Origin of the sequence: Marinomonas sp. PE14-40 (genome assembly GCF_051623805.1) — a bacterium.
Lineage (GTDB): Bacteria > Pseudomonadota > Gammaproteobacteria > Pseudomonadales > Marinomonadaceae > Marinomonas.
Genome location: NZ_CP130700.1, coordinates 2850001 through 2907671, shown reverse-complemented (window position 1 = coordinate 2907671; position 57671 = coordinate 2850001). Strand labels below are relative to the sequence as shown.

Here is a 57671-nt window from a genome sequence, read left to right as displayed (position 1 = left end):
AGTCTGGCGTATTTAACGACCTTGTCTTCTATCTCTTGAATTTCAATAATGTAATCATCCACTTTTAGGCTCATCTGATTTTCTGGAATAAATTCCAGTGTTTCTATGATTAGACCATTAAGTGTTTTTGGGCCGTCTGTTGGTAGTGACCAATCCAATGTTTTGTTGATTTCACGTATATGGATTGAGCCATCAATGCGGAAAGAGCCATCATCTTGGGAGACAATCTCATCTTCTTCATCTTGGGTGGGTTGGGTGAATTCACCAACAATTTCTTCAAGCACATCTTCAAGGGCTGCAATGCCTTGAACATCGCCGTACTCATCTACCACTAACCCCATTTGTTGGTGTTGTTTTTGGAAGTTAAGCAAAACAGTGTTTAGTGAAGTGCTTTCAGGGATGAAATAAGGTTCTACTGTTGCTTTTAGTAGGGCTGCTTTTGACGGGTTAGGGTCGCGTAAAAACATTGCGGCATGTCTTGCGTGAAGAATACCAATAACCTTGTTTATCTCGCCATTATAAACTGGCATGCGGGTGTGTCTTGAACTACAAATTTGAGTGATAATCTCATCTATAGAGTCTTCAATGTCAATGCCAATCACTTCGTTACGCGGCACCATAATGTCTTCTACTGACACTTTTTCAAGATCCAAAATCGAAATGAGCATTTCTTGGTGGGCTGGTGGAATGAGCCCATTTGCTTCATTTACTATGGTTCTAAGTTCTTCCGTGCTTAATTTATCATTACTATTATGATTGGCGTGAACACCCATAATGCGTAACAGGCCGTTCGAGATAAAGTTAACTAATACCACGAGTGGGTAGAGTAACTTTAATAAAATTGATAATGCCCATGAGGCAGGAAAGGCTATTTTCTCTGGATGTATGGTTGCCATTGTCTTAGGTGTGACTTCGGCAAAAATGAGAATGACCAAGGTAAGTGACGCGGTTGCAATTGCAACACCTGCATCACCCCAAATGCGAACGGCAATGACTGTGGCAATCGCAGAGGCAAGGATATTAACAAAGTTGTTACCAATTAAAATGACGCCAATAAGACGGTCAGGTCGTTCAAGTAATTGGCTAACTTTTTTAGCCGACTTGTTCTTGTTTTTAACCAGGTTTTTTAAACGGTATTTGTTTATAGAAAGCATGCCTGTTTCGGAACTTGAGAAAAAGGCAGAAAACACAATTAAGAAGAATAGTATTCCGAAAAGAATACTTAAGGGTATGTCGTTCAAAAAGGGTTGACCTCAGTTAATTTGATAAGTGGATTATTAGTTGTTCAATAGCCCCTGTCAAACCCCTAAACAACTAAATTTACTTGGTGAGAATGAATTGCAGCACTATGCTACTTCCGAAGTAGCCAAGCATGAGCAAAATAAAGCCACTTATCGTGAGTTTTACTGAAAGTTGCCCTCGCCATCCAGCCCAGTGACGGCCAACTAAAAGGCCTAAAAAGACTAACCAGGAAGCGATAGTAAAGAAGGTTTTGTGAACCAGCTTTTGGGCAAACATGTCATCAATAAAATAAAAGCCTGTCACTATCGTGATGGTGAGTAAAATAAAAGCGGTCCAAATAAACTCAAACATGAGCCTTTCAAGTACCTGTAAAGGCGGTACTCTAAGTAGTTGGCGTAGTTTGTGATGCTTTAGTTGATACTCCTGTAGTGCTAGGAGAATACCAACGCCGCAAGCTGCAGTGAAAAGGCTATAGGCCACTGCTGCAATAAGTATGTGGGCGGAGGTGCCTAAAGAGTGGATGTGGAAAGGTTCAAGCTGCCAGGGTTGAATGGCGTTGAGAGCAATTACCAGCGCTGCCAAAGGGTAGGCAACGCACAACAATAGGGATAAATCCTTATTGCGGTTACTGAACCATAATAAGGTGTTACCAATCAGAGCTATCAGCATCCCGATCAGTAAAAAATCGAAGCCATCCTTGTTTAAAAATAAAACAGATAAGGCATAGACGTGAGCAGCAATGGATGCTGCTCCTAAAAATTGAGACCTTTTACTTTCCGGGCGCTTGTAATACATTGCACCAGCGGCAAAAGTTGAAAGTGTGGCGAGCCAAAGTGTTAGCTGAATCATGAATCTCTTATGTCCAAAGAGTAAAGGTATAGGGTGTAACCCATTTATCCGTTATAATAGGGCCAATTTCATCTTGGATAAACCATATACTTGGTTTTTTCCTCACAGAGCAACATTTTGAGGCTAACATGTTCGACAATTTATCGAATCGATTGACCTCCTCGCTAGATCGTATCCGAGGACGGGCAAAGTTAACAGAAGATAATATCAAGGAAGTATTACGCGAAGTGCGTATGGCGCTATTAGAAGCCGACGTTGCTTTACCTGTCGTAAAGGCTTTTATTGATAGTGTAAAAGAAAGGGCTGTTGGGACAGAAGTTTCAAAAAGTTTAAGTCCTGGTCAAGTATTCCTGAAAATTGTTAAGCAGGAACTTGAGAAGGTCATGGGTGAGGCCAATGATGAGCTTAACCTAAAGGCGAAGCCGCCAGCAGTCATTTTATTGGCAGGTTTGCAGGGTGCGGGTAAAACTACCTCTGCAGCTAAATTGGCTCGTTATTTAAAAGAGCGTCATAAAAAATCTGTCGCGGTTGTGAGTGCTGATATTTATCGCCCAGCGGCGATCAAGCAGTTGCAAACCTTGGCTAATGAAATTGGTGTGGACTTCATTGAAAGTGAAGCGACTCAAAAACCAATTGATATTGCAAATAACGCTATTGATGAAGCGCGTAAATCTCATAAAGATGTCTTGATTCTTGATACCGCAGGTCGTTTGGCCGTTGATGAAGAGATGATGGCTGAGATTAAAGCCCTTCATGCCGCCATTGATCCAGTTGAAACCTTGTTTGTTGTTGATGCAATGACGGGGCAAGATGCGGCGAATACTGCCAAAGCATTTGGTGATGTACTACCTTTAACCGGTGTTATATTGACTAAAACAGATGGTGATGCCCGTGGCGGTGCTGCTTTATCTGTGCGTCATATTACGGGTAAGCCAATTAAATTCTTAGGTGTGGGCGAGAAAACAGAAGCCCTTGAACCTTTTCACCCAGATCGTCTCGCGTCTCGTATTCTAGGTATGGGTGACATGCTTTCCTTAATTGAGGAAGCAGAGCAGAAAATTGATAAAACCAAGGCTGAAAAGCTAGCGGGCAAACTGCAGAAAGGTAAAGGCTTCGACTTAGAAGACTTTAAAGAGCAATTGCAGCAAATGAAAAACATGGGTGGCATGGGTGCCATGCTAGATAAATTGCCTGGTATGGGTGGTCAAATGGCCAATATCCAAGACAAGGTCAATGATAAGATGTTTGTGCAAATGGAAGCTTTAATCAATTCCATGACAGCGCAAGAACGTCGTAACCCAGATGTTATTAATGGTTCTCGTAAAAAACGTATCTCAGCAGGTGCGGGACTACAAATCCAAGACTTAAATCGCCTATTGAAGCAACATAAGCAAATGCAAAAGATGATGAAGAAGTTTAGTTCTAAGTCAGGCATGAAGAAAATGATGCGTGGTATGGGTAGCATGATGCCAGGTGGTTTCCCTGGCGGCGGTATGCCGAAAATGTAAAAAAGCGTCCGCAAGAAAGCTATTTTGTGGTGTGACTAAAAAACGGCTGCTTTTAAGTGGCCGTTTTTTTATGCCAATAGATTGTTATATAAGGGATCCTAGCGTTAAACCCTCTTCTCTTTAGGGGTGATGATAAAATATTCAGTATCAAATGCAGATGCCCCTTTTGTTTTTGTGTTGAATCGACTAGAATATGCCGCCTTCTTGAATTCCGACCTAATTTTGGGTGAATCAAGGAGAGTTTTCGTTAAGCAATAAGGAACCGATTATGGTAACTATTCGTCTTTCTCGTGGAGGCTCTAAGAAGCGTCCTTTCTATCACTTGAACGTGGCTGATAGCCGTCGTGCTCGTGATGGTCGTTACATCGAGCGTCTTGGTTTCTTTAACCCTGTTGCTCGCGGTCAAGAAGAACGCCTACGCATCGATTTAGATCGCGTTGACCATTGGGTTGGTCTTGGTGCTCAGCTTTCTGATCGTGTTGCTCAGTTAGTTAAAGATGCTAAAAAAGCCGCTTAATTATTGAGGTAACTATGTCTGCGATAAAACAAGCAGCCGCTCCAGAGCAACCGCTTGCTGTCGGACGCATTACTTCGGTATACGGTGTAAAAGGGTGGGTGAAGATTTATTCACACACTGATCCAATTGAGGGCATTTTTAAATATTCTCATTGGTGGCTTAAAACTCGTACAGGGTGGCAAGCAATAGAGTTAAGTCAAGGGCGACTTCAGGGTCGTGGCTTGGTTGCTGCGGTTAAAGGATATACAGATCGCGATCTTGTTAAAGAGATTTGTGGTATGGATATCTATATCGAAGCACAAGATCTTCCTGATCTTGATGAAGGTGATTATTACTGGAGTCAGTTAGAGGGTCTTAAAGTGATCACCGAAGAGGGAATCCTCTTAGGTAAGGTTGCTCAGATGATGGAAACAGGTGCTAATGATGTGCTTGTTGTTCGTGCTTGTGAAGGTAGTCTAGATCGTGAAGAGCGATTGATTCCTTATGTGCCAGATATGTATGTTTTAAATGTAGATTTGAAGCAAGAGCAGATGCTGGTTAATTGGGATCCTGAGTTTTAAGCGCAGGCTCGAGGTATTAAGTGCAGATTAGTGTTATTTCTTTATTTCCTGACATGTTTCAGGCCATTACCCAGCATGGTGTAACAGGCAGAGCAGTTAAATCAGGTTTGGTAGATATTAGCTTTTTTAATCCGCGCGACTTTACTCATGACAAGCATCAGACTGTCGATGACAGACCTTATGGTGGTGGTCCAGGGATGCTGATGAAGGTTCAGCCTCTCAAAGATGCGATTGCGGCAGCACGTAGTGTTAGTCCAAACGCAAAAGTAATTTTTCTGTCCCCTCAAGGGCGTACGCTGACACAGGAAGGCGTGCAATACCTAGCTAAACAAGCAGAACTTGTTCTGGTAGCTGGGCGTTATGAAGGCGTTGACGAGCGTTTGATTCAATCTGAGATTGATGAAGAGTGGTCTGTTGGTGACTTTGTTCTAAGCGGTGGTGAGTTGCCAGCAATGGTGTTAATGGATTCTGTGTTTCGCATGGTTCCAGGGGTGTTAGGTAAAATGGCGTCAGCTGAAGAAGATTCTTTTTCAGATGGTTTGCTAGATTGTCCACACTATACTCGTCCCGAGGTACTAAATGAGGCGCCTGTTCCGCCGGTACTGCTTAGTGGAAACCATGAGGAGATAAGACGTTGGCGTTTAAAGCAGAAGCTCGGAAGAACTTGGCTGCGCCGACCAGACCTTTTGCAAAACCTTGAGTTGGACAAGGAACAGCAGAAGTTGTTGAAAGAGTTTATTCACGAGACTGAAGATTCAACCTCGGCAGAGTAGGAATCGTGAACTCGTTGGGCTGGGAAGATGTTCCCAGCCAAGCGAGAAACCAAATCATTAGGAGTCAAATCCATGAGCAACAAAAATAAAGTGATTCAGCAAATTGAATCAGCACAAATGACTAAAGAAGTCCCAGCCTTCGGACCTGGTGACACTGTAGTTGTTCAAGTTAAAGTTAAAGAAGGTACGCGTGAGCGTCTACAGGCCTATGAAGGTGTTGTAATCGCAAAACGTAACCGTGGTCTTAACTCTGCATTCACTGTTCGTAAAATTTCGAACGGTATCGGTGTAGAGCGTGCGTTCCAAACGTACAGCCCAATCGTTGAGAGCATCGAAGTGAAACGTCGCGGTGATGTTCGTCAAGCGAAGATTTACTACCTACGTGAACGTTCTGGTAAGTCTGCTCGTATCAAAGAGAAATTGGCTAAACGCTAATCTCTTTAAAAAAGGCGACCTAGGTCGCCTTTTTTTATGGAACTTTTATATAGATTCATGGCCTAATAAGCATCTTTCGGATGTTTGGATTTAGAGGTTTTCATGAAGAAAATGTTAGGTTTCATTAAACAAGCACTTGTTCTGAGTGTTTTGTTTCAATCAATGCATGCTTTGTCAGCAGAGAACGACACAAGTGATGCCATTTCAGCGATAAAAAATAATATCAGCAAAAGCCTGCCTCAATACCAAATTAAATCTATTGAAGCTCATGAAAAGTCTGGCATGTACACTGTTCAGTTAGATTCTGGTCCTGTTTTGCATGCAACCCCAAATGGGCAGTACTTTATCGTTGGTGACCTTTATCGTGTGGAGCCAGAGGGTCTGGTTAATGAAACTGAAGAGGCTAAACTGGCTCAGATAGAAGTCTTACCACATTATGAAATGGTAATTTACCCTGCTAAGGGTGAAGAAAAAGCGCATGTTACCGTGTTTACTGATATCTCTTGTGGCTACTGTCGTATGCTGCATAAAGAAGTGCCTGAATTAAATGAGATGGGTATTTCTATTCGCTACCTTGCTTTTCCTCGTGCTGGCATAGGTTCTGAGCCTTATCAACAAATGGTCAGTGTTTGGTGTTCTGATGACCCTAAAGAGTGGTTGACACGCGCTAAATCAGGTCAAAAGGTGCCGCAAAATAACTGTGAAAATCCAATCGCTAAACAATATGGTTTAGGTCAGTCTATTGGTGTTCGTGGAACCCCAAGCCTAGTGCTAAGTACGGGTGAATTTATTCCTGGCTATCTGCCCGCTGCGGAATTAGCTGCTAAATTGGGTTTATAATCCTCTCTTTTTCTTCCTTTCTATGAAAGCCATTCATGCCAAGATGAATTAAGCGTTTTAGTCAGACAAACTGCCTGATTAGAACGCTGGCTTTGTCTGGTACTGGCGTTATAATAGATTCAAATTTTTATCATAGATGTGCAATGACGCATCTAAATAACGTTAGCACTGTGGGGTACTATTTTGAAACCGGTAAAAGTCGGAATTTGTGGGTTGGGAACTGTGGGTTCCGGAAGTTTTAACATCCTTCGTAACAACGCAGAAGAAATTACACGACGTGTGGGCCGTAGCATTGAGATTGAGCAAGTTGGTGCTCGTCGTGATAATGCTTCTGTCGATACCTCTGGTGTTAATATTACCCGTGATATTTTTGATGTAGCAAACAATCCAGAAATTGATATTGTTATTGAGTTGATCGGTGGTACCACAGTAGCAAAAGACTTGGTTTTAACTGCGATTGAAAATGGTAAGCACGTGGTAACAGCGAACAAAGCTTTGATTGCAGAATATGGCAATGAGATTTTTGAAAAAGCACAAGCTAAAGGCGTAATGGTTGCCTTTGAAGCGGCGGTCGCTGGCGGTATGCCAATTATCAAAACAGTGCGTGAAGGCTTGTCTGCCAATCGTATTGATTGGTTGGCTGGTATCATTAATGGTACTGGTAACTTCATCATGACTGAAATGAGTGAAAAAGGCCGTGCGTTTGATGATGTGCTAGCTGAAGCGCAAGCGCTAGGTTATGCAGAAGCGGATCCAACTTTTGACGTTGAAGGTATTGATGCTGCGCACAAGTTGACTATCCTTGCTTCGATTGCTTTTGGTATTCCTCTGCAATTTGAGCGTACTTATACTGAAGGTATTAGCCAGATCACTGCACAAGATGTGAGTTTTGCTAGTGAACTTGGATATTACATCAAGCACCTAGGTATTGCGCGTCGCACTCAAAAAGGTATTGAACTAAGAGTGCATCCTACTCTTATCTCTAAAAAGCAGTTATTAGCTAATGTAAATGGTGTGATGAATGCGGTTATGGTGCAAGGCGATGCAGTCGGTCCTACTTTGACTTATGGTGCAGGCGCAGGTGCTCTACCAACAGGTTCTTCTGTTGTTGCTGATGTGATTGATGTAGCTCGCACATTAACAGCTGACCCTGATAATCGAGTTCCACATTTGGCTTTCCAGCCAAATGCTTTATCTGATCTAAAAGTATTGCCAATTTCAGAAGTGGAATGTGGTTACTTCTTAAATATGACAATTCAGGATAGAGCAGGTGTTTTAGCGAACATTACTCAGCTTCTATCAGAAAATGGCATCAGCATTGAATCTGTTATCCAGCGTGAGCGTGATGACATTGAACTTGTTTCTCTTGTTGTGATGACTCACACAGTGAAAGAGTCAAATATGAATGCGGCGATTGCTGCAATCGAAGCCTTGCCAGATGTTGCTGGCAAAGTTCAGCGTATTCGTGTTGAGAGCTTAGCTTAAGTTGCCAAGTGAATTGTCAGTTTAGTTTTATAGAGAAAAGATTATGAAATACATATCCACTCGTGGAGATGCACCAGCACTGTCATTTGGTGATGTTTTATTAGCCGGTCTTGCTAATGATGGCGGTTTATATGTGCCAGAAGAGTTGCCAAAATTTAGCCAAGAAGAAATTGCTTCTTGGGCTGAGCTTAGTTATCAAGAACTTGCATTTAAAGTGATGTCTCCTTTTGTTGCTGGTGAGATTCCAGATAATGAATTTCGCCGTATGATTGATGAGGCCTATGAAGGTTTTGATCATAAAGCGGTTGCGCCTATGGTGCAGACGGATAATAACGAATGGGTGTTAGAGTTGTTCCGTGGTCCAACTTTGGCATTTAAAGACTTTGCTTTGCAGTTACTTGGTCGCTTGATGGACTATGTGCTAAGTCAACGTAAAGAAGAATTGGTTATCCTTGGTGCTACTTCTGGTGATACCGGATCTGCTGCAATTGAAGGTTGTCGACATTCTGATCATCTTAAGATCTTTATTTTGCACCCTTATCAGCGTGTTTCTGATGTTCAACGCCGTCAAATGACAAGTGTTATCGATGATAATGTTTTCAATATTGCTGTGAAGGGTAATTTTGATGACTGTCAGGGGATGGTTAAAAACAGTTTTGCAGATCAGTCCTTCTTGAATGGCGGTAAGCTTGGCGCGGTAAACTCAATCAACTGGGCGCGCATTATGGCTCAGATTGTTTATTACTTCTCCTCAGCTTTGTCTGTCGGTGGGCCTCATCGTAAAGTGTCTTTCTCTGTTCCAACGGGTAACTTTGGCGATATTTTTGCAGGTTATCTTGCTAAACAAATGGGCTTGCCTGTCGATCAGCTTGTGGTTGCGACTAACCAGAATGATATTTTACATCGTGTTATTGCTGAAAATGACATGAGTCGTCAGTCTTTGAATGTCACCTTGTCACCAAGTATGGATATTATGGTGTCGAGTAACTTTGAGCGCTTATTGTTTGATGCTCATGGTCGTGATGGCGAATCTATTAAAGACCTAATGGCTCGCTTTAACCAAGGTGATGTGTCGTTAAGTGATGAAGCTTGGTCCTTTGTTAAGTCAAATTTCGATAGCTATAAAGTGGATGATGCGCGTACCTGTGAGGTTATCAAACAAGTATTTGATGATACTCAGTACCTATTAGATCCTCATACTGCGATTGGCTTAGATGCGGCGCGTCATTGCTGGAAAGATAAGTCTGTGCCTATGATTACTTTGGCGACAGCGCATCCAGTTAAATTTCCTGAAGCGGTTGAAAAGGCAGGTTGTGAATCGCCTAAACTACCCGATCATATGGCTGACTTGTTCGAACGTGAAGAAGTTTATGAAGTGCTAGATAATAGCCTTGAAGATGTGCAAGCTTTTGTTACTAAAAACATTTAATTAAATGTTTTATGAAGGCCTTGCTCCATTCGAGTAAGGCCTTTTTTAATGCCTTACTAAAACGAAATATCTCCTTTTTATTACCTTCTTAAAGATAATGACGCAGTTATGAATATCATTTTGTTAGACCCTAAGCAGGCGATTGATGCCCAACGCTACCAGCTCGACTTACGCCAAGCAGAGCACCTTAATAAAGTGATCAAAGCCGAACCGGGTGATAAGTTACGAGTCGGTATTATTAATGGGCTTATGGGTGAAGCGAAATACTTAGGAGAGAATGGTGAAGGGAAAGCTGAGATTGAAGTTATTCATTTAACGCAGCAAGCGCCAAAGCCTCTGCCTCTTACTTTGGTTTTAGCTCTACCTCGTCCAAACATGCTTAAACGTACTTTGTTGAATATTAGTGCTATGGGAGTGAAAAGGATCATTCTGCTGAATTCAGCTAAAGTGGAGAAAAGTTATTGGCAATCACCTGTTTTGAAGGCTGATAATTTACAGCGCATCTTGTTAGAGGGCTTGGAGCAGGCTCGAGATACCTATTTGCCTGAGTTGCAAATGATGACCCGTTTTAGACCTTATGTTGAAGATCTCTTACCCAGAGAAATGGTCGGAAAGTTAGCTTTATTGGCCCATCCTTACCAAGCAGATGATTGCCCAATAAATCTTACTCAAGAAAGTATTCTCGCTATAGGGCCTGAGGGTGGTTGGAATGAGTTTGAAGTGAGTAAATGGCACGAAGCCGGTTTTAAAAGTGTGCACCTTGGTGAGCGTATTTTGAAAGTGGAAACAGCTGTGCCTGTTTTGTTATCTAGGCTCTACCCTGCTTAACTTGACTGCAATTAAAGCTAATCAAAGGTAATTGTTAATTTAGAGGAGTATTAAATGAGCAAGAAAATACTACACAGGCCCGTTCTGGAAAGTCATCAAAGCTTCTCTTCAGCGATCCCTTTGACTATGCAGCGTATCTTACAAACCCGAAATATTGCTAACGAATTAGAGCTAGAATATCGATTAGCCAGCTTATTAAGGCCTAATGAGTTAATGGGGCTCATACCTGCCGTAACTATTTTGGCAGATGCCATTGAAGCTGGTGAAAAAATTCTAATTGTAGGTGACTTTGATGCTGATGGTGCGACAAGCACTAGTTTGGGGATTTTAGCGATGCAGGCTATGGGGGCCATAGATCCAGAATTTTTGGTGCCAAATCGATTTGAATATGGCTATGGACTAACACCAGAAATTGTTGAGGTAGCTCAAGAAAGTCAGCCTGCTGTATTAGTGACAGTAGATAACGGCATTTCAAGCATTGAGGGGGTGAGAGTCGCCAAATCATATGGCATGAAAGTGGTGGTTACAGACCATCATTTGCCAGGTGATGAGCTACCGGAAGCAGATGCTATCGTAAACCCAAATCAGCATGGATGTGGATTTGATAGTAAAGCGATGGCGGGTGTTGGTGTGATCTTTTATGTGATGAGCGGACTTCGTGCAGAGCTTAAAGCGCGCCATTGGTTTGAATTGCAGCATATCCCAGAGCCACGTATGGCAGATTATTTAGATTTAGTTGCTTTAGGGACGGTTGCGGATGTTGTGCCGTTAGACGCTAATAATCGCATTTTGGTCAAACAAGGCCTGCAGCGCATTCAAGCAGGTCACGCGCGTCCTGGTATTTTGGCTTTACTTGAGGTTGCTAATCGTGATGTTAGCCAAATTAAAGCATCTGATTTGGGGTTTGCAGTAGGGCCAAGATTAAATGCAGCTGGGCGTTTGGACGATATGTCCTTAGGTATAGCTTGCTTGTTGACTTCTAATACTCAGCAAGCAAAGCGTTTGGCACAAGAACTTGATCAACTTAACCGCGAACGCAAAGATATAGAGTCTGAAATGAAACAGCAGGCTGAGTTCGTGCTCGAGAAGTTGGTGGCGGATGAACAAGATTTACCGAATGGCATGTGCTTTTACGATGAAACCTGGCATCAAGGTGTTATCGGGATTCTAGCGTCGCGCATGAAAGATAAGTGTTATCGTCCTGTGATTGCCTTTGCTAAGGTGGATGACGAGGAAATAAAAGGTTCAGCACGCTCTATTCCGGGTTTGCATATACGTGACGCTTTAGATTTATTGGCAAAACGGCATCCCCATTTACTGAGTAAGTTTGGTGGTCATGCCATGGCGGCAGGGATGAGTATTAAAGAAAAGCATTATGCAGAATTTGCTAAAGCCTTTGATGAGGTCGTGACCGAACTTGTTAATCCTAATGATCTTGAAGACTGTTTATTGACTGATGGTGGTCTTAGGGCTGAAGACTTCAGTCTGAGCTTTGCTGAGATGATTCGACAATGTGGGCCATGGGGGCAAATGTTTCCTGAGCCTGTCTTTGATGGTGTGTTTGATGTTATTCAACAGAGAATTGTAGGGCAAAAACACTTAAAACTTTTGTTAAGAGAGCCAAATGAAGGCTTGTTACTTGATGCTATCGCCTTCTTTATCGACTTAACGCTCTGGCCTAATAATGCAGAGCAAGCAAGGGTGGTGTTTAAGCTCGATATTAATGAGTTTCGAGGGCAGCGTAATATTCAATTGTTAGTGGATTACATTGAAGCGGTATAACAATCTGTCGGTTTGAGCTTTAGCAATTAATCCCGAGTAATATCGGTTTGATTATGCAGTAAGCTGCCTATTTGAACTGATTCTAAGGTACAATGGCTTACCCTAAATCACGATCTACTTACTGTTGGAGTTAATTCATGACTGCATTGGTTCTTGATGGCAAATTATCTGCTGAAGAAACCGAAACCCGTCTAAAAGCCCAGGTTACTGAGCTTAAGAAACGTACTGGTGGAACCCCTATCTTGGCAACAATCTTAGTGGGTGGCGATCCTGCGTCTGCGACTTACGTTAAAATGAAAGGTAACGCTTGCCGCCGAGTAGGAATGGACTCAATGGCAATTGAATTGCCTGAAGAGACGTCTACAAATCAGCTTCTTGCTACTATCAAAGAGTTAAATGAAAACTCAGATGTGCATGGTATCTTGTTGCAACACCCTGTACCGCCTCAAATCAATGAACGTCTGTGCTTTGACGAAATTGCAGCACATAAAGATGTGGATGGTGTAACTTGCCTTGGCTTTGGTCGCATGGCGATGCAAGAGCCTGCATATGGCTCAGCAACACCTGCTGGCATTATGCGCTTACTAGAGCATTATGATATTGATTTAGCTGGTAAACATGTTGTCGTTGTTGGTCGAAGCCCTATTTTGGGTAAGCCTATGGCTATGATGATGTTGAATGCCAATGCGACAGTGACAATTTGTCACTCACGTACTCAAGACTTGCCAAGTTTTGTGAAACAGGCTGACGTTATTGTTGGTGCTGTTGGTAAGCCTGAATTAATTAAAGCTGATTGGATCAAAGACGGCGCAGTTGTTGTTGATGCTGGCTATCACCCAGGTGGTGTTGGTGATATAGAGTTAGGACCCTTAGTTGACAGGGTTGCGGCTTATACCCCAGTGCCTGGTGGTGTGGGTCCAATGACAATTAATACTCTTATCTTGCAAACGCTCGAATCTGGTTTGAAGCAGCTAAATAATTAAGTCAGTTAAAGAGAGTGCGCTTATAGGCGAGTCGCTCTTTCTTTATGCTTGTTATGGTGATTGTAATTTATCTAATTGATGCCATATAGAGTAATAAGTTTAGAAATATAGCTAAGCCGCATCAAAAGTGCGGCTTACTTGTAAGTAAGCATAGGCTTTACTTATCGAATTAATAACAGTTAAGGGTTAGGGGTTTTCATGTCGACTGAAATGCTTAAAGATGCATTGGACTTTGATCTTATTGCAGATGTGTTTGTTACTGAGTCTATTGGGGCTTCACCAGCAGAATTACATGGCCAACTATGTGGTTATCTTGCCTCAGGCGTGACTTTATTGCTGGAAGATTGGATCGCGATGGTGGTTGAATTTTGTGATATAGAAAGCTGGAAAGAAGAAGCGAGTCGAGATGCCATTGTCGAACTTTATACAGCGACACAAACATTGTTTGCTAATGGCGAGTATGCATTAGATCCTGTGATAGCTGATGAAGATTCAAACCTAAGTGATCGTGGTGTTACTTTGGCAGAGTGGGCGCATGGCTTCTTGGCGGGTTATGGTTTGTCAGGGCAAAAAAAGAATTTGTCTGATGATACGACGCAAGTATTACGTGATTTTGCCAATCTATCTGGTATGAAGGGTGAAATGCGCGAGTTAGAAGACAGTAATGACAATGAGAAAGATCTTACTGAGCTGATTGAATATGCCAGATTGTCTGCCATGATGCTGTATTCAGAGCACCATGAAGTACAGCCACAAGATAAAAATAATCAAACAAAGATACATTAAGTCCTAATTGAACTAGGTGTAGAGCAGCCAAAAAAATACTGCTCTTTGTTGTTTCTATTATCCATCTAACTGAGAGGTGAAAATGAATTTGCCGATTGTCAATTTCCAAGCTCGTCGTCAATTATTGCAAGCAAAATTACCAGAAGGATTTGTTGCCATTGTGCGAGCAGGTGAATTATGTACTCGTAATAGTGATTGTGATTTTGAATTTCGACCAAATAGCCACTTCTTTTATTTGACCGGTTATGCAGAGCCTGGCGCTTATGTATTGATTAACAAAACTCAATCTATCTTATTTAATCTACCAAAAGATCCTGAGAAGGAACAGTGGGATGGATTTCGCCATGGGGTCCAAGGCGCGGTTGAAAACTTTGCCTTTGACAAGGCTTTTCCCTTAGAAGATATGGATGAGCAAATCACTAAATTATTAGATGGCTGTCAGTCAGTTTGGTTTGATTTCTCAGATGATGTTTTACAGCAACAAATAGTAAATTGGCAACAAAGCTTGGCTAAAAAAATACGCCAGGGTGCTCAAGCGCCAGCTCAGTTTAACCAGTTAGCGAGCCTTCTAGGTGAAATGCGTCTGGTTAAGGATGCAGAAGAAATTGACTTAATGGAAAAAGCAGCACAAATTAGTGTGAAAGCACATCAGCTAGCCATGCAGGCTGTAAAACCTGGTATGAAGGAATATGAACTAGAAGCTGAGCTAAATTATTGCTTTATGAAGTCAGGTTCTAGAACGCCTGCTTATAACAATATTGTTGCTTCTGGTAGCAGCGCCTGTACTTTGCATTACATAGAAAACAATGCGGAGATTCACGATGGTGATCTAGTCTTAATTGATGCCGGTTGTGAATTAGGGTTTTATGCTTCCGATATTACTCGCACCTTCCCTGCCAATGGTAAATTCTCTGAACCGCAAGCAGCGCTCTATAATCTAGTGTTAAAAGCGCAAAAAGAAGCGATTGATGCCGTAGTAGTAGGCGCTAAATACACAGACTTCCATGATGTAGCAGTGCGTGTATTAAGCCAAGGCCTAATTGAACTAGGGCTGCTGCAAGGTGAGTTAGAAAGCGTGATAGAAGATAAGACTTATCGCGATTTTTATATGCACAACACTGGGCATTGGATTGGTATGGATGTCCATGATGTGGGGGCTTATAAGATCGAAGCTGAATCCCGCCCACTTGTCCCTGGTATGGTCGTTACCGTTGAACCAGGTTTGTATGTCTCGAAAGACAATATGCAAGTAGATGAGAAGTGGCGTGGCATCGGTATACGTATCGAAGATGATGTTTTAGTGTCTGAATCTGGTCCTGTTATTCTGACTCATGGCCTTGCACGTGATATTGAAGAAATTGAAGCCTTGATGCAGAAGCACTAATTTTAATATTAAATAAATTGGGTAGGAGATTGGCCTAATGACAGCAGATATCTTAATTGTTGGTGGTGGTCTAGTGGGCGCATCCTTTGCGTTAGCTCTAGCAAGCCATAACCAAGAGTTAAACATTTGTATGGTGGAGTCTATAGAAGCTTCATCTGAATCTCAGCCAAGCTTTGATGATAGATCAACGGTTTTAAGTAAATCCAGTGCGAATATTTTTGCTGATATGGGGCTCTGGCCTCATTTAGCTAATCTAGTCGCACCTATTCAGCATATTCATACATCAGAAAGAAAGCAATTTGGTATGTCTCGATTACATGCTGATGATTATGATGTTGAAGGCATGGGTTATGTTGTGGATAACAAAGGCCTAGGCACACAGCTTTATGCACAATTAAAAACCTTCTCTAATGTTCAAGTTCTATCTCCAGCCAAAGTGGTGGGTTTGCAACCTAGAGAGTCAGACTATCAGGCAGATATCTTAGATCTAGAAACAGGTATTAAAACCGATTATCAAGTTAAGTTAGTGGTTATGTGTGATGGCGGTCGTTCTGACTTAGCTAAGCAATTAGGTCTAAGTTATCAAGTAAAGACATACCAACAAGCAGCACTCATAGCCAATATTGAACTTCAACAACCACATCAAGGTTGGGCTTATGAGCGCTTTGCCAGGCAGGGGCCGGTTGCCATGTTGCCTTTACCTAGCTTTCAAGGAAGAGCCAGATCTGCACTAGTTTGGACCACAGCTATGCCATCCATTGATGAACGAATGGCGCTTTCTGATGCGGACTTTTTGTCAGAGTTACAAGCTGAGTTCGGGCATAGATTAGGCCGTTTCAAAACGGTTGGAGAAAGAGCCTATTACCCGCTCAAAATACAAAAGGCCAATGAACTTGTTCGCTCTCGGTTGGCTGTTTTAGGTAATGCGGCCTATACACTTCATCCTGTTGCAGGCCAAGGCTTTAACCTTGCTTTAAGAGGGGTGGCTTTACTTGCCCATAATGTCTTGTCGAGCATCGCGAAGGGTGAGGATATTGGAGTACTGTCAAATCTACATCAATTCGCTGACGAACAAGAGAAAGATGCACAACGAATTCAAACAGCGAGTCATGGTTTAGTCTCTGTTTTTGCTTATCAAAACCTTCCTGTTCGCCTTTCCCGTAATTTAGCCAATCTCGCCTTAGATCACTGCCCTCTAGTTAAGGGAAGCTTTGCGCGTGCAGCTATGGGGCTAGATGTACATAAGCCTACACACAGAACAAAAAACGCCACTCATTAATACTTTACAAGGTGAAAGAATGAAAAAATCCTATGATGTTATCTTGGTAGGTGCCGGTATGGTGGGAGCTTTAACCGCTAATCTGCTTGCTCAGCAAGGTTTTAGTGTGGCCTTGGTGGATAAAGGTAATGGTCAATGCCAATTGTCAGAATTTCCCTATTATGACTCAAGAGTGAGTGCGGTTTCCCGACATTCAAAAGCCTTAATAGAGCAAAGCGGAGCTTGGCAGTTAATGGATGCTGAACGTTTGACGCCATACCATGATATGAACGTTTGGGATGGATTAGGTACGGGAGAAATTGCTTTTAGTTGTGATGATGTTCATCTAGACGAGCTAGGTCATTTGGTTGAAAACCAGGTTTTGAATCAAGCTTTGTTAACTCAACTAGAAAGCCATAATAAGTTAGTTGATTGCTTTTTTGTCTCTTCTGTTAGTCATTATAAAAAGCAAGATGAAGTTATGTTGGTTAGCTTGGAGGGTGGACCAAAGCTAATGGGTCAGTTAGTAGTGGCAGCTGATGGTGCTAACTCTTTGATACGCGCTCAAGCACAAATAGAGACTAAAGAATGGGATTATCAGCATAACGCCATTGTTGCGACAATTGAACTAGATAAGAGTCATGAAAATACCGCATGGCAAAGCTTTGGTGAGGAAGGTGTTTTAGCTATTCTACCTATGCCATGTTTTGAAGGGCGTCACTTTGCTTCAATTGTTTGGTCTGTTCCTCCTGTTGAGGCATCGGCCTTGTTAGGCCTGACGTCTGAGATGTTCTGTCAGCGACTAAATTATGCTATCTCAAATAAATTTAGAGTGTTAGCGGTGCTAACGAACCCCATGTCTATACCCTTAAGGCAAAGGCATGCTTTGCAATATGTGCAGCCCGGTCTTGCCTTAGTAGGTGATGCGGCGCATACGATTCATCCTCTTGCTGGTCAAGGTGCAAATTTAGGCTTTGCCGATGCGGGCGCTTTAGTTGATGTATTAACTAAAGCCAAAGGTAGGGGGGAATCTTTATCTAATGAAAGAGTGTTAAGGCGATACCAAAGAAACCGTATGTCAGACAATATTAGGATGTCGGCCAGTATGGAATTTTTTAAACGCTTATACGAGACGCAAAACCCACTCACCGTCTTTGCCCGAAACACTGGGATGGGGTGGATGAATAATCAAAGGCTTGTTAAAAACCATATTATTAGCCTCGCATTGGGTTGATAGGCGAATTTCTCATAAAATAACCGTCAAATATCTGAAAGGTTCATGTGTAACTTTTGTAAGTTTTATGAGGGAAATCATTAAACAGAAATGATAACGACTAGCATTTTCATTATGGATGCGCTACTTTAGCCCGGTTCACTTTTCTCAATGTTCGATTATTGAGTGAGTACATTTAATTCTTTGTGTCAGAGGCCATCATGTCATTCAAACCTTTTGCTCTTGCTACACTTGTTACATCTATCGGTTCTAGCGCTGTTTTCGCTGGTGAAGTGTATAACGAATTTCCAGTAACTGTTGCTGGCTACCAAGGTAGTGCAACGTCATCTGTATCTTATAGCGGTCAAGCTGCAAGACACGTTATTCATAATTCTTTGAAAAAAACGATTTCTAAAGGACAAGGTAAGCAGGATGCTGATCAAGCCGCTAAATTGGCACTTTATTTTGAAGCAAAGGATGCTAACAGAGCCATTTTAGATCCTGTTTCAAAAGATGGTTTTGCGATTAAGCAAACTACCATTGGTGAAATCTCTAAAGGTAAGAACCTATCTTCAAAAGCCTATAAAGGTGCTGTAAATGCTTGGCCTGGTAATATGACTGGTCAAGAAGTACTAGAAGATATGATAGCTAAAGCCGCTAAGGTAAAAGGTGGTTTTGATCCAGTAAATGGCTATGACTATACTCAGCTAATTTCTAAATTCACCATGGGTGCGGTTTTTTACAACCAAGCTGTGGATGGTTATTTGGACGAAAAACTAAATAACAGCAAAAAAACCAATGATAAAGCCTACAAAGATGGCGCTGCTTACTCTGCAAAAGAACATTATTGGGATGAAGCCTTCGGTTACTTTGGTGCTCCAGCTCATGCTCTAACACTTGATGCTAAAAGCTTGTACGGCATTGCTAAGAAAGATCCTAAGTATTTCTCAGCAGCTGATTATAACAAAGATGGTGTTGTCGACCTGAAAACCGAAATGGTTTATGCACACGCGTATTATGCAGCAGGTTCTGATAAGTCGGGCAAAACTAGCTACCTAAATAACATCGTAAGTGCATTCTATGATGGCCGTGCATTAATTCATGATGCTCAAGGTACTAAACTTGACCAAGCACAAATGGCACAACTGAATGATTATGTGAATACTATTCGTGTGAACTGGCAACAAGTGATTGCTGAAGCTGCGTTTAAATATGCTGGTTCGGTATATAAAGATCTTGATAAGTTAAGTGTAATCCAAGAAGCAAATGGCGATGTGACTAAAGCTTACCGTGCTTATGCAAAACATTGGGGTGAGTTAAAAGGCTTTGCAATGGCATTGCAGGTCGGTGGTGAAGATCTAGGTGAGACAGCGGTTAAATTGAATCGCTTAACTGGCTTTAGCCCAGTATTGCTTGGTGATACACAAGTTATTGCTCGTAACGTTAAAGGCGAATTTGTACAGTCTTCAAGTATCTCTATGGAAGAGTACAAATTACACATGATGAAGATTCAGTTGCTATTGGCTGAGCGCTTTAATCTGAAAGCTCGTTCAAATGATGTTTTAGCGGGTATGGATGAGCTAGCAACGAAGTTAAGTACTTCAACTTCTATCGAAAACGACTAATACCTATCAGTTGTTTATCTTAGTTAGTCTGATTCACAGACTAACTAAGATATTTGAGGCTATTCTGTAATGGAAGTATTTTGGAATGAGTATTGGCAAGCGCTTTTTGGGGATCTAATTAGCCCTCAAAAGAGAGTGTCTCTGACTTATTTGGTAAGTGCTTTCATTATTGCCCTTTTATGTCTCACCCTCTTTAGTAAGTATTCTATAAAACGTGCTGCACGGCATATTTTTCAAGCCAAAATTTGGTGGTCAGCGACCGCATTTGCTGATTATAAAACTCTCGTTATTAACACTTTTATCCTAAAGCTGATTTCACCTTTTTTATTAGCCAAGATGCTGGTGGCAATTTGGTTGTTTGAACAATTACATTGGCTAATGCCTGATAAACCTGAACCAAATATTTGGCCAACTTGGTTGGTCGTACTCTGTTTTACTGTTTTTCAGTTTGTATTGGATGATTTTTGTCGCTTTTATCTGCATAGACTTATGCATAAATGGCCTTTTTTATGGGCTTTTCACCAGGTTCATCATTCAGCAACAGAATTGAACCCTTTTACTGTGTTTAGAACGCATCCAATCGAGTCTGTTCTTTTCTCTTTGCGTTCAACTTTAAGTCAGGGCTTTTCAATTGCTTTGTTTTTTTACTTGCTTCCTAATCAGGTAGATATCTACATGGTATTAGGTGTGAATGTTGTCACTTTTGCTTTTAATCTTTTAGGTGCAAATTTACGTCATTCCAATGTGATGCTTTGTTATCCGCATTGGCTAGAAAAGATTTTTATTTCACCCGCACAGCATCAAATTCATCACTCAGTGGCTAGAGAGCATTGGGATAAGAATTTTGGTGTCGTGTTAGCGTGTTGGGATAGGTGGTTTAAGAGTTTTCATCACTCTGACCCAACTCAGACGCTTAAATTTGGACTGAACTCGGATACTAAGGAGAATCACAATTCTCTCCTTGCTCTATATCTATTACCTTTTTTGCAATCAGCCCGCTTTCTATGTGTTGAACCTTGTCAATTAGTGGTTAAAAAACTGAAAGCAGTACTAGAAAAGCGAAGGGTTTAAATATAAATGGTAATTAATTTCATTTATAATCCTTCTAATATTTTCACGATTTTTTATCAGAATAAATACGGCGACACTTTATATGTTAAACATTAATTCTAAAACACTCGTTACTAAACTTGCTCGTCCTCGCTTAAAGCTTTCTTCTATCTTGTCTCTTATTTTAGCTACAGGTCTATCATTACCTGTCATGGCTGACGAAGAAGTGAATGTTTACTCCGCTCGTAAAGAAGCATTGATCAAACCTATGTTGGATCGTTTCGAAGAAGAAACAGGTGTCACCGTAAACTTAATTACAGGATCGGCTGATGCTTTGTTAAGACGTTTACAGGTTGAGGGGGAGTATAGTCCTGCTGATATCTTTATTACCGTTGATGCTGGACGCTTACATAGAGCAAAAAAAGCAGGTGTCTTGCAGCCGTTTCAGACTTCGAAGATAGATGAATTAGTACCAGAGCATCTTCGTGATAGTGATGATTATTGGTATAGTTTATCACAGCGTTCGCGCACTATTTTTTATGCGAAAGATAAAGTGACGCCTGAGCAGCTGTCTAGTTATGAAGCGTTAGCAGACAGTGAGTGGAAAGGCCGTATTTGTGTTCGCTCATCAGGAAATATCTATAATCAATCATTGGTTGCTTCTATGATAGAGGTGAATGGAGCGAACGCGACCCAAGAATGGGTAAAAGGGCTGATGACTAATTTGGCACGACCTCCTTTTGGTGGTGATACCGATTTATTAAAAGCGGTTGCTACAGGCGTATGTGATGTAACCATTGCTAATACTTATTACTTTGGTCGTATGATGAAGAGTGATAATGCATTAGATCAATTGGTGGCAGAAAAGGTGGGTGTGTTTTGGGCTAACCAAGCAGAATCAGATCGTGGTGTACATATGAATGTGAGTGGTGCGGGTATTACCGCGGCATCAGTTAATAAAGACAGTGCCATTAAACTGATTGAGTTTTTATTATCTAGCGAAGCGCAAACTTGGTATGCAGATGTGAACAACGAATATCCAGTAGTGGATGGTATTGCGCCACCGGTTAATTTAGCGAGCTTTGGCGATTTTAGAACAGATAAAATCAGTCTGACAAAATTAGGTGATAATAACCTAGATGCCGTTAAAATAATGGATGCGGCGGGTTGGAAGTAACCTGCTATTGTGTGTTTGATGTTTTAACTAAACAGAATAAGTAGAAAGGAATGATGTTGGATCTAGCCAAAAGAATGACCTTGTTTCGACCTAATTGGTTGATGCTTGTTTCTGTTGCAGTTGCGCTTCTGTTGGCTTTGCCTGTGCTGGTTATCTTGACCAATGTACTCACAGGTCAAGCCAATGTTTGGCAGCATCTTATTGAGACTGTTCTCGCTGATTACATTTCTAGCTCTTTATTATTAATGTTGGGTGTTGGCGCTGGTAGCCTTCTATTAGGTGTCCCTACCGCTTGGTTGACCAGTGTTTGTCGCTTTCCTGGACATAAATGGTTAGCTTGGGCACTCTTATTACCCTTGGCTGTTCCTGCCTATATTATTGCTTACACTTATACTGGGTTATTAGATTTTGCGGGCCCCGTACAGACGTTAATTCGCAATCTGACCGGCCTTTCTTACGGAGAGTATTGGTTCTTCGAGGTACGCTCATTACCTGGCGCAATTGTGATGTTATCTCTTGTGCTTTATCCCTATGTTTACCTCATGTCTCGTGCGGCATTTTTAGAGCAATCTGCCAATACGCTAGAGGTAAGTCGTTCTTTAGGTTATAGCCATACCCGTTCCTTCTTTAAATTGGCACTACCTTTAGCAAGACCTGCCATTGTCGCAGGTGTTACTTTAGCCTTAATGGAAACCTTAGCCGATTACGGCACGGTTAAATACTTTGGTGTGACCAGTTTTACGACTGGAATCATGCGAACCTTTAATGGTTTTGGTGATGCGGCTGCGGCCTCCCAATTAGCCTCTGTACTCTTATTATTCGTTACCTGCCTCATTTTATTAGAGCGTTATTCAAGACGTCGAATCAGCTATCACTCTTCTGGTATACGTAAAGCATCCAACCGTAAAATTGAGTTAACTAAGAAACAAGGTATGTTTGCCGCATTTGTTTGCTTTTTACCTGTTTTATTAGGTTTTATTGTGCCTGGATTACAGCTCACTTATTGGGCTGTTTTTAGTTCAGAAGGAATTGATTCTTCATTTATTCAGCTGGCTTGGAACTCCTTATACCTTGCTGCGTTAGCCGCATTTATTGCAGTGATTTTAGCCCTCATATTGGCCTATGCGAGTCGTTTAAATAAGCGCAAAGCGGTGCAAGCTTCGGTTACGGTAGCCGGGTTAGGGTATGCTTTGCCAGGCACTATTATCGCTATTGGTATCATTATTCCTTTTGCTTGGTTAGATCATAAAATTATCGCTTGGGTACAAGATGTATTTGAGGTGCGATTCGGCTTAATTTTGTCAGGCACTTTATTCGCACTTTTATTTGCTTACACAGTGCGATTTATGGCGGTTTCACTAGGTGCTGTTCAAAGTGGATTAGGTAAAATTACCCCTAGCTTAGATGCTGCTGGACGCTCTTTAGGCTATAAACCTATGGATGTATTACGTAAAATACATCTGCCTTTAATGAAGAGTTCTGTATTAACAGCATTATTGATTGTTTTTGTTGATGTATTGAAAGAGTTACCTGCCACTTTGATATTAAGGCCGTTTAATTTTAATACTTTGGCTGTTAGGGCGTTTGAACTCGCCTCAGATGAGAGGTTAGCTGATGCTGCCCCTGCTTCCCTGATGATAGTACTAGTGGGCTTAGTCCCTGTTATTCTTCTGAGCCGTTCTATCGGCTCAGGTCAAGCGCATTAACCCTGAGTACGTTTTAAGTGAGAGATATGACTTCATTACCACCTGCTCATATGTTGACAGATCTAGATATTAAGAATGTATCTGTTTCTTATGATGATAAGGCCATTATTCAAGGCGTTAACTTTAAGTTAGTCGCTGGGCAAATTGGCTGTTTGTTGGGTCCAAGTGGCTGTGGTAAGTCAACTTTATTAAGAGCCATAGCTGGCTTTGAACAAGTCTCAGCCGGAGCGATCGAATTAGATGGTAAGATATTATCTAAACCTGGATCTTTGGTTAACCCTGAGCAGCGAAATATTGGCATGGTGTTTCAAGATGTGGCTTTATTTCCACACTTAACCATTAGCCAAAATATTGAGTTTGGTATTCAGCATTGGACAAAGTCAGAGCGTCAACAACGCACAGAGCATTTATTAAAATTAGTCGGTTTAAGTGGGTTTGAAACTAGGTACCCAAGTTCTCTGTCGGGTGGTCAACAACAACGAATTGCACTAGCTCGTGCTATGGCTCCTAAGCCTAAACTCTTATTAATGGATGAGCCTTTTTCGGGGCTAGACGCCAAGTTAAGAGAGGAGTTAGTGCCTGATGTAAGGGCAATTCTTTTAGCTGAAAAAATGAGTGCGATTTTGGTCTCTCATGACCAGATGGAAGCGTTTTCTATGGCTGATCAGATCGCTGTCATGAGTGAAGGGCAAATTCACCAGTTAGATACGGCTTATCAAATTTATCATAAACCAGCGACTAGATTTGTTGCGAGCTTTATTGGTCATGGAGATCTGTTACCTTCTAAAGTCTGTGGGCCAAACTGTGTGGTTTCTGACTTAGGCGAAATTAAAGGCAAAACAGACCACGGCTTTAAAGCCGATGAAGAAATTGATCTTCTTATTCGCCCTGATGATATCCTGCATGATGATGATAGTGCGTTTATGGGGGAGATAATCAGTAAATGGTTTAGAGGCTCTCACTTTTTATATCGAGTACGTTTATCGTCAGGTAAGGTTGTATATTGCTTTGCATCGTCTCACCATAATCATTGTGTTGGTCAGTCGATCGGTTTATCCGTTAACTTAGATCATTTGGTGTTATTTCCAAGAGAGTCTTAATCTGATTTCAAATGTCCAAAAAGCAAAAAAGGAAGCTCTTTAGCTTCCTTTTTTAATTGTTTAACGAAGTTTAGGCTAGCTGACCCCGACACCTTGTTCGTGGCAAACTTCAACAATCCCTTCAAAGTCATATTGAGTTAATTCTAAATGTTCTAGGCAGTAATGACCGACTTTCTCCCACTCATGGTCAAATTGAGCATTACCTACTAATTTATAAGTACTGCAAATATGCTCCGCCATTTTTAAGATAGAAGCGAAGGTTAGCGTTTTTGTATCGCCAGCAATACGCTCGCCAAAGAGTTTTTCAAGTCTGTGTTGGTGGGCTATAACATGAGAGCAGGTCTTTGGTAAACCCCAAGATTTGGCAAGGTAATAGCCAATGACTGAGTGGTTGGTTTTAAAATGTTTGTTTTCTAAGTTAGTCAGTTGGAAGTCTGGGTCACTATAACCTTCTTCAAGAATCGGCTGATAGCCTTTAAAGCGCTGCATCATAAGGGGGATGCCAGCGTTATGAAATAGGCCTAATGCGTAACATTCATCTTGGTATTTAAAACCAATTTGTTTGGCGATACTTGAGCAAACGGCAGCCACATCCATGGCATTGTCCCAAAAGCTGTGTAATGAGGCGATTGAGTCATCTGACAGCTCACTTTTAACTGCAAGTGCATTGATGATATTCGCTACGCTATTGATACCAAGCATCATAACGGCTTGTTTGATAGAGGTGATTTTTCTTTGTAAACCAAAAAACGCTGAGTTAACGAACTTCAACATAGCAGCAGAAAGGCCAACATCTTGTGAAATAATTTGGGCGATTCTATCCATGTCGGGCTCGGGCATGGCTTGTTCCATATGAAGATCAACCATCACCTGGGGTTGTGGTGGTATGGTGATGCCTTGGAGTACACGTTTTAACTGGTCTGTGCTTAGGTCGGAAGACATGACTACTCGATAAAATTAACTGGAAAATGTCAGTGTGAAAACGCTATAAAATGGGCACAATAAAGAATAATAGAAAATTAATCGTATGAAAACGATTAGAATGCCGCAAAATCATAGCAAAATCTAGCCCAGTAATTATAATGCTTTTTTCTCTTTCGTGGATGATTATTTTGAGTGTAATACGACTAAAAGGCCAAGCAGACAGACGTTTAAGAGCAGGCCATCAATGGATTTACAGTAATGAAGTAAATACAGATGCTACTCCTCTGAAACAGTTCTCAGCTGGTGATCAGGTGGTAGTCGAAGCGGCTAATGGTAAACCATTAGGTATTGCTATGATTAATCCAAACACCTTGATTTGTGGCCGTCTGATTAGTCGCGACCTTAAATCTCCAATGGATAAATCCCTTGTTGTGCATCGCTTAAAAATTGCTTTGTCATTGCGAGAGTCTGTTTATCCTGCGCCTTATTATCGTCTTGTTTTTGGTGACTCTGATGGCCTATCAGGCCTAGTTGTGGATCGTTTTGCTGATATTTTAGTAGTACAGATTTCGACAGCTGGTATGGAACGCATTAAAGAAGAGATAGTGACAGCACTGCAAGAGGTGATTAAGCCTTCTGCTATCCTGATGAAAAATGATGGCAAGATGCGTGATGTGGAAGGCCTAAACTCATATGTAGAAGAAGCCTTTGGTACTGTACCAGAAGTCGTTTACTTACAAGAAAACGAAGTCTTGTTTGAAGCACCTGTTTGGGATGGTCAAAAAACAGGTTGGTTTTATGATCACAGAGAGAACCGCAAAACCCTACAAACCTTTAGCCCAGGCAAGCGCGTATTAGATGTTTTCTCTTATGTTGGTGGCTGGGGGGTACAGGCTGCATCTGCTGGTGCGACTGATGTGACCTTTATTGATGCTTCTGAAAAAGCATTAGGTCATGTAGAAAGCAATTTGACGATGAACCAGTACGAAGGCAATGCAAACCTGATGCAAGGAGATGCTTTTGAGTCTATGCAATCTCTAATTGATGATAAGCAAAGGTTTGATGTGGTTGTGATAGATCCGCCAGCCTTTATCACACGTCGTAAAGATACTAAGTCAGGTGAGAGTGCTTATTATAGAGCAAACCAATTGGCTATGCGTTTAGTTGCAAAAGGTGGCACCTTGGTTACCGCATCTTGCTCAATGCATTTAAAAGAAGAGAAGTTACATGAGATTGTTCGCAGTAATTCACGTTCTTTAGAGCGTTTCTCTCAGCTTATTTATCGCGGTACTCAAGCGCCAGATCATCCTGTGCATGCATCGATTGAAGAAACAGAATACCTAAAAGCACTTTTCTACCGTATCCATAATAATATGGGACTTTAATAGCGAGTGTTATTCTATAAAAAAGGCAGCTTAGGCTGCCTTTTTTTGTGTCGTTGAGATTAATCTCGTAATGAAATGTGTTGCCAGTTTCTTTGCTCAGCAAGCTGACTAAGTTTGTCATCACCATCGACAACAATAGGCTGGCTAACCAGTTCAAGCAAAGGCAGGTCATTATGAGAGTCACTATAAAAATAGCTGCCTTCTAATGTGTGGCCCGTTTCTTCAAGCCAAGCATTTAATCGCGTGACCTTGCCTTCCTGAAAACTTGGAATCCCTGTTACTTTACCTGTATAGCGACCTTCTTTGATTTCTGGCATAGGTGCAATAAGGTGATCCATACCAAAATATTGACTGATCGGGCCTGTTACAAACTCGTTGGTAGCCGTGATAATCATTAAGAAATGGCCTTTTTCTTTATGCTCTTTAATCAGGTTTAGCGCTTTGTCTTGCATCATGGGCATGATCTTCTTAGCCATGAACTTGCTATGTAGATCGTCAAGTTGAGCCTGATTGAATTGAGTCAATGGCGCTAAACTAAAGGCTAAGTATTCATGAATATCAAGGCCGCCAGAAAGGTAGTCTTGATAGAATTTATCATTGGCTGTTTTGTATTTATCAGCATCTACTATGCCTTCTTCTACTAAAAACTGCCCCCAATTGTAGTCACTATCACCCGAGAGTAGGGTGCCGTCTAGATCAAAAATTGCCAGTGTCACAGGACTTCCTTAATACATGATTTTGCCTGAAAGTATACCCTCCATGAGAATAATTAACAGCGGTTCGATTTGTGAAGAAGGGGGAAATATGGAACAATGGCGTAATTTATTTTAACTTTCGAAAGAACGATTTTAAAAGGTAATAGCTCGTGATTGATGCGGACGGATATAGACCGAATGTGGGCATCATACTGATGAACGAGCGTGGCCAACTTCTATGGGCTCGACGAATTGGGCAAAATGCTTGGCAGTTTCCACAAGGTGGAATTAAGCATGATGAAACGCCAGAAGAGGCGCTTTTTCGTGAACTCAAAGAAGAGGTGGGGTTAGAGCCTCATCAAGTAGAAATCATCGGGAAAACCCGAGGTTGGTTACGTTACCGTTTGCCAAAACGTATGTTGAGGCACAATAGTAAGCCGCTTTGTATCGGCCAGAAACAAAAGTGGTATTTGTTATCCATACGCTGTGCTGATGCCTGTGTATGTGTTGATTCGGCAGACTGTCCAGAGTTCGACGGTTGGCGTTGGGTAAGTTATTGGTATCCTTTAGGGCAAGTTGTCGCATTTAAAAAAGATGTGTACCGACGGGCGCTAAAAGAACTGATTCCTAATGCCCATAAAAGGTTAAAGAAACTCGACAAATCCGTGGCCTAACGGATTTTTGCTTGTAAGGAAAGCTATGCTAGGTTTGCTCAGACGTATTACACAGGAAGTAACAGCGGCTCAGTCGCTGCCAGCTGCACTGGACATCATTGTCCGTCGTGTACGACGCGCTATGCGTGCCGAAGTTTGTTCTATTTATCTAGTTGATCCTAACTCCCAAGATTATATCTTGATGGCGACTCGCGGATTGAACTCCGAAGTCGCCGGACAAGCAAGTCTTAAACCTGATGAAGGTCTTGTTAGTTTAGTCGGTCGCCGTGCTGAACCGGTTAACTTAGAAGATGCTCACTCCCATCCGTCATTTCATTATTTGAAAGGTACGGGTGAAGAGCGTTATCAATCCTTCTTAGGGGTTCCTATTATTCACCATCGCCAAGTACTTGGTGTATTGGTGGTACAGCACGAAGATAAGCGCCGTTTTGATGAAGGTGAAGAAGCTTTCTTAATTACCTTGTCGGCTCAATTAGCAGGGGTTATTGCTCATGCTGAAGCGACAGGCGCTATGACGAGTTTAAACTCAAATGCTAAGCCTGAAGGCGATCTTAGATATAAAGGGATCGCAGGTAGCTCTGGTGTCGCTATAGCTAAGGCAATAGTGGTATATCCGCCAGCGGACCTTAATGTTATCCCTGATCGTAAAATTGATAACATTGAGGCTGAGTTAAGCGCTTTTAACGCGGCGTTATTAGCGGTTCGAAAAGACATTAAAAAAGCAGGGAACAGGCTTTCAAAACACCTTTCCAGTGACGAAAAAGCCCTGTTTGATGTTTATTTGAAAATGTTGGACGACAATGCGCTAGCTTATGAAATTGAGCAAAAGATTCGAGCGGGTAATTGGGCTCAGGGTGCTTTGCGTGAAGTTATCCAATTTCATATTTCCCACTTTGATCGTATGGATGATCCTTACTTAAGAGAAAGGGCCTCTGACTTACGTGATCTAGGGCGACGCATTCTGTCGCACTTACAGGAAAATGCTCCAAATCTTGCTGATCGTTTTAGCGAATCAGCCATTATTGTTGGTGAAGAGTTAACAGCTTCCATGCTAGGGGAAGTGCCGCTTGATAAGATTAAGGGTTTAGTTTCTGTCATGGGGTCAGGTAACTCACATGTGGCGATTTTAGCCCGTGCCATGGGAATACCCACAGTAATGGGGGCTTTGGATCTGCCTTACACCCAACTTGAAAATGTCGATATGATTATCGATGGTTATCAAGGTCAGGTTTTTACCTATCCGTCTGATCATCTGATAGAAAGCTTCCAGCAAATTGTTGATGAAGAAAAAGCACTAGAAGAAGAATACCTTACTCTTAAAGATTTACCTTGTGAGACCTGTGATGGTCACCGCTTATCTTTATTTGTTAACACAGGTTTATCGGCTGATATCTGGCGTTCATTGGACCGTGGAGCAGAAGGCATCGGCCTTTACCGTACGGAAGTGCCATTTATGGTGCGAGAACGCTTTCCGACAGAAGCAGAGCAGGTTGCTATTTACCGCCAGCAACTTGAAGGTTTTGCCCCTGCGCCAGTCACTGTGCGTACCTTGGATATTGGTGGGGATAAGGCGTTACCTTATTTTCCTATTAAAGAAGAAAACCCATTTTTAGGTTGGCGTGGTATCCGTGTCACCTTAGACCATTTAGAAATTTTCTTGGCGCAAATTCGTGCCATGATCAAAGCCAGCGCGGGTTTACATAATCTTAAAATTTTATTACCTATGATTTCGAATGTAGCGGAAGTTGAAGATGCTTTAGCTTTAGTTCGTCGTGCTTACGCTGAAATAAAAGAAGAAGGTTATGATGTAAAAATGCCCGAAGTGGGGGTTATGATCGAAGTGCCTGCCGCAGTTTACCAAGTTAAGCAACTTGCTTCTTTGGTGGACTTTATGTCGGTGGGTAGTAATGATTTAACCCAATACTTGTTGGCAGTCGACCGTAATAATCCAAGAGTGGCGGATTTATATAATAGTTTTCACCCGGCTGTTTTAAGAGCATTACTTAATATTGTAATAGAAGCTCAACATGAATCTATTAGTTTAAGTGTCTGTGGCGAGATGGCTGGTGACCCAATGGGAGCTATTTTATTGATGGCGATGGGGTATGACATTCTTTCCATGAGTGCGACCAGTTTGCCTAAAGTCAAAGCTGTGATTCGAAATATCACAGAAGAACAGGCTCAGCTCATGCTTGAGCAAGTAATTGGCTTAGCACATGCCGATGCTGTCGTGCAGACAATGAACCGACTAATGAGAGAAGCAAATATTGAGCGTTTAGTGCGTCCAAGTAAGAGTAAATCTAGCAAATAATTAAGATGAGTCATGATGTTAGTGAACCTAATTCTTGATTAAGGCTCTTATCCAGAACACAAAATTAACCTAAAACGCTCGTTATTAAGTAGATAATTTATGATCGACTATCCAAATATTGATCCTGTTGCAATTGAAATTGGACCCCTTGCTGTGCATTGGTACGGCATTATGTATCTTATAGGTTTTGCTGGCGCTTACTTATTAGGAAATTACCGAGCTAAGCACTCCGCTGGCGCTTGGAGTCAAGAACAAGTCAGTGACATGATTTTTTACGGCGCTATGGGAGTTATCCTTGGCGGACGTATTGGTTATGCTTTTTTCTATCAGTTTGACCGACTATTAGCCGAACCTTTAAGTATTTTACGTGTATGGGAAGGGGGCATGTCATTCCATGGTGGTTTGATTGGCGTTATTCTCGCTATGATACTTTTTGCGCGTAAGTACAATAAACACTTTGTGGATGTTATGGACTTTCTTGCGCCGTTAGTCCCTATTGGTTTAGGGACTGGTCGATTAGGTAACTTTATTGGTGGCGAATTATGGGGACGCCAGACTGATGTTTCTTGGGCGATGATTTTCCCTACAGATCCTCTTCAGCTTGCTAGACACCCTTCTCAGTTATACCAATTTGCTTTAGAAGGTGTTTTGCTTTTCTCTATACTTTGGCTAATTTCTCGGACACCTAAACCGCGCTACTTTGTTTCAGCAAGTTTTCTAGCCTTTTATGGCTTATTTAGAATTCTAGTTGAGTTCTTCCGCGAACCTGACTCTCATATTGGTTACATCGCCTTTGGTTGGTTAACGCAAGGACAACTACTTTCAATACCCATGCTACTGGCTGGCTTAGCTTTGATTATTTATAGCTTACAAAAACAGCAAATCAGTCAGCCTTTAGCAGCAAAAAAATAAGCGTTGAAAGGGGCTTCTAGCCCCTATATGATGCGCCGCATAAAAGATCAAAACATAGGTAATAAATATGCTTCCTTATATTCAACTTCTTAATGACGTCCTCGAAAATGGGCAATTTAAGGGTGACCGCACTGGCACAGGTACCTATAGCGTTTTTGGCCGTCAAGTTCGTTACGACTTAGCAGAAGGTTTTCCTTTATTAACCACTAAAAAGCTGCATATACGTAGTATCTTGCATGAGCTTCTATGGTTTTTAAAAGGCGAAACAAACATTCAGTATCTGTCAGAAAATGGCGTGACTATCTGGGATGAGTGGGCAACAAAAGAAGGCGAGCTCGGCCCTGTTTATGGTGCACAATGGCGTTCTTGGAAAGGCCATGATGGACAGGAATATGATCAGGTTACGGAACTAATTAAAGGCTTGAAAAGCAACCCTAATAGCCGTCGACATATTATTAATGGTTGGAATGTTGCTTGTTTACCTGATGAATCTAAAGCCCCTGATGTGAATGCGGCTGAAGGTCGAATGGCGTTACCACCTTGTCATGTGCTTTATCAATTTTATGTCTGTGATAACAAGCTAAGTGCTTCGTTATATATTCGTAGTAACGACTTGTTTTTAGGTAATCCTTATAACACTGCTTCTTTGGCGTTTTTGACGCATATGATTGCGCAGCAATGTGATATGGAAGTGGGTGAAATAGTGATTTCAATTGGTGATTGTCATTTATATAGCAATCATATTGAGCAGGCTAAAATTCAAGTTCAGCGTACACCTAAGGCATTGCCTAAGCTGAAAATTCACAGGAAGCCTGAGTCTATTTTTGATTATAAGTTTGAAGACTTTGAGATCCTAGATTATGACCCAGAGCCTCATATTCCTGCGCCTATTGCGATTTAAATATTACCCTGAATAAGTGAGGTAAATGAATGTTGTCCTTAATTGTTGCTATGGCACAAAACAATGTCATTGGCATTAATAATAGCCTGCCTTGGCACTTACCGAATGACCTTAAGTACTTCAAGAAAGTGACCATGGGTAAGCCCATTATTATGGGGCGTAAAACCTATGAGTCTATAGGTAAGCCATTGCCTGGTCGTCGTAATATTGTGATTACCAGACAAGCTGATTATACAGGTGTCGGTGAGAATGATGCGATAGATGTTGTGACATCGTTAGAGCAAGCGGTTGAATTAGGTGAAAGCATTGCCTTGGTTGAAGGGCATGAAGAAGTGATGGTGATTGGTGGTGCTGAAATTTACAAGCAGGCCTTAGTGGAAGCTGATCGTTTATACATTACTCATGTATTGGCTGATGTTGAGGGTGATGCTTATTTTCCAGAACTTGATTGGTCTTTGTATGATGAAGTTGGTCATGAAGATTTTGAAGCATCTGGCCATAATCCTTATGACTACCGTTTCAGTATTTATCAAGCGAAAGACTTAGATTAGATTTATTTTCTTTCCAAATAAAAAATGCACTTTTAAGTGCATTTTTTATTTCTAAATTTTATCTCTAGTACTATTTTAACTCTAAAATAGTGTCGTCATTGGCATAAGCTTCAACCGCATTGTTAGCACTCTCTGCTAGTTCTTCAATCGTTTCTCCGTCTTCGGGGAAGGTTGCTACCCCAGCGCAGATAGAGAGAGCATGTGAATCACCATCTTTCTTAGTGAAATTCAGGCTATGGACAGAATTTATGGCTTCATCCAACATTTGCTTAGCATCTTTGACGTTAGTATTAGGCAGCAGTAATAATAATTTATCAGAAGCGACCCTGGCTAAAATATCTCCCTCACGAATATTTCGATAAAGGTCTTTAGCTGCCATTTTTATAATCTGGTTTTTTTCTTCATAAATGAGCTGGCTAAGTGCACCGTCAGCATTTAGATTGATTTTTACCATGGTTAAAGGTGTGTACTGGCGTTTCGCTAGGCCTAGTTGCTTCTTAAAGTGTGTGGTTGCCGCGCTGTGGGTAAGTAGTCCTGTTAAGTCATCAAAGGTTGCTTGTCGGCGTAAATGCTTCTCTAGCTTCTTCTGAGAGCTTATATCTTCGATAAAGCCGACCGTCTTAGCGATACTGTTATCACTGTTGACGGCATAAATCAGGCCTCTTTCTTTGACCCAAAGATAATTACCATTGCCTTGTAAAATACGATAGCTGGCTTCGTAGTTTTTACTGGCATCCGCAATATGCTGTTCGACTATTTGCTTAAGGTTCGCTAGATCTTCAGGGTGTACCAAGCAATGCCAAGTGGCTGTCGATTTGGGGCTGGATTGAACTGAACAGCCGATCAAATCACATAATGACTCAGAACACTCTACTGCATCGGTTTCTATATCCCATACCCAAAGTCCTGATGAGGATTCTGACAAGGCGAGTTTTAATAATGAGTTTTCAGCGCTAGCAAGGTCTAGATGTTCAGCGCTGTATAAACAAACAAGAAAGTGCTCTTCATCTAGCTCTTGGAAGTGTAATTCTGATTTTATTTCTTTCTCACCCAATAATAGGGTGTCACAGCAACGGGCTGCTTTGTCGCTTTGCATCGTTTGGCTAAAGCTTTGCCACTGAGCTTTTGTTTGAGTGTTTTGGCTCAGACTGAGCCAGTTAGTGGGTAAGTCATGCTCTTGTTTGTTGAAAACATCTTCAAAAGCTTGGTTGTGTTCGAGAATGTCGCCACTGATTTTATGCAAAATAAAAGCAGATGTGGGCATGAGCTTAAAGGCATTTTGAAAAAAACGGTTATTGGCTGACATTTTCTACTCCACTTTTATTTTAGGTTGCAACTAACCTGTCCCTGAATAGCATTAGTCATATTTATTAAGACTAATGCCTTTTTGGTTTTACGGTAAACTTTTTATCAAGTCTACGCCATTTGTGTTAACACTTGTTGATTATTATTCTGGTGTTATCCAGCGAAGCTGAAAACTTGATTTGCTGTCTTCTTGCAAAAGCGCCTTCAAGACAGGTAAAAACTCTTGCGCTTCGCTTTCCAGTTTCCATGGTGGATTAACGATTATCATGCCGCTGCCATTCATGCCTTTATCTGCGTTATCATCACGGATATTCAATTCAAGCAAAAGTGTATTACGAATTTTTGTTCTTTGTACGGCATTGATTAGTCCATCTGCTTGTTTTCGTGAAAGCACTGGGTACCAGATAGCATAAGTGCCATGAGAAAAACGTTGATGGCCATCAACTAGAGCCTTTACTACAGTCTTATAATCTTCTTTGACCTCGTAAGGGGGATCCATCAGTACCAGTCCACGTTTTTGTGGTGGTGGAAGCATGGCTTTAACTGCCGCGAACCCATTACCTTTCTCAACATTGGCGCGACGTTTGTTCGGAAACAAAGCGGCTAAGGTTGGATAATCTTTTGGGTGTAACTCGCACAGGTGCATCTTATCTTTTTGACGGGTATAGGCTTCAACGACCTTAGGGCTGCCTGGATATAGTTTAAGGTTGGTCGTTGGGTTCATGTCTTTAACAATTTTCAGAAAACGCTTAATGCTTTCTGGTGGTTTTTTAAGCTCAAGTAACTGCGAGATCCCTGTCTTGAACTCTTTGTTCATTTGGGCTTGCTGAGAGTCTAATGCGTATTGGCCAATCCCAGCATGAGTATCAAGATAAAAGAAAGGTGATTCTTTCGCGGTTAAATGATGGCAAATTTGGCTCACAACAAGGTGTTTCAAAATGTCGGCATGATTGCCTGCATGATAAATATGGCGATAGCTAAGCATAATGGCTCTCTAAATAAAAAGGCCGTGGGATCACCCCACGGCCTTGGTGTCTACTGATACGCTATTTTATTGAGAAATAGCCAGTAGCGATAGTCACCAACACAATTAGTCTCCTAATAGTGTTGGTTTATTCTCTGTGCCTTGAACTAAATGGATGGCTTTTAGATAAAAACCATCCAGATAGATTTAGCTACATTGATTCGCCATCTAACAAATCAAGATTACGTACAGCACCTTTATCTGCGCTGGTTGCAAAGTGAGCATAGACTTTCAAAGCAGGTGTTACTTTACGAGGCCTTACTTTTTCAGGTTTCCAAGCGTTTGTACCCTTGGCTTCCATTGCTGCTCGACGTTCAGCAAGCTCTTCATCAGACAGTAGAACATTGATAGAACGGTTAGGGATATCGATGCGAATTATGTCACCGTTTTTAACCAAGCCAATTGCGCCACCTGATGCTGCTTCTGGCGATACGTGGCCAATAGATAGGCCTGATGTACCACCAGAGAAGCGGCCGTCAGTTAGTAGTGCACAGGCTTTACCTAGACCTTTAGACTTAATGTAAGAGGTTGGATAAAGCATTTCTTGCATGCCTGGGCCACCACGAGGTCCTTCGTAACGAACGATCACAACATCACCCGCTTTGACTTCGTCTGCTAGGATATTGCTGACAGCTTCATCTTGAGACTCTGTGATGTGAACTGGACCTTCAAATACTAAGCAAGACTCATCAACCCCAGCGCTTTTAACGATACAACCGTTAAGCGCTATGTTACCTGTTAGGACTGCAAGGCCGCCTTCTAAGGAATAGGCATTTTCTATATTTCGAATACAACCACTTTCACGGTCCCCATCAACAGAAGGCCAGCGTGTTGCTTGGCTAAATGCTGTCTGTGTTGGAATACCAGCAGGGCCTGCTTTATAGAACTCCATGACTTCTGGCGTTGGCTTACGCATAATATCCCAGTTTTCTAGGGCTTCTGTCATAGTTGGTGCATGTACCGTGTGTACTTGGTTATGTAGTAAACCTGCACGGTCAATTTCACCCAAAATACCAAAAATACCGCCTGCTCTATGCACGTCTTCAATGTGGTATTTAGGTGAGTTAGGTGCCACTTTACAGAATTGAGGGATTTTACGAGATAAACGATCGATGTCTTCCATCGTAAAATCCACACCTGCTTCATGAGCAATGGCCAATAAATGTAAGATGGTGTTGGATGATCCACCCATAGCAATATCAAGTGTCATACAGTTTTCAAATGCTTCGTAAGAAGCGATAGCTCTTGGTGACCAATGAGCTTCATCTTGCTCGTAAAAGCGCTTAGTAATATCAACGATGCGTCGACCGGCTTCTAAGAATAGTCCTTTACGATCTGCATGAGTGGCTAGCATGGTGCCATTACCAGGCAGGCTTAAGCCCATTGCTTCGGTCAAGCAATTCATTGAGTTTGCTGTAAACATACCTGAACAAGAACCACAGGTAGGACAAGCAGAGCGCTCGTATTCAGCAACTTGTTCATCTGTTGCGTTATCGTCCACAGCGATAACCATAGCATCAACAAGGTCTAATTTGTGTTCTGAAAGCTTGGTTTTACCCGCTTCCATTGGACCGCCTGACACAAAAATAACGGGAATATCAAGGCGCATTGCAGCCATTAACATGCCGGGTGTGATTTTGTCACAGTTTGAAATACAGACTAGCGCATCAGCACAATGGGCATTAACCATGTACTCAACAGAATCTGCAATTAAGTCGCGAGAAGGTAAGCTGTAAAGCATGCCGTCATGACCCATAGCAATACCATCGTCCACAGCAATGGTATTAAATTCTTTTGCAACGCCGCCAGCTTTTTCAATTTCACGTGCTACCAGTTGTCCCATGTCTTTTAAATGGACATGACCTGGTACAAATTGAGTGAATGAATTGGCTACCGCAATGATAGGTTTATGAAAATCTTCATCTGTCATTCCGGTGGCACGCCATAAGGCGCGAGCCCCAGCCATATTACGGCCGGAGGTAGTAGTTTTTGAACGATATACTGGCATGTTAACCCCACATGGTACTTTTGTATCTTTTAAGGTTAAGCATGTTACCAAGTTTATTTGTAACACCCAATGGCAATTTCTTGGGAATCGGGCGACACTAGCTATGTATTCTTTATTTTGGCCAGATGAATTATGGAAAATAGGTTCGATATTTACACTCTTGTTACGCTTGCCCGTCAGCCTATTCTAGACGCGAAGCAATCTATTTATGGTTACGAGCTTTTGTATCGTGGTAGTGGTACGGCAACGGATGCTGAAATTTTTGATGATGTCAGTGCGACGGCACAAGTGGTCTCAACGGCTTTACTTGAAATAGGTATGTCCAACTTGGTGGGTTCGGGTAAGGCCTTTGTAAACTTCCCCAGAACCTATTTGTTAAACCCAAGTGGTGTACCGCTAGATCGCGAGCAAGTTGTGATTGAAGTGTTAGATAACTCTAATTTCGATGCCGTCTTACTTGCTTCCTTAAGAAAGTGGAAAAATTCAGGGTATGACATCGCGTTAGATGATTTGCGCTTTGAAGCCAAGTTGACACCATTTATAGAGCTTGCAAGTTTTGTGAAGCTAGACCTGCAAGCATTAGGACGAGATGCTTTTATTACTGAGTTAGAAGCCTTTAGAAACTTCAATGTGAAAGTTATCGCTTGTAAGGTGGAAACTTGGGACGAATTTAATTTCTGTCGCATGCTAGATGTGGATTTCTTTCAGGGATACTTTTTTGAGAAACCACAAACCATAGAGCGCAAAGCGGTCAAAGTGAATAGCATGACCTTGTTACAGCTGATGGCTGAGTTGCTTAAGAGTAATGAGCTTTCGGTGGATGAGTTAGATCGCATTGTGAGCCAAGATGTTGGGCTGGTTCATAAGCTTTTAAAATACTTAAATTCGCCTGTTACAGGGCTTATTGCTTCAGTAGACAGTGTAAAGCTTGCGATTGTGCTGGTGGGTGCGGAACAGCTAAAAGCATTAACTAGTTTGTTACTTATGTCTGAAATGGTAGGTGATAGACATGCGCTACTGCAGCAGGTCTTGATTCGAGCAAAGCATGCTGAATTATTTGCAGTGAAAATGGGATATGCAAATCAAGATAAATACTTTTTAGCAGGTATGTTATCCATGATAGATGTGTGCATGGGGATGGATTTGCCTGATGTTCTGGCTTCTTTACCATTACCAGGAGAGCTTGCCAGTGCAATAGTGAATAGAAGCGGGAAGATAGGTCTGACCTTGAACCAAATTGAGCAATATTCCAAAGGGCATCAAGTAACGGGAACTGTGCCACAAGAAACACTGAAAGAAACTTATTTAGAAGCAATTTCTTGGGTTGATGACTTCTTAAGCTCTATTTAAGTTGCTTTTCTTTTTAATAAAACTGTTTTTTGTGAGAAATGGCCTACATGTTTGTAGGCCATTTCTTTTTGTTTTGTAGGTGTTGTGATTCTTGTATTGTAATTTATTCATAACCTGTTGAAATATAATGAGAATATCTGATTTTTATAACCTTTTTAGAATGTTGCAACGTGTGAGAATACTGTTACATTAAAGACATCCAGAGGGAAACTCATGGAATGAAGCGGAAGTAAGGATTGCTGAATACAGGATGTATTGAGGACTTCTAGAAGTCAATCACAGGGATTTGTGGTCAGTCGAAGGGAATCGATCGAACGGATTTGATAGCTAATTTTACATTGATGTAAATTAGAAACCAGGATAGGTTTGAATCACGAACGATGATGAAATGGATTTCCGCTCATTGGATGAGTAACTTAATGGAATAAGAGTGAAAACAGGGCAGCTTAAAGCTGCCCTTTTTTGTGCCTGAGTATTCTCCGCTGATAAGAAGTTATATCTGGTTTTTACTTTGATTTAACGTGCAAATAATTAGAGCAAGGTTAGCTGATAATAAAACTTAAAAATAAATCGAAGAATTTGTAAGAGATCGCCTACATCTGTGTAGGAAATATCTTGTTGTTCTGTAGGTGTTGTGAATAAATGTCTGTAGTTTTAATTTAAGTTATTGAAAGGTAATGGGTTTTACTGGATTCTTTAATATTTCTTAGGACTTGAATCTTAGCTGTTTAGTGGTAAATTAAAGACATCCAAACGGAAACTCATGGAATGGGAAGGAAGCAAGGACTGCAAGATACAGGATGTATCGAGGATGATGGGAGAAAGATTACAGGAAGTAATCAGTTGAACGGAGTCTGTCAAAGGATTTGAGCTAATCGACAAAGAGTGTCGGTTAGGATCTAGGAAAGATTAATAGTCACGGATGATGACGAAAAGGAATTTCAGCTCATTGGATGAGTCGCTTAACAGGATGTGAGTGAAAAATAGGGCAGCATAGGCTGCCTTTTTTTCGTCTAGAGAAAAGTAAGCCTAATGGTTTAGACTTACTTTAAATTTCTATTTCTCTAAATGTTCTAACTTATCTTCAACACCGTCCCAAGTTGCTGCATCTTCTAATGCATCTTTCTTTTCTGTGATGTTAGGCCAAACGTTAGCAAGGTCTGCGTTTAGTTCGACAAAGTGTTCTTGATCTTCTGGTAACTCATCTTCTGAGAAAATAGCTGATGCTGGGCATTCTGGTTCACATAGTGCACAGTCAATACATTCGTCAGGGTTGATGGCAAGAAAGTTTGGGCCTTCATAAAAACAATCTACTGGGCAAACTTCTACACAGTCGGTGTATTTACAACGGATACAGTTATCAGTTACGACGAAAGCCATAAGCTATCTCCTTCAAGTGGGTAAGCAAAATTACCGCTAAAATAAAATTGCTCGTATTCTAGTTGCTAAGCTAGCTAAGCGGCAAGATGATATCCATTTAAAATATATCTAACCTTAATTAAATCTACTTATATGCTGGCTTTTAAATGAGTTCTTTTAGTTCGTATAGCGCATCTAACGCTTGTTTGGGTGTTGTCTCATCTAGATCAATATTTGTTAGCTTATCTTTTACCTCTTGATCTAGGGAGGAACCAAACAAATCTGCCTGCATTGGTGCTGGTTCTTGTGCGGCTTGAGTATATTGCGCTTTTGGCGTTTGAATACTGGTTTTAGCTGAATTTGTTGTATCCTGACTGGAGGCTTCCAGCTCGGCTAGTTTATCTTTCGCGGCTTGAATGACACCTCTTGGTACACCAGCGAGTTGCGCAACCTGTAAACCATAGCTTTGGTTTGCCGCCCCATCATGTACCTTATGCAGGAAGACAATAGAATCTTCGTACTCAGTGGCTGTCAGGTGGACATTGGCTGCATTTTTAAGCTCGTCCGCAAGAAGAGTCAATTCGAAGTAGTGAGTCGCAAATAGCACATTGCATTTTACCTGATTAGCTAGATGATCAACGGCTGACCAAGCTAAAGATAAACCATCGAAGGTGCTTGTTCCACGACCAACCTCATCCATGAGAACAAGGCTTTTAGGGGTGGCATTGTTAAGTATGTTAGCTGTTTCTGTCATCTCTACCATGAAGGTCGAGCGGCCACCGGCTAAGTCATCAGAGGAACCCATACGAGTAAAGATACGGTCAACTAAAGAAAGGTTCGCCGCTTCTGCAGGAACAAAACAGCCTGTGTGGGCAAGCAAAGTAATAAGCGCAATTTGTCTCATATAGGTGGATTTACCACCCATGTTTGGACCTGTAATCATTAATAATGAACGCTTAGGGTGCATGACTAAGTCATTTGGGATAAAGGGTTCGGTGATTACTGACTCAACGACTGGGTGACGTCCTTCAATGATTTCGATTCCGGGTTTGTCAGCAAGCGTTGGTCGAACATATCTATGGCGTTCTGCGCGTTCTGCAAAGTTAGCCAGGACATCTAATTCAGATAACGCATTACTACTGGTTTGTAATCTAATTAACTCAAGGTTAATCGTGGTAAGTAATTTCTCATAAAGCATCTTTTCACGTGCTAATGCTTTGGATTTAGCGCTAAGGGCTTTGTCTTCAAAAGTCTTAAGCTCAGGTGTGATAAAGCGTTCAGCATTTTTTAATGTCTGGCGACGTACATAATCAACGGGTGCTTGATCTGAATGCAGACGGCTGATTTCAATATAGTAACCATGAACACGATTGAAGCCGACTTTGAGTGAGTTGATACCTGTGCGCTCTTTCTCTCTTTGTTCAAGTTCTGCAAGGTAGTCAGTTGCATTGGTTGACAGTGCTTGTAACTCATCTAGTTCGCCATCATACCCTTTGGCAAAAATACCACCATCACGGACAACGGAAGGCGGGTTCTCAACCAAGGCAATCGCAAGCTCTTGGGTCAATTCTGGAAGCGGTGCAAGTTGTTGGTTTAGCTCATTTAACCTTACATCTTCAATCGGTGAGATTAACTGTTTGATTTTAGGAATCGCTTCAAGAGCAAAACGTAACCTTAAAAGGTCTCTTGGTCTTGCTGAACCAAGTGCAACACGAGCAAGAATTCGCTCAATATCACCCACCTCTTTTAACTCAGGTTTGATCAAATCATAAGTGTATTGATTTAATAAACTTTGCACAGCATCTTGTCTGGCATTAATGATATTCAAATTGCGGCTAGGCTGATGTAACCAACGTTTTAAGAGTCGGCTGCCCATAGGAGAAGAGCAACGATCCAGTACAGAAGTTAATGTGTTGCTAGTACTACCTGAAAGATTTAAATCTATTTCAAGGTTACGTCGAGTCGCACCATCTATTTGTACGCTTTCATCCTTGTGTTCAAGTGTGATGGCTTGAATATGAGGCAGAGCAGAGCGTTGTGTGTCTTTTGCGTATTGCAGTAGTGCTCCGGCAGCAGCAATAGCGGCACCGAGTTCTTCACAACCAAACCCTGTTAGGTCTTTAGTATCGAACTGTTGAATTAATTGGCGATAGCAAGATTCATAGTCAAAGTGCCAAGGGCCTAATTCACGTACCCCTTTTTCTAAGGTAATAAGATTTCGATTAGGGAAGTCTTCAGATACTAATATTTCTGTTGGCGCTAAACGTTGTAGTTCACTGTCAAAGGCATCTATTCCTTCAACTTCAAAAACAGAGAAGCGTCCACTGGCCATGTCTAGGTAAGAAAAGCCGTAAATGTCGCCTTGTTTTTGAGATAAATAAGCAATGGAAACGAGTAGGTTTTCTTTTCTTTCTTCTAGAAAAGCTTCGTCACTTAAGGTGCCTGGTGTCACTATGCGAGCTATTTGGCGTTCAACTGGTCCCTTGCTGGTGGCTGGGTCTCCGACTTGTTCACAGACAACAACAGACTCCCCCATACGAACTAATCGAGCAATGTAGTTCTCTGCAGCGTGATATGGGATGCCTGCCATTGGGATAGGTTGGCCGCCAGAGTGGCCTCTTGAGGTAAGCGTAATATCTAATAGATGGGCTGCTTTTTTAGCGTCGTCATAAAAGATTTCATAAAAATCACCCATGCGATAAAAGAGTAGTTCATTTGGGTGTTGTGACTTGAGCCCAAAATATTGACGCATCATAGGGGTGTGGTTATCTTTTGCCGCTTGACTCATGGTGTAAATCGCTCGATTGTTATCCTTAAATTAGGGCGTTATTCTACGGCAAAAGACGAATAGGTTTAAGCGCTTGTTTTAGCATTCTAAAACTTCATTAAAGAGAGGTGAAAATTGCAGGAAATTAAAGAGACAGGGCAGGATGTTGAGTTATTAGTTGCAAAGCTAGCAGCGCATCTTTCTTCTCAGAAACAAATGTTAATTACAGCTGAGTCTTGTACTGGTGGAATGATTGGTGCGAGTTGTACGCAAATGGCAGGGAGTTCTGCTTGGTTTTTTGGTGGTCTCATTAGTTATGACAACCTTGCTAAAGAAAGAATGCTTAAGGTGACAGCACAAAGTTTGCAGAATTTTGGTGCTGTTTCGAAAGAAGTGGTCGCACAAATGTGTTTAGGAGCACTAAATTACGGTGCTGATGTCAGTGTAGCTGTAAGTGGGGTTGCAGGCCCTGGTGGTGGCAGTGATGAAAAGCCAGTGGGGACGGTTTATATCGGTTGGTTAACCAAGGAAATGGTTAACCAAGGAAAAAGTGCGTTAGTGCAGCGTTTTCAGTTTGCAGGGGATCGAAATGCAGTGCGTGAACTGACTTTGTTAAACGCGATTCAAGGTCTATTGTCGCTAGAAAGTGACGCAAAATAAGGCTTAAATAAAAATACTGTTTTTTTGTACAGTGTTTTGTTGAAGTCCTGAAAAAAAAGCGTTAGAGTTCAGCATAACAAAATTACTCAAATATTCGAAAGGTTTTAAACATGTCATCTATAGCTGATAGCAAGAAAAAAGCGTTAGACGCAGCGCTCTCACAAATCGAACGTCAGTTTGGTAAAGGCGCCATCATGAAGATGGGTGAAGGTGCGAAATTAGACATTGAGACTGTTTCTACTGGTTCTCTAGGCTTGGATATTGCTCTGGGTGCTGGTGGTTTACCTTTCGGTCGTATTTGCGAAATCTATGGTCCAGAATCTTCAGGTAAAACAACACTAACTTTGAGTGTTATTGCGGAAGCGCAAAAGCAAGGTAAAACCTGTGCTTTTATCGATGCCGAGCATGCACTAGATCCAAGCTATGCTGAAAAATTAGGTGTAAATATTTCTGACCTTTTAATCTCTCAGCCTGATACGGGTGAGCAAGCGCTTGAAATCGTTGACATGCTAGTACGTTCTAACAGTGTTGATGTTGTGATTGTTGACTCTGTTGCTGCTTTGGTTCCTAAGTCTGAAATTGAAGGCGAAATGGGTAGCTCATCGGTTGGTGTACAAGCGCGTTTACTTTCTCAAGCTATGCGTAAGCTTACTGGCTCAATTAAAAATGCTAACTGCCTTGTTGTTTTCATTAACCAAATCCGTATGAAAATCGGTGTTATGTTTGGTTCTCCAGAAACCACGACAGGGGGTAATGCGCTTAAGTTCTATAGTTCTGTTCGTCTTGATATTCGCCGTATCGGCAGTGTTAAGCAAGGTGACGAAGTGGTGGGTAATGAAACCCGCGTGAAAGTCGTTAAAAACAAAATCGCGCCGCCATTTAAGCAAACTGAATTTCAAATTATGTATGGTGCGGGTATTTACCGCATGGGCGAGATTATTGATTTGGGTGTTAAGCAAGGCTTTGTTGATAAGTCTGGTGCTTGGTATGCCTATAACGGTAGCAAAATTGGGCAGGGTAAAGCTAATGCTGCTCAGTTCCTTTCTGATAATCCAGAAATAGCAACCGAAATTGAAGGTAAAATCCGGGAGCAACTATTGCCAAAAGATCTACCGGCAGAAAAAGATGATGCGAAAGAAGAAGAGGGTGATTTGCTTAAGCTATAGCCTTCCTATTGAGTTTGTTAAAAAACGGTCGCCTAGTGCGGCCGTTTTTTTGCTTGTCTGTTTTTATTTGTTATCAGGCTTGAATGGTTTTAAGAAGGTGTGTTTTATTTCTGTATGATCTATTTTAAATGTAGCTAAGCTATTAATTTGAAACACTAGTTTATTACCACTTAACTTGTATTGGTTTTTTTAATGACAACATTGATTATCGTTCTAGGCTTTTTATTGCTGCTATCGACAGTTTTTTTTATTTACGCCTTGTGGACTTATATCGCCGCGAAAAAAAGCCAAGATAAAGAACCGTCAGAAAATGATGACAATACAGTCGTGGGTAACGTGAAGGCCGAACCGAAACAGCTTGATGCTAAGTTGCAAACACAAGTAAATGTTTTGGCGTTATTGGAACAGCAGAAAGTCATAGTGAGTGAGCTAAAGCAGTCTTTGGTTGGGCAAGATAGATTGAAAGTGGCAATACTGGATTGTTGGGAATTGTTTTTGAATTTAGAAACTCAGCTTGTTAATAAAGATGTGAGTGTGCAGGAAATAGATCAAAAATTAGAACAATTTATACCACTTACTCAAGAGAACGGCTTTTCTGAAATACTAGAGTCTTTAGTTAAGAAAATTGCAGCACAGAGAAGTTTAGCGCAAGCCATTGATAAGGATATAGAACATAAGAATCAGCTTCTTATGTCCAAAATGAGCGTTAATGCTGAATTAAATGAAAAATTTGATCGTATGAAGTCAGAGTTGGAAGCAGAACCAGAGGTTGATGTGAAGCTTGCTGAGATGAGGATTGAATTGGTCCAAGTCTATCAGCTTGAAAATGCGATTAGAGCAAAGCTTCGAGCTTTGAAGGAGGCGCCTGACGAGATATCTGAAGAGTATCAATTAGCACTCGAACTTTTTTTAAATAGCAGTGAGCTTGATGACTTTATTGCACCATTACAAAACGAGTTTGGTGATAAAATTGAAGAACTGAAAGCGGTGGCAGAGTATCAAGCGAATACAATAAATGAATTAAAACAGATTGTTAAAGAGACTAAAGAGCAACAAGAGAGTGGTAAATATAAAATTGACTATGACATCATAGTGGCAAAACTGGAAAAAAGTTTGTCTGATAAAAAACAGATACTCTCTCGATTAGAATTAAAACTAGAAAGCTTGCAGATGGTGAAATCTAGACTGAGTCAGGATGCCCAAAAACATGACCGACTAGTCAATGAGAAAGATTATGAGTTACAGCTTGTGAGCCAATCACAAGACACTGAAGTAACGAATATGCAATCCATCTTTTCTCAGAAACAAGCCAGTTTAAATAATATGGAGCAGCAGTTAGATGCCGCGCCATTAAATGATGAGTCACAAGCCTATGCAACTGAGTTAGCCGAAAAGGTGACAGCATTTAAGTTGATGATGAGTGAATCTGAAATGTTTGTTGAAATGTTGGAGTTCGAATTAGAGGCTGAACAAAAAAAGAGTGCTGAATTGCAAACTAGGCTAGCTGAACTATCTGAATACGTTATGCAACAAAGTCAAAGAGTAGAGTCAATTGACAGGCAGGATTCAATTCAGTTAGAGGAAGCAAACAGTGAATTAGAGGCCGAAATAAATACGATGAGAAAAGAGTTTGATAGAAATAATGTCGGCACTAATGAAGCTGTTGATTTGCAAAAAAAGATTGGCGAAATTGATGAACGAATAATGAAAATGAAACAAGATTACGCGGAAATGGAAGATAAATTCTTATCTTCCTTATTGTAAATGTAGTAGGTTTTTTCTTAAAAATATTGCCAATAAATGACGTTACATCTATCTAAAGTTATAATCATGAGTTCAATTTTAGTTATACGTCATTCACATCTTCCTGAATGGCATAGTTGATCTGGTCTGATGTAAAGCCTCTATATTGTAGATAACGATATTGTTTCGCTTTAGTTTGGTAGTCTTGACTTACTTGGTAGCCGAATTTACTCAATTTAACTTTAAGTGCCGATTCGAACCAGTCGAGATCAGATTCATCAAAGCTTTGCGTTATGATTGCTTGATCCACTCCTTTTTGCTTGATTTCACCTAATATACGTATTTTCCCATAACCACTTTGTTGTTTATAACGAATATATGACTCGCAAAACCTTTGGTCGCTTTGATACTTGTCTTCTATTAACTTGAGCAAAATATGCTCTATATCTTCATAGTTATCTTTAAAGCGTGAGCGAAGTTTTTGCCTTAGTTCATATTGGCTTTGCTCCCTTCGTGCCAACATATTAAGTGCTGACTCTCTTATTTGTATTAGGATGTCCATTATTGCTTTCAGCTCAGATTTATTTGATTAGAATGTTACATTAGTAATGAGAAAATGAAATAAATTATATTAGTCTAATTCACTTAAAAATGTTATTTGGATGGAGTTATGGTCTGAAATATTTGGTATATTAAGATTATTAAACTGCAAAATATGTGTAAAAATAGTTTTGTCTACTTTGATTGCAACCCTGTTCATAAATGAGGTGAAAGATGGCCCGGCCATTAACAGCGCATATTAATCTTGCTGCGATTAAGCATAACTATGATTTAGCTAAAAAATTACAACCGAAGGCTAAAGCTTTTGCGGTTGTGAAAGCGAATGCTTATGGGCATGGTGCTGTTCAAGTTGCTCAGTATTTAGATGAAACTGTTGACGCTTTTGCTGTTGCAGCGATTGAAGAGGCACTTGAGTTAAGAGAAGCAAATGTTCAATCTCCCATCTTATTATTAGAAGGGGTCTTTGAGGCATCTGAATGGCAGGTGTGTGAAGATTTTAATTTTTGGGTAGCTGTAGAAAATGACACTCAGTTAGAGGGCTTTCTAGCTGCGAATATTAAATTAGGTAAGATCTTTCTTAAGATAGATTCTGGTATGCACCGTCTTGGTGTTGAGCCTAATAATGTTGCTCCTTACATAGACAAGTTAGTGTCTTCTGAGAATCTAGGTGAGCTTGTCTTAATGACACATTTTTCTAGTGCAGATGACCTCGCTAGCTCTGCAACGCCTGAGCAATTGACGATTTTTAATCAAGCACGTTCTCAGTTTCCTGATTTAGAAACAAGTGTTGCCAACTCCGCTGCAACACTTAAATGGGCTTTGCCAGAGGGTGGTTGGATCCGCCCGGGTATTATGCTTTATGGTATTTCACCTTTTGATGATATTAGCGCACAAACATTGGGTTTAAAGCCTGCTATGACACTAACAAGTAAGGTGATTTCTCTTAGAGATATCGCAGATGGTGAGGCGGTAGGTTATGCCAGAGCTTATGTTGCACAGGGGCAAAGTAGAATTGCGACTGTGGCAGTGGGTTATGGCGATGGGTATCCACGTATGGCTGATCATCAAACTCCCGTATTAGTAAACCAAAATGTATGCTATATATCTGGGCGTGTGTCTATGGACATGATTACCCTGGATGTGACTTCTCTTCCCTATACGCAAGTAGGTGATGATGTATTGCTTTGGGGGGAAGGGAACCCTGTTGAGGTGGTTGCTGCCCATTCATCTACGATCGCTTATGAACTTGTGACTCGAATGACTGGTCGAGCTAAACGTCAGTATCACAAATAACCACTCTCTTATTTGCTGGCTCACTCTTCAATAAAAGTGAGCCAGACTTTTTACCTAAAAAACCTACCTTTTAAAGTCGTTCTTTCCTGTTATTGCTCTTAAAAGCGCAATAAATGAAAAAAATCACAAAAACACTCAGTTTCTTTTGAAAAGCACTGTATTTTCCGTGTACTATTTTGTGCTTTTCTGTCTTAACTTTTTCTCTGCATAAAGTCAGAGAAAACTAAATTTATCGCCCAAGCAACAATATAGAGTCTCCCCTGAAAATGAAGAGTTCAGAGCTACGTCAGTCATTTCTAAAATATTTCGAGAGTAAACAGCATCAAGTTGTTGACTCAAGTTCATTAATCCCAGGAAATGATCCGACCCTGTTGTTCACCAACGCGGGTATGGTTCAATTTAAAGATGTTTTCCTAGGCACTGATGATCGTCCTTATACACGAGCGACAAGCTCTCAGCGTTGTGTGCGAGCCGGTGGCAAGCATAATGACCTTGAGAATGTAGGCTATACCGCACGTCATCATACTTTTTTTGAAATGCTGGGTAACTTCAGCTTTGGTGATTACTTTAAAGAAGATGCGATTCAGTATGCTTGGGAGTTTTTGACCAAGGTGCTGAAACTACCAACTGAAAAATTGTTGGTGACTGTATATGCCGATGATGATGAAGCTTGGGATATTTGGGCTCAAAAAATTGGTGTTCCAGAAGATCGCATCATACGTATTGGTGATAATAAAGGTGCTCGTTACGCATCTGATAACTTCTGGCAAATGGGCGACACAGGTCCTTGTGGCCCTTGTACCGAAATTTTTTATGATCATGGTGAGCATATTTGGGGTGGGCCTCCAGGTTCTCCTGAAGAAGATGGCGACAGGTTTATTGAAATCTGGAATGTTGTATTCATGCAGTTCAATCGTGATGCAAATGGCACTATGAACCCGCTAGCTAAGCCTTCTATTGATACTGGTATGGGGCTTGAGCGTATCGCTGCCATTCTACAAGGCGTTCATAGCAACTATGAAATTGATATGTTCCAAAACTTGATTAAGGCTGCAGCTAAAGCAGTAGGAACTGAAGATTTAGAAGCTCAATCACTGCGCGTAATTGCTGACCATATTCGCTCTTGTTGCTTCATGATAGTGGATGGCATTGTGCCTTCTAACGAAGGTCGTGGTTATGTATTACGTCGTATTGTGCGTCGTGCTATTCGTCATGGTCACAAATTAGGTCAAAAACAAGCCTTCTTTAATACGCTTGTTTCTGCACTTGTTGTTGAAATGGGAGAGGCATACCCAGAATTAACAAAACTTGCAGGCCGTATTCAGGCTATCTTGTTAAAAGAAGAAGAACAATTTGCCAAAACGCTTGAGCAAGGAATGCGTATTCTTGATGATGCGATTGCAGAGCTTGGTGATAAGAAAACAATTTCTGGTGAAACGGTCTTTAAACTGTACGATACCTACGGGTTTCCAGCTGACCTTACCAATGATGTAGCTCGTGAACGAAACCTAGAAATTGATGATGAAGGTTTTGAAAAAGCAATGGAAGAACAGCGTAATCGTGCTCGTTCAGCAAGCCAATTCACTATGGATATGTCAGGTAGTATTGAAGCAGGTGATACAGAGTTTACTGGTTACAATGAGTTGGTTGACAAGTGTGAAGTTGAAGCTCTCATTCTCGATGGAGAAAAAGTGGATACTTTGTCTGCTGGGCAATCAGGCATCATCATTTTAAAACAGACTCCATTCTATGGTGAATCTGGTGGTCAGGTTGGTGATCAAGGTTGGCTTCGTGGTAATGGCGCATTTAGTGTGGCTAATACAACTAAACAGGGAAAAACTCACCTTCATCACGGCGAACTACGTGAAGGTAGTGTGAGTGTTGGAGATATCTTGACTGCTGCTGTTGATGCAAGTCTGCGAGCTGCGACTGGCTTAAACCACTCAGCTACTCACTTGATGCATGAAGCATTGCGCCGTGTTGTTGGTGATCATGTTCATCAAAAAGGCTCCTTATGTGATGCTGAGCGTTTGCGCTTTGACTTCTCTCATTTCGAAGGTGTCACTGCTGCTGAAATAGAGCAAGTAGAGGATATGGTAAATGAGCAAATTCGTCTTAATCATGAAGTTCTTACTGAAGTCATGGATATCGAAAGTGCGAAAGCCAAAGGTGCTATGGCTCTTTTTGGTGAAAAGTATGATAGCCAAGTGCGAGTATTGACAATGGGTAGTGATTACTCGGTTGAACTCTGTGGTGGTACTCATGTTAAGCGTACTGGTGATATTGGCGTATTTAAGATTGTAGCTGAAAGTGGTATTGCTGCGGGTGTCCGTCGTATTGAAGCTATTACAGGTAAAGTTGCAATTGACTATGCCCGTGCAACTGAGAAATCAGTACAACAAGTTGCGGCTTTGGTGAAAGGCAATAAAGATAATATGATTGAGAAAGTGACAGCACTTTCTGATCAGAACCGAGTACTACAAAAAGAGCTTGATGTGATTAAAGCTAAGTTAGCTGCGCAAGCTGGCTCTGATTTAGCCTCTCAAGCTGTTGAAATCGATGGTGGTAAACTATTGGTTGCTCAGGTTGATGTGGAAGATCCAAAAGCATTACGAGACATGTTGGATGAGTTGAAGAGTCAACTTGAGTCTGGTGTTGTTCTGCTTGCAAGTGTTAATGATTCAAAAGTAAGCCTGATAGCAGGTGTTACTAAAGAATTGACGAAAAAGGTAAAAGCTGGCGATCTAATTAAGATGGTAGCACCTTTGGTTGATGGTCGTGGGGGCGGTCGACCAGATATGGCACAAGCTGGGGGTAATAATCCAGCAGGTTTGCCAGAGGCGTTAGCATCTGTACAACCTTGGGTCGTGAGTAAATTGTAAAAAAAATGCCGTAAAGGCAAATAATGTGGGTTTAAATAAAAAACTATGGCGTTGTTAGTTCAAAAATATGGCGGCACATCGGTAGGCTCTGTTGAGCGTATCGAGGCCGTAGCTGATCGAGTGCAAAGGCACCGTGAGCAAGGTGATGATGTAGTTGTTGTCGTCTCGGCAATGAGTGGCGAAACTAATCGTTTGGTTGCTTTGGCTAAGAGTATGCAAGAAGTACCTGATCAAAGAGAGATGGATGTGCTGTTATCAACAGGCGAGCAAGTTACTATTGCTTTACTGTCTATGGCATTAAAAAATCGTGGTCTTGATGCGCGTTCTTATACGGGCTCTCAAGTGCGTATTACGACTGATAGCGCGCATGGTAAGGCACGTATTCAAGAAATTGATACTGAGGCTATGCGTACGGATTTAGATGCGGGTCGTGTAGTTGTTGTTGCTGGTTTCCAAGGGGCTGATGAATTAGGCAATATCACGACTCTTGGTCGTGGTGGTTCTGATACAACAGGTGTTGCCTTGGCTGCTGCTCTAAAAGCGGATGAGTGTCAGATTTATACTGACGTTGACGGTGTATACACGACTGATCCTCGGGTTGTGGATAGTGCTCGTCGTTTGAATAAGATTACGTTCGAAGAAATGTTGGAAATGGCGAGCTTGGGCTCAAAGATTCTACAAATTCGTTCTGTTGAATTTGCTGGTAAGTATCAAGTGCCTTTACGTGTGCTTTCTAGTTTTACTGAAGGTGAAGGCACATTGATTACAACTGAGGGGAATGAAGATATGGAACAACCAGCTGTTTCTGGAATTGCGTTTAACCGAGATGAAGCCAAACTAACCTTGCAAGGCGTGCCTGATATTCCAGGTATTGCGTCTAAAATTTTGGTGCCTATCAGTGATGCGAATATCGAAGTAGATATGATTGTTCAGAATGTCTCTGCGGACGGAACAACAGACTTTACCTTTACTGTGCATCGTAACGAGTTTGATCAGGCTATGGAGATCCTACAGGCTATTCAGGCAGAGCTTGGTGCGCGCGGTGTAGTAGGTGACGCTAAAATAGCGAAGGTATCTATTGTCGGTGTTGGTATGCGTTCTCATGCTGGTGTAGCAAGTACCATGTTTAAGGCATTGGCAGAAGAGTCTATTAATATTCAGTTGATTTCTACTTCTGAAATTAAAGTGTCCGTTATTATCGATGAAAAATACATGGAGTTAGCTGTACGCTCTTTGCATTCTTCTTTTGAATTAAGCGGAACTGGCGTTAAGGCTGAAGCTGAATAGTTAGTATTTGAGACGAAATTAAGTATAAGCAAAAAGTCTAGGTGAAAATATTGGCGTATTTTTCATCTAGACGCTACAATTCGCTTTGTAAGTCATTTCTTACAAAGAAACGAGGTGATTTCCTCAAAATCGCTTCATTAAAGGATATTAAAGGAGAAACCTATGCTTATACTTACGCGCCGTGTTGGTGAAACTCTAATGGTTGGTGACGAAGTCTCTGTAACTGTACTTGGTGTTAAAGGTAATCAGGTACGCATCGGTATTAACGCGCCAAAAGATGTGTCTGTTCACCGTGAAGAAATCTACCTTCGCATCCAAAAAGAGCAAGATGAACAAGAAGTTGAAGATTAATTTAAAAAAAGTCTTTACATCTTAGAATAGCAATATATACTACGCCGCACTTGTTACGGAGAAGTTTTTTATTTCTCTTGTGCGTGTAACGGAGAGTTGGCCGAGTGGCCGAAGGCGCTCCCCTGCTAAGGGAGTATGGGTTAACACTCATCGAGGGTTCGAATCCCTCACTCTCCGCCATTTTTTCTGATGCATCCGTAGCTCAGCTGGATAGAGTACTCGGCTACGAACCGAGCGGTCGGAGGTTCGAATCCTCCCGGATGCACCATTTAAAATGTCGAAATTCTTCTAGAAAATCCAGTTCTAGATTATAGGTAAGTTTCTGTTGTGCATCCGTAGCTCAGCTGGATAGAGTACTCGGCTACGAACCGAGCGGTCGGAGGTTCGAATCCTCCCGGATGCACCATTTACTCCCCACCTCGTAAACCTAGCAATTTACAAAAAAGATTACTGCATCCGTAGCTCAGCTGGATAGAGTACTCGGCTACGAACCGAGCGGTCGGAGGTTCGAATCCTCCCGGATGCACCATTCTTTCTTTTTCAAAAAAAACTAGCAATTTCTCCCAAACTCATCAAAATCGTTTTCCTGTTTCCTGTTTCCTGTTTCCTGTTTCCTGTTTCCTGTTTCCTGTTTCCTGTTTCCTGTTTCCTGTTTCCTGTTTCCTGTTTCCTGTTTCCTGTTTCCTGTTTCCTGTTTCCTGTTTCCTGTTTCCTGTTTCCTGTTTCCTGTTTTCCTACAGTATGTTTGTTGGTTTTATTTCTAAGTGTGTTGTCGCGAGTTGTGAATTTGTGGTTTCAGTTCTTGGGTTAGATTGAGGGAGTGGTGTTTACTTGATTGGGAGAGGAGGTAGATAGTCTTCCATGACTACTTAATATTATTTGATGTAGTTTTCTACTTGTTGAAAGAATTCACTGACGGAATGGCTTTGTCTGAGTGGTTTCAAATTCTGTTCAATAATAGGGAAGTGCTTTCTTAAACTTCCGCACCATTGTTTTAGTTTGCCGAGTTTAGGGACTTCATCGTAATGGCCTTCTAATAATTGATAGTAGGTTTCAAAGAGTTCAGGTAGCTGTTGGCTGTAGTCTATGGCAGTAAGGCCTGCGAGTGCGCGTCTTATTTCTTGGAAAACAAATGGGTTTTCTAATACCCCTCTGCCTATCATGAATTCATCGCATCCTGTGATGGCCTGACAGGCAAGTAAAGACTTGATGCACTTGACGTCTCCATTGGCAACAAGGTGCATATTTGTTTTTGATTTGATCTGACCTATTTTTTCCCAGCGAGCAGGTGGCTTGTAGCCATCTTTCTTAGTGCGGCCGTGTATTACCAGCTTCGTCGCACCTGCTTTTTCAATAGCATCTACGTTTTCAAAGAGGAGGGTTTCATCTTCAAAGCCTAATCTGATTTTTGCTGAGAGAGGGATGTGTTCAGGTAGTGCTTGTCTGATCGAGCTGACAATTTCGTATAGATTGTTTGGACTTTGCAATAAAAAGGATCCACCACCATGGCCGTTTACTCTTTTCGCTGGGCAACCGAAATTGATATCTATATGTGTTGCACCCGATTGAATGGCATTAAGTGCGCTTAATGCCATCGTTTCAGGGTTGCTGCCTAGTAGTTGAGTGTGTACTGGGTGGTTATAAATGGTATGGGCTTGATGAGAGTTCTCCGGCACCATTCTGGTGAATGTGTGTGCTGGTACTGGGTATTGAGTTACCCGCACAAATTCGGATACAAAGTAGTCCATTCCGCCGATTTTAGACAAAAGTTGGCGCATGGTATGTTCCATAATGCCTTCCATTGGTGCTACTGCTAGACGGGGTTGGGTGTTTTGTGAGCTGTTGTGGGGCAAAAATGGGGTATTAAGTCGTGTGTGTATCACAAATAACCAAACTGTTATGCAAAAAAAATATGAAACTGTTCTGGTTTGTGGTAAAAATGAACACAACCAAATACAAGTAGTCTGCTACTGGTGTGAATATGATCACATAAGTGGGCTTCAAGCAAGATGATTAACCTTTAGCCAGGGGGATAAAATGAACACATTAGTTGAAGACGGTTTAGGATTGATGATATTAGGAATGGGATTTGTATTCACATTTCTTGTGATTCTGATTGTTGCAACCTCTTATATGTCGTCTTTATTGAATAAGTATTTTCCCGAAGCTGAGCCAGAGATTCAGGCTAAGAAATTTGCGGCTCCTACACCAGCACCTGCTGGAACAGTTGATGCGACATTGACTGCAGTCATAACTGCGGCAATTCATCAGCACAGAGCTAAATCACAATAATATAATTCTAACTTAACTATCTACACCATTTTTAGAGGCTGAAAATTATGACAACAAGCAAGCAACCTCTTGGCATTACTGATGTTGTGCTTCGCGATGCTCATCAATCTTTATTTGCAACACGCCTGCGTATCGATGATATGCTGCCGATTGCAGAAAAGTTGGATCAAGTAGGTTATTGGTCGCTTGAATCTTGGGGCGGCGCTACGTTTGACTCCTGTATTCGTTTCATTGGCGAAGATCCATGGGATCGTATTCGCGAATTGAAAAAAGCGATGCCAAATACACCACAGCAAATGTTGCTACGTGGTCAAAACTTGTTGGGCTATCGTCATTATGCTGATGACGTGGTCAGTAAATTTGTAGAACGCGCTGCTACTAATGGTGTTGACGTGTTCCGTATTTTTGATGCCATGAATGATCCACGTAACCTAGAAACGGCAATTAAAGCGGTTAAGGGTATGGGGAAACATGCACAAGGTACGATCTCATATACAAAGAGTCATGTTCATACCACTAAAAATTGGGTTGATTACGCGAAGCGTCTAGAAGATATGGGTGCTGAGTCTATCGCGATTAAGGATATGTCAGGTATTTTGACACCTTATGATGCATTTGAATTAGTGTCACTTCTAAAGGCGCAAACTGATCTAGAAGTTCAGTTACATGCACATGCTACTTCTGGCTTGTCAGATATGACAATCCTTAAATCTATTGAAGCAGGTATCGACCGTGTTGATACTGCAATTTCTTCTATGTCGATGACTTATGGTCATAGTGCAACTGAATCAGTTGTTGCAGCGCTTCAGGGAACTGATCGTGATACTGGTTTGGATCTTGGTTTGCTTGAAGAAATTGCAGCTTATTTCCGTAATGTGCGTAAAAAATATGCGAAATTTGAAGGTTCTTTACGTGGTACAGATTCACGCATTCTAATTGCACAAGTGCCTGGTGGCATGCTAACAAACATGGAGTCACAACTTAAAGAGCAGGGTGCTGCTGATAAGTTTGATGATGTTTTAGCTGAGATTCCACGTGTACGTGAAGATCTAGGTATGATCCCTCTTGTAACACCAACTTCTCAAATTGTTGGTACACAAGCAGTACTAAACGTACTGACTGGTGAACGCTATAAATCTGTTTCAAAAGAAACTGCAGGTATATTAAAAGGTGAGTACGGTGCAGCGCCAGCAGAGTTTAATGCTGAGCTACAGGCTAGAGTGTTAGATGGCGCTGAAGCAATTACTTGTCGTCCAGCTGATTTAATTGAAGATGAAATGGACAAGCTGACAGCTGAACTTGAAGGTATCGCTAAAGAGAAAGGCTTGAAGCTGTCTGATGAGCAAATCGACGATGTTTTGACTTATGCTCTATTTCCTCAAATTGGTCTTAAGTTTATCGAAAATCGTAATAATCCAGATGCATTTGAGCCAGTACCAGGTACAGAGCCTGAAGTTGCAGCTGCACCAACTGCCACTCCTGGTGAAGCAAGTGTTTACACTGTAAGTGTGGGTGGACAGGAATATGTTGTTCAAGTCGCTGATGGCGGTGATGTAACGAATATTCAACCTACAGGTGTTTCTGCAGCAGCACCTGTGGCAGCAGCCCCAGTCGCTACAGGTGAGCCAGTTCCTGCACCTTTAGCTGGCAATATCTTTAAAATTCTTGTATCTCCAGGCCAACAGGTTGAAGAAGGCGAGACAATCTTCATTCTTGAGGCAATGAAAATGGAGACTGAAGTCTCTGCACCTAAGAGTGGTGTGATTGGAAATATCCAAGTGAAAGAAGGTGACTCAGTTCAAGTGGGTCAAACCTTAGTAACTCTGTAGAGGTTTCGTCAGAATGGAAAGTAAATTACTCAACCTGTATCACGATACAGGTATCTACCAACTTGAGTTTGGTCAAGCGTTCATGATTGCGGTGGGCTTATTGTTAGTCTTTCTTGCAATCAAAAAAGGCTTTGAGCCGCTATTGTTATTGCCAATCGGTATTGGTGCAATCTTGGTAAATATTCCAGGCGCAGGCTTCATGGATGCGCCAGTATATGATGCTGCTGGACACCTGGTAACACCGGGTGGTTTGCAGTACTACATTTACCATGGCGGTATTGAAACAGGTCTATTCCCTCTGCTTATCTTTATGGGTGTAGGGGCTATGACTGACTTTGGTCCAATGTTGGCAAACCCTAAAACACTTTTATTAGGTGCTGCTGCGCAATTTGGTATCTTTGCGACTGTGATTGGTGCTGTGCTTCTTGGCTCATTTGGTATTATGGATTTCAGTCTCGCGGATGCGGCTGCTATCGGTATTATCGGTGGAGCAGATGGCCCAACAGCTATCTTTGTTGCTAGTCGATTGGCGCCAGATCTATTAGGTGCGATTGCTGTTGCTGCTTATTCTTATATGGCGTTGGTTCCTCTGATTCAGCCGCCAATCATGCGTGCAATGACAACGCAAGAAGAGCGCTCAATTAAAATGGTTCAGTTACGTACAGTATCTAAAGTTGAAAAGATTGTTTTCCCAATCGTAGTAACTTTATTGGCTGCAATGTTCCTACCATCAGCGGCTCCACTTTTAGGTATGTTCTGTTTTGGTAACCTGATGAAAGAGTCTGGTGTTGTTGATCGTCTTAGTGATACAGCGCAAAATGCTTTGATTAACATAGTTACTATCATGTTAGGCCTAGGTGTAGGTTCTAAACTAAGTTCAGAGGCTTTCTTAAACCTTGAAACTCTGGGTA

At 41.5% G+C, this 57671-nt stretch carries 48 protein-coding genes and 4 tRNA genes (2 of these 52 only partly in view); 41 read left to right on the top strand and 11 right to left on the bottom strand.

All coding sequences use genetic code 11. The features are described 5' to 3' along the window. On the bottom strand, positions 1-1241 hold the 5' portion of the coding sequence (locus tag Q0A08_RS13515; protein WP_438462055.1) for an HlyC/CorC family transporter. Its footprint begins 16 nt before the window's first position; only the first 1241 of its 1257 coding nucleotides appear in the window; its start codon is at positions 1239-1241; the stop codon falls past the left edge of the window. 79 nt (positions 1242-1320) lie between these two features. Next, positions 1321-2091 (bottom strand): cytochrome C assembly family protein, encoded by a 771-nt coding sequence (locus Q0A08_RS13510; RefSeq protein ID WP_438462054.1) that lies wholly within the window; start codon positions 2089-2091, stop codon positions 1321-1323. Positions 2092-2219: 128 nt separating this feature from the next. Here Q0A08_RS13510 and ffh point away from each other — a divergent pair, with 128 nt between their 5' ends. The 20 genes from ffh to Q0A08_RS13410 all read left to right on the top strand — a co-directional run bounded on the left by ffh (position 2220) and on the right by Q0A08_RS13410 (position 24530). Next, the gene (ffh, locus tag Q0A08_RS13505) at positions 2220-3599 is read left to right on the top strand and encodes a signal recognition particle protein (RefSeq protein WP_438462053.1); all 1380 of its coding nucleotides are present in this window, start codon (positions 2220-2222) and stop codon (positions 3597-3599) included. A 268-nt stretch (positions 3600-3867) separates the two neighbouring features. Further along, complete coding sequence (rpsP, locus tag Q0A08_RS13500; RefSeq protein WP_009833903.1) at positions 3868-4116, top strand: 30S ribosomal protein S16; 249 nt, start codon at positions 3868-3870, stop codon at positions 4114-4116. Between the two features lie 14 nt (positions 4117-4130). Then, entirely contained in the window at positions 4131-4676 is a 546-nt protein-coding gene (rimM, locus tag Q0A08_RS13495) for a ribosome maturation factor RimM (protein WP_438462052.1), read from the top strand. A gap of 20 nt (positions 4677-4696) precedes the next feature. Beyond that, positions 4697-5449, top strand: coding sequence for a tRNA (guanosine(37)-N1)-methyltransferase TrmD (gene trmD, locus Q0A08_RS13490; RefSeq protein ID WP_438462051.1), 753 nt, complete (start codon positions 4697-4699; stop codon positions 5447-5449). 72 nt (positions 5450-5521) lie between these two features. Continuing rightward, positions 5522-5884, top strand: a complete 363-nt coding sequence (gene rplS, locus Q0A08_RS13485; RefSeq protein WP_046017847.1) for a 50S ribosomal protein L19 — start codon at positions 5522-5524, stop codon at positions 5882-5884. 102 nt (positions 5885-5986) lie between these two features. Continuing rightward, the gene (locus tag Q0A08_RS13480) at positions 5987-6724 is read left to right on the top strand and encodes a thioredoxin fold domain-containing protein (protein WP_438462050.1); all 738 of its coding nucleotides are present in this window, start codon (positions 5987-5989) and stop codon (positions 6722-6724) included. A gap of 183 nt (positions 6725-6907) precedes the next feature. Then, positions 6908-8209 (top strand): homoserine dehydrogenase, encoded by a 1302-nt coding sequence (locus Q0A08_RS13475; RefSeq protein ID WP_438462049.1) that lies wholly within the window; start codon positions 6908-6910, stop codon positions 8207-8209. Between the two features lie 43 nt (positions 8210-8252). Beyond that, on the top strand, positions 8253-9638 hold the full coding sequence (gene thrC, locus Q0A08_RS13470) for a threonine synthase (protein ID WP_438462048.1): 1386 nt from the start codon (positions 8253-8255) through the stop codon (positions 9636-9638). A gap of 108 nt (positions 9639-9746) precedes the next feature. After that, a complete protein-coding gene (locus Q0A08_RS13465; RefSeq protein WP_438462047.1) occupies positions 9747-10466 on the top strand; it encodes a 16S rRNA (uracil(1498)-N(3))-methyltransferase in 720 nt (239 codons plus the stop codon). A 54-nt stretch (positions 10467-10520) separates the two neighbouring features. Continuing rightward, positions 10521-12248, top strand: a complete 1728-nt coding sequence (recJ, locus tag Q0A08_RS13460) for a single-stranded-DNA-specific exonuclease RecJ (protein WP_438462046.1) — start codon at positions 10521-10523, stop codon at positions 12246-12248. 137 nt (positions 12249-12385) lie between these two features. After that, entirely contained in the window at positions 12386-13231 is an 846-nt protein-coding gene (folD, locus tag Q0A08_RS13455; RefSeq protein WP_046017852.1) for a bifunctional methylenetetrahydrofolate dehydrogenase/methenyltetrahydrofolate cyclohydrolase FolD, read from the top strand. A 198-nt stretch (positions 13232-13429) separates the two neighbouring features. Next, positions 13430-14017: a UPF0149 family protein gene (locus Q0A08_RS13450; RefSeq protein ID WP_046017853.1), complete on the top strand. Its 588-nt coding sequence runs from the start codon at positions 13430-13432 to the stop codon at positions 14015-14017. Positions 14018-14099: 82 nt separating this feature from the next. After that, positions 14100-15401, top strand: coding sequence for an aminopeptidase P N-terminal domain-containing protein (locus Q0A08_RS13445; RefSeq protein WP_438462045.1), 1302 nt, complete (start codon positions 14100-14102; stop codon positions 15399-15401). 37 nt (positions 15402-15438) lie between these two features. Next, positions 15439-16680: a 2-octaprenyl-6-methoxyphenyl hydroxylase gene (gene ubiH / locus Q0A08_RS13440; protein ID WP_438462044.1), complete on the top strand. Its 1242-nt coding sequence runs from the start codon at positions 15439-15441 to the stop codon at positions 16678-16680. A gap of 19 nt (positions 16681-16699) precedes the next feature. Beyond that, entirely contained in the window at positions 16700-17893 is a 1194-nt protein-coding gene (locus Q0A08_RS13435; RefSeq protein WP_438462043.1) for a UbiH/UbiF/VisC/COQ6 family ubiquinone biosynthesis hydroxylase, read from the top strand. A gap of 200 nt (positions 17894-18093) precedes the next feature. Beyond that, positions 18094-19497 (top strand): DUF4856 domain-containing protein, encoded by a 1404-nt coding sequence (locus tag Q0A08_RS13430; protein ID WP_438462042.1) that lies wholly within the window; start codon positions 18094-18096, stop codon positions 19495-19497. Positions 19498-19566: 69 nt separating this feature from the next. Beyond that, complete coding sequence (locus Q0A08_RS13425) at positions 19567-20568, top strand: sterol desaturase family protein (RefSeq protein ID WP_438462041.1); 1002 nt, start codon at positions 19567-19569, stop codon at positions 20566-20568. A gap of 82 nt (positions 20569-20650) precedes the next feature. Then, on the top strand, positions 20651-21724 hold the full coding sequence (locus Q0A08_RS13420; RefSeq protein ID WP_438462040.1) for a Fe(3+) ABC transporter substrate-binding protein: 1074 nt from the start codon (positions 20651-20653) through the stop codon (positions 21722-21724). Between the two features lie 53 nt (positions 21725-21777). Beyond that, positions 21778-23430 carry an ABC transporter permease gene (locus Q0A08_RS13415; RefSeq protein WP_438467641.1) on the top strand — a complete coding sequence of 551 codons (1653 nt, stop codon included), beginning with the start codon at positions 21778-21780 and terminating at the stop codon, positions 23428-23430. 26 nt (positions 23431-23456) lie between these two features. Beyond that, positions 23457-24530: an ABC transporter ATP-binding protein gene (locus Q0A08_RS13410; RefSeq protein WP_438462039.1), complete on the top strand. Its 1074-nt coding sequence runs from the start codon at positions 23457-23459 to the stop codon at positions 24528-24530. Between the two features lie 75 nt (positions 24531-24605). Here the strand turns inward: Q0A08_RS13410 and Q0A08_RS13405 are convergent, their stop codons facing one another. Further along, positions 24606-25472 carry an HDOD domain-containing protein gene (locus tag Q0A08_RS13405; protein ID WP_438462038.1) on the bottom strand — a complete coding sequence of 289 codons (867 nt, stop codon included), beginning with the start codon at positions 25470-25472 and terminating at the stop codon, positions 24606-24608. A gap of 161 nt (positions 25473-25633) precedes the next feature. On the opposite strand from Q0A08_RS13405, the gene Q0A08_RS13400 reads away from it, so the two are divergent. After that, a complete protein-coding gene (locus Q0A08_RS13400; protein ID WP_438467639.1) occupies positions 25634-26839 on the top strand; it encodes a class I SAM-dependent rRNA methyltransferase in 1206 nt (401 codons plus the stop codon). A 59-nt stretch (positions 26840-26898) separates the two neighbouring features. On the opposite strand, the gene Q0A08_RS13395 is transcribed toward Q0A08_RS13400, so the two are convergent. Further along, positions 26899-27555, bottom strand: a complete 657-nt coding sequence (locus Q0A08_RS13395) for an HAD family hydrolase (RefSeq protein WP_438462037.1) — start codon at positions 27553-27555, stop codon at positions 26899-26901. Positions 27556-27704: 149 nt separating this feature from the next. Here Q0A08_RS13395 and Q0A08_RS13390 point away from each other — a divergent pair, with 149 nt between their 5' ends. From Q0A08_RS13390 to Q0A08_RS13370, 5 genes are all read left to right on the top strand, one after another. Continuing rightward, positions 27705-28208 carry an RNA pyrophosphohydrolase gene (locus Q0A08_RS13390; protein ID WP_036181759.1) on the top strand — a complete coding sequence of 168 codons (504 nt, stop codon included), beginning with the start codon at positions 27705-27707 and terminating at the stop codon, positions 28206-28208. A 25-nt stretch (positions 28209-28233) separates the two neighbouring features. Then, positions 28234-30519, top strand: a complete 2286-nt coding sequence (gene ptsP / locus Q0A08_RS13385) for a phosphoenolpyruvate--protein phosphotransferase (RefSeq protein WP_438462036.1) — start codon at positions 28234-28236, stop codon at positions 30517-30519. A 99-nt stretch (positions 30520-30618) separates the two neighbouring features. Further along, entirely contained in the window at positions 30619-31431 is an 813-nt protein-coding gene (gene lgt / locus Q0A08_RS13380; protein WP_438462035.1) for a prolipoprotein diacylglyceryl transferase, read from the top strand. A gap of 67 nt (positions 31432-31498) precedes the next feature. Further along, on the top strand, positions 31499-32332 hold the full coding sequence (locus tag Q0A08_RS13375) for a thymidylate synthase (RefSeq protein WP_438462034.1): 834 nt from the start codon (positions 31499-31501) through the stop codon (positions 32330-32332). A 29-nt stretch (positions 32333-32361) separates the two neighbouring features. Continuing rightward, a complete protein-coding gene (locus Q0A08_RS13370; protein ID WP_438462033.1) occupies positions 32362-32883 on the top strand; it encodes a dihydrofolate reductase in 522 nt (173 codons plus the stop codon). 70 nt (positions 32884-32953) lie between these two features. On the opposite strand, the gene Q0A08_RS13365 is transcribed toward Q0A08_RS13370, so the two are convergent. From Q0A08_RS13365 to ilvD, 3 genes are all read right to left on the bottom strand, one after another. Next, positions 32954-34189: a PAS domain-containing protein gene (locus Q0A08_RS13365; protein ID WP_438462032.1), complete on the bottom strand. Its 1236-nt coding sequence runs from the start codon at positions 34187-34189 to the stop codon at positions 32954-32956. Positions 34190-34330: 141 nt separating this feature from the next. Further along, entirely contained in the window at positions 34331-35173 is an 843-nt protein-coding gene (locus Q0A08_RS13360; protein WP_438462031.1) for a 23S rRNA (adenine(2030)-N(6))-methyltransferase RlmJ, read from the bottom strand. Between the two features lie 190 nt (positions 35174-35363). Continuing rightward, entirely contained in the window at positions 35364-37220 is a 1857-nt protein-coding gene (gene ilvD, locus Q0A08_RS13355; RefSeq protein WP_438462030.1) for a dihydroxy-acid dehydratase, read from the bottom strand. A gap of 132 nt (positions 37221-37352) precedes the next feature. On the opposite strand from ilvD, the gene Q0A08_RS13350 reads away from it, so the two are divergent. Further along, positions 37353-38570, top strand: a complete 1218-nt coding sequence (locus Q0A08_RS13350) for an EAL and HDOD domain-containing protein (protein ID WP_438462029.1) — start codon at positions 37353-37355, stop codon at positions 38568-38570. A gap of 1056 nt (positions 38571-39626) precedes the next feature. Here Q0A08_RS13350 and fdxA read toward each other — a convergent pair. After that, positions 39627-39950 carry a ferredoxin FdxA gene (fdxA, locus tag Q0A08_RS13345; protein WP_063337897.1) on the bottom strand — a complete coding sequence of 108 codons (324 nt, stop codon included), beginning with the start codon at positions 39948-39950 and terminating at the stop codon, positions 39627-39629. A 142-nt stretch (positions 39951-40092) separates the two neighbouring features. Next, a complete protein-coding gene (gene mutS / locus Q0A08_RS13340) occupies positions 40093-42717 on the bottom strand; it encodes a DNA mismatch repair protein MutS (RefSeq protein ID WP_438462028.1) in 2625 nt (874 codons plus the stop codon). A 114-nt stretch (positions 42718-42831) separates the two neighbouring features. Here mutS and Q0A08_RS13335 point away from each other — a divergent pair, with 114 nt between their 5' ends. From Q0A08_RS13335 to Q0A08_RS13325, 3 genes are all read left to right on the top strand, one after another. Continuing rightward, positions 42832-43356 carry a CinA family protein gene (locus Q0A08_RS13335; RefSeq protein ID WP_438462027.1) on the top strand — a complete coding sequence of 175 codons (525 nt, stop codon included), beginning with the start codon at positions 42832-42834 and terminating at the stop codon, positions 43354-43356. Positions 43357-43466: 110 nt separating this feature from the next. Continuing rightward, entirely contained in the window at positions 43467-44522 is a 1056-nt protein-coding gene (gene recA, locus Q0A08_RS13330) for a recombinase RecA (RefSeq protein ID WP_438462026.1), read from the top strand. A 192-nt stretch (positions 44523-44714) separates the two neighbouring features. Further along, complete coding sequence (locus Q0A08_RS13325; protein WP_438462025.1) at positions 44715-46286, top strand: hypothetical protein; 1572 nt, start codon at positions 44715-44717, stop codon at positions 46284-46286. Positions 46287-46368: 82 nt separating this feature from the next. Here the strand turns inward: Q0A08_RS13325 and Q0A08_RS13320 are convergent, their stop codons facing one another. Further along, on the bottom strand, positions 46369-46827 hold the full coding sequence (locus Q0A08_RS13320) for a regulatory protein RecX (protein WP_438462024.1): 459 nt from the start codon (positions 46825-46827) through the stop codon (positions 46369-46371). A 212-nt stretch (positions 46828-47039) separates the two neighbouring features. Between Q0A08_RS13320 and alr the strand changes: the two genes are divergently transcribed. The 8 genes from alr to Q0A08_RS13280 all read left to right on the top strand — a co-directional run bounded on the left by alr (position 47040) and on the right by Q0A08_RS13280 (position 53168). Beyond that, positions 47040-48119: an alanine racemase gene (alr, locus tag Q0A08_RS13315; protein ID WP_438462023.1), complete on the top strand. Its 1080-nt coding sequence runs from the start codon at positions 47040-47042 to the stop codon at positions 48117-48119. 266 nt (positions 48120-48385) lie between these two features. Continuing rightward, positions 48386-51001: an alanine--tRNA ligase gene (alaS, locus tag Q0A08_RS13310; RefSeq protein ID WP_438462022.1), complete on the top strand. Its 2616-nt coding sequence runs from the start codon at positions 48386-48388 to the stop codon at positions 50999-51001. Positions 51002-51046: 45 nt separating this feature from the next. Continuing rightward, positions 51047-52288, top strand: a complete 1242-nt coding sequence (locus Q0A08_RS13305; RefSeq protein WP_438462021.1) for an aspartate kinase — start codon at positions 51047-51049, stop codon at positions 52286-52288. Between the two features lie 162 nt (positions 52289-52450). After that, positions 52451-52639, top strand: coding sequence for a carbon storage regulator CsrA (gene csrA, locus Q0A08_RS13300; RefSeq protein WP_046017879.1), 189 nt, complete (start codon positions 52451-52453; stop codon positions 52637-52639). Positions 52640-52729: 90 nt separating this feature from the next. After that, a tRNA-Ser gene (locus Q0A08_RS13295) sits at positions 52730-52819 on the top strand. An 11-nt stretch (positions 52820-52830) separates the two neighbouring features. Then, positions 52831-52907, top strand: a tRNA-Arg gene (locus Q0A08_RS13290). 61 nt (positions 52908-52968) lie between these two features. Beyond that, positions 52969-53045: transfer RNA gene (locus tag Q0A08_RS13285), tRNA-Arg, on the top strand. Between the two features lie 46 nt (positions 53046-53091). Further along, positions 53092-53168: transfer RNA gene (locus tag Q0A08_RS13280), tRNA-Arg, on the top strand. A 346-nt stretch (positions 53169-53514) separates the two neighbouring features. On the opposite strand, the gene Q0A08_RS13275 is transcribed toward Q0A08_RS13280, so the two are convergent. Then, complete coding sequence (locus Q0A08_RS13275) at positions 53515-54441, bottom strand: tRNA dihydrouridine synthase (protein WP_438467637.1); 927 nt, start codon at positions 54439-54441, stop codon at positions 53515-53517. Between the two features lie 235 nt (positions 54442-54676). Here Q0A08_RS13275 and Q0A08_RS13270 point away from each other — a divergent pair, with 235 nt between their 5' ends. The 3 genes in view from Q0A08_RS13270 to Q0A08_RS13260 are tightly spaced (at most 47 nt apart) and all read left to right on the top strand, a layout consistent with a single transcriptional unit that may run on beyond the window. Continuing rightward, positions 54677-54931 carry an OadG family protein gene (locus Q0A08_RS13270; protein ID WP_438462020.1) on the top strand — a complete coding sequence of 85 codons (255 nt, stop codon included), beginning with the start codon at positions 54677-54679 and terminating at the stop codon, positions 54929-54931. 47 nt (positions 54932-54978) lie between these two features. After that, the gene (oadA, locus tag Q0A08_RS13265; RefSeq protein WP_438462019.1) at positions 54979-56760 is read left to right on the top strand and encodes a sodium-extruding oxaloacetate decarboxylase subunit alpha; all 1782 of its coding nucleotides are present in this window, start codon (positions 54979-54981) and stop codon (positions 56758-56760) included. A 13-nt stretch (positions 56761-56773) separates the two neighbouring features. Then, positions 56774-57671: the 5' portion of a sodium ion-translocating decarboxylase subunit beta gene (locus Q0A08_RS13260; protein ID WP_438462018.1), read on the top strand. The gene runs 275 nt beyond the window's last position; 898 of the gene's 1173 nt are visible here — the first part of the coding sequence; its start codon is at positions 56774-56776; its stop codon lies off the right edge, out of view.

What these genes read in the sequence shown, in the direction of transcription:
- Q0A08_RS13510 (WP_438462054.1), bottom strand. Translation starts at nt 2,091, where the DNA reads ATGATTCAGCTAACACTTTGGCTCGCCACACTTTCAACTTTTGCCGCT.
- ffh (WP_438462053.1), top strand. Translation starts at nt 2,220, where the DNA reads ATGTTCGACAATTTATCGAATCGATTGACCTCCTCGCTAGATCGTATC.
- rpsP (WP_009833903.1), top strand. Translation starts at nt 3,868, where the DNA reads ATGGTAACTATTCGTCTTTCTCGTGGAGGCTCTAAGAAGCGTCCTTTC.
- rimM (WP_438462052.1), top strand. Translation starts at nt 4,131, where the DNA reads ATGTCTGCGATAAAACAAGCAGCCGCTCCAGAGCAACCGCTTGCTGTC.
- rplS (WP_046017847.1), top strand. Translation starts at nt 5,522, where the DNA reads ATGAGCAACAAAAATAAAGTGATTCAGCAAATTGAATCAGCACAAATG.
- Q0A08_RS13480 (WP_438462050.1), top strand. Translation starts at nt 5,987, where the DNA reads ATGAAGAAAATGTTAGGTTTCATTAAACAAGCACTTGTTCTGAGTGTT.
- thrC (WP_438462048.1), top strand. Translation starts at nt 8,253, where the DNA reads ATGAAATACATATCCACTCGTGGAGATGCACCAGCACTGTCATTTGGT.
- Q0A08_RS13465 (WP_438462047.1), top strand. Translation starts at nt 9,747, where the DNA reads ATGAATATCATTTTGTTAGACCCTAAGCAGGCGATTGATGCCCAACGC.
- recJ (WP_438462046.1), top strand. Translation starts at nt 10,521, where the DNA reads ATGAGCAAGAAAATACTACACAGGCCCGTTCTGGAAAGTCATCAAAGC.
- folD (WP_046017852.1), top strand. Translation starts at nt 12,386, where the DNA reads ATGACTGCATTGGTTCTTGATGGCAAATTATCTGCTGAAGAAACCGAA.
- Q0A08_RS13450 (WP_046017853.1), top strand. Translation starts at nt 13,430, where the DNA reads ATGTCGACTGAAATGCTTAAAGATGCATTGGACTTTGATCTTATTGCA.
- Q0A08_RS13445 (WP_438462045.1), top strand. Translation starts at nt 14,100, where the DNA reads ATGAATTTGCCGATTGTCAATTTCCAAGCTCGTCGTCAATTATTGCAA.
- ubiH (WP_438462044.1), top strand. Translation starts at nt 15,439, where the DNA reads ATGACAGCAGATATCTTAATTGTTGGTGGTGGTCTAGTGGGCGCATCC.
- Q0A08_RS13435 (WP_438462043.1), top strand. Translation starts at nt 16,700, where the DNA reads ATGAAAAAATCCTATGATGTTATCTTGGTAGGTGCCGGTATGGTGGGA.
- Q0A08_RS13430 (WP_438462042.1), top strand. Translation starts at nt 18,094, where the DNA reads ATGTCATTCAAACCTTTTGCTCTTGCTACACTTGTTACATCTATCGGT.
- Q0A08_RS13425 (WP_438462041.1), top strand. Translation starts at nt 19,567, where the DNA reads ATGGAAGTATTTTGGAATGAGTATTGGCAAGCGCTTTTTGGGGATCTA.
- Q0A08_RS13420 (WP_438462040.1), top strand. Translation starts at nt 20,651, where the DNA reads ATGTTAAACATTAATTCTAAAACACTCGTTACTAAACTTGCTCGTCCT.
- Q0A08_RS13415 (WP_438467641.1), top strand. Translation starts at nt 21,778, where the DNA reads ATGTTGGATCTAGCCAAAAGAATGACCTTGTTTCGACCTAATTGGTTG.
- Q0A08_RS13410 (WP_438462039.1), top strand. Translation starts at nt 23,457, where the DNA reads ATGACTTCATTACCACCTGCTCATATGTTGACAGATCTAGATATTAAG.
- Q0A08_RS13405 (WP_438462038.1), bottom strand. Translation starts at nt 25,472, where the DNA reads ATGTCTTCCGACCTAAGCACAGACCAGTTAAAACGTGTACTCCAAGGC.
- Q0A08_RS13400 (WP_438467639.1), top strand. Translation starts at nt 25,634, where the DNA reads ATGATTATTTTGAGTGTAATACGACTAAAAGGCCAAGCAGACAGACGT.
- ptsP (WP_438462036.1), top strand. Translation starts at nt 28,234, where the DNA reads ATGCTAGGTTTGCTCAGACGTATTACACAGGAAGTAACAGCGGCTCAG.
- lgt (WP_438462035.1), top strand. Translation starts at nt 30,619, where the DNA reads ATGATCGACTATCCAAATATTGATCCTGTTGCAATTGAAATTGGACCC.
- Q0A08_RS13375 (WP_438462034.1), top strand. Translation starts at nt 31,499, where the DNA reads ATGCTTCCTTATATTCAACTTCTTAATGACGTCCTCGAAAATGGGCAA.
- Q0A08_RS13370 (WP_438462033.1), top strand. Translation starts at nt 32,362, where the DNA reads ATGTTGTCCTTAATTGTTGCTATGGCACAAAACAATGTCATTGGCATT.
- Q0A08_RS13365 (WP_438462032.1), bottom strand. Translation starts at nt 34,189, where the DNA reads ATGTCAGCCAATAACCGTTTTTTTCAAAATGCCTTTAAGCTCATGCCC.
- Q0A08_RS13360 (WP_438462031.1), bottom strand. Translation starts at nt 35,173, where the DNA reads ATGCTTAGCTATCGCCATATTTATCATGCAGGCAATCATGCCGACATT.
- ilvD (WP_438462030.1), bottom strand. Translation starts at nt 37,220, where the DNA reads ATGCCAGTATATCGTTCAAAAACTACTACCTCCGGCCGTAATATGGCT.
- Q0A08_RS13350 (WP_438462029.1), top strand. Translation starts at nt 37,353, where the DNA reads ATGGAAAATAGGTTCGATATTTACACTCTTGTTACGCTTGCCCGTCAG.
- fdxA (WP_063337897.1), bottom strand. Translation starts at nt 39,950, where the DNA reads ATGGCTTTCGTCGTAACTGATAACTGTATCCGTTGTAAATACACCGAC.
- mutS (WP_438462028.1), bottom strand. Translation starts at nt 42,717, where the DNA reads ATGAGTCAAGCGGCAAAAGATAACCACACCCCTATGATGCGTCAATAT.
- recA (WP_438462026.1), top strand. Translation starts at nt 43,467, where the DNA reads ATGTCATCTATAGCTGATAGCAAGAAAAAAGCGTTAGACGCAGCGCTC.
- Q0A08_RS13325 (WP_438462025.1), top strand. Translation starts at nt 44,715, where the DNA reads ATGACAACATTGATTATCGTTCTAGGCTTTTTATTGCTGCTATCGACA.
- Q0A08_RS13320 (WP_438462024.1), bottom strand. Translation starts at nt 46,827, where the DNA reads ATGGACATCCTAATACAAATAAGAGAGTCAGCACTTAATATGTTGGCA.
- alr (WP_438462023.1), top strand. Translation starts at nt 47,040, where the DNA reads ATGGCCCGGCCATTAACAGCGCATATTAATCTTGCTGCGATTAAGCAT.
- alaS (WP_438462022.1), top strand. Translation starts at nt 48,386, where the DNA reads ATGAAGAGTTCAGAGCTACGTCAGTCATTTCTAAAATATTTCGAGAGT.
- Q0A08_RS13305 (WP_438462021.1), top strand. Translation starts at nt 51,047, where the DNA reads ATGGCGTTGTTAGTTCAAAAATATGGCGGCACATCGGTAGGCTCTGTT.
- csrA (WP_046017879.1), top strand. Translation starts at nt 52,451, where the DNA reads ATGCTTATACTTACGCGCCGTGTTGGTGAAACTCTAATGGTTGGTGAC.
- Q0A08_RS13275 (WP_438467637.1), bottom strand. Translation starts at nt 54,441, where the DNA reads ATGGAAGGCATTATGGAACATACCATGCGCCAACTTTTGTCTAAAATC.
- Q0A08_RS13270 (WP_438462020.1), top strand. Translation starts at nt 54,677, where the DNA reads ATGAACACATTAGTTGAAGACGGTTTAGGATTGATGATATTAGGAATG.
- oadA (WP_438462019.1), top strand. Translation starts at nt 54,979, where the DNA reads ATGACAACAAGCAAGCAACCTCTTGGCATTACTGATGTTGTGCTTCGC.